Below are 46,809 nucleotides of genomic sequence, written 5' to 3' on the forward strand. Positions count from 1 at the left end.
ATATATCTTGCCTTGATTTATCACTGTTTGATGGTACTCATTCAACAGGAAACAGATACAAAGCACTCACTGCTTAAACTTAACCGATGGTTAAAAGCATTGCTTTGGCAATCCGGCAAAAAACTGATTCAGCGTATTAAATTTCAAAGGAAGCCAAAGATTACTTAGAAAAAGGGCTCAGTCGCTGTTACCCTTGAATTAATTGGATAATATTGTAAATATGGATAAGATCACCTCTTGAGTGGTTATTGAGTTTTTTAATTCAAGAAGGCCCAAACTAATTCTGATTATTCACATATTTAAGACTTTAATTTTTATGCAACGCTAGTAATTTCCTAACATAAAAAATAATCCCTCAGCCTGTGTTCAAGAATAAATTATTAGCTGAAGGAGAGCTATTTTTTTAATTTCTCAAAAGGATTGATCAGTGACTTTCATGCTCTTGCAGTTTCTGCGCGATAAAGAAAGGAACACGTTTTGTACCTGGCGCATGAAGCAGGCGTGCAATCACCGATGCAATCATACACATTATCGCAATGAATTGAAACGTTGGCGCGAATCCGCCAAGCATACCCGAGATAAACGATACGCTTAACCCGCCGATACCAAATCCTTGATAAATAATTCCGTAGTTGCGGCTTTGATTTTCTAGGCCGAAGAACTCGGAAACAATGGTCGGAAAGATGGTAATGTTGCCGCCAAAGCAAAAGGCAACACTAGAGACACAGATAAAATACACGATAAAGGTTAATTTAAATTCACTGAGTATTAACGCTGCAATTGCTGTAACAAGCAGTGATCCGGCAATGATTTTTAGGCGTCCGACATGATCGGATACTGTGCCAAGCACAATTCGGCCTGTCGTATTAAAAATCGCTACCAGTGCAACTGCATTAGCGGCACTTGCCAGAGTCAATCCAGCGAGTGTGACGCCAATATTTGCCACACTTCCAATTAAATACAAACCACTCATGCATGCGGTGAAAAGAACGAAGAACAAAAGATAGGCCTCTTTCGTATGCAACATTCTTTTAGGATTATATTCCTTCTGCTTGGATAAGTTTGCTGCTTTTTGTACCGTATTAATGGCAGCCTCCTTAATCATTACTGCGCCAACAGACAGCATGAGCACCATGATGATTCCCCAATAAATAAAGGTCTGCGTCAGTCCGACATGCCCAAGTAAAAACCCAAGAAGATATTTAAACAGAAGACTGCCTGTACCATATGCGCCAACAGCGATACCTGAAATTAAGCCTCTTTTTTCAGGAAAACTCTGAATCGCATTCGACAACGTGGTCATATAAGCAATGCCGTTTGATGCGCCAACAAGAATGCCCGCACAAAGATAAAGTGTCCAGAGTGAAGAAGCAAACGAGCTAAGAATTAACCCCGTTCCCATGCTGACTCCAGTAAGCAAGAGCAGTCCTCGAATGCCCAGTTTTTTTTGAATACTGCTTGCAGATAACGTAGCGAAAGATAACGCGAAGCTCATGATCGAAAACGTGGTTGCTACCATTCCGACACTCCATCCGTAACGATCAGCGAGCGGTTGATTAAATAAACTCCATGTATATATCGTTCCTAAAGCAATCATAGCAATTACCGTTCCGATCAATACAGAAACACGACTATTCCGCATTTTTGTGATTGATTTCACATTTTCCATTGCTATATGCCTCCCTAAATTTTTATCTGTAACGGTTTCAACACAATCATTATAAAGGGAAAAAAGCGTTGGATAAGCGTTTTTGAATGAGATGCTTTTTATTCGGCATCAAGTACTCTTCTTATGGAATGAATGGTTTTAAGCATTTTTAATCAAATTGTATGGCCAATCACGTAAAGGGGAAAATCTCCCCGTTATAACTTTCGGGCGCATCGCAGGCATCCTCATGCAAGCAAAATTCTGCTTGTTTTCTTATCTCTTGTAAAAAAAAGCGCAGGTTCTCGTGCCTCGAACGGCATGAAAACCTGTGCTTTTTGTTCAAAATATTTTTTCCGCGTGTTTAATGTTCCACTTTAACCATCTGGCTGAATGCACGGAGAACAGCCTGAGCGATTGGGTGGTCTTCAGGCAAACCGCACACATCCTTCAAAACAGCTGCCGCCCCTTGTTCCTGCAATTGTTTCTGTAGCGCTGCGGCTTCACTGTCTTCCTGATAATCAAAGTGCAGGCAGGCAGCAATCGCCTGAGCCAGATGTTGATAGGAAAGGCCAAGTTTATATGCTTCCACCGCCGGTTTGACGAGCCGATCCGATGCACCTAATTTACGCAGCGGGGAACGCCCAACACGGGTCACATCATCGTTAAGCTTCGGATTTTGGAAACGATGGATGATTTTTTCAATATATTGTTCATGAACTTTCGGATCAAACTGGTGTTTCTGAATCAAGTAAGCACCGGTTTCTTCAAGTGTCGCCTTGACCTGTTCAGCGATCGCCGCGTCTTGAAGAACCTGATGGATTTTTTGCTTACCGGCAAGATAACCGAGGTAAGCCGTTACTGCGTGACCGGTATTCACCGTGAACAATTTTCTTTCAATATAGGGGGACAGATCAGGAACCGTCTGCATCCCTTGAATCGGGGGAATCGGTTCACTCGATTCAACGATCCACTCATGATAATCCTCAACCAGGACATCCAACGGTTCATCATTATGCTGAAGCGGCACGATTCGGTCAACAGCAGAATTGAGAAAGAACACATGTCCTGATATTTTTTCCATCTGTTCTTGATCAAGCGCTTTCAAAACTTCGGTCTTCAAGGCATCCGTCGCGTTAATCTGATTTTCACAGGCAATCACATATAATTTTTCCGTATTTGTCCGTGCTGCGATACCGCGCGCAATTAGCGGCGCGATAAATGGCAACACTTTCGGACCGATAGCCGTTGTGACAAATTCTGCTTCGTTGATTGCTGCAATGACACGTTCCGGGTCCAGCTGATTATTAATTCCTGAAATATTCGTTATCTGGTACGTTTCCTGCGGTTCCGAGGCAGTTCTTACATAATAAGCGTCTTCCGTATTCAATAGATTAATAAGATCGGCTGCAATATCAACGAACGTGACATGGTAGCCCGATTGGGCAAACAACGCGCCAATGAAACCCCTTCCAATGTTACCTGCACCAAAATGAACAACGTTTTTCATAAATGATCAGTCCTTTGATAATTTATTTAATAAAAATTGATAGAAATTGTTTTCTAGTTTCGTGCGAATGAGTTTTTCGTTCGCTGAAGCAAAGAGCAACATACTTTCTCTATCTGCGACAAGCGAGGCACTCACCGTACTGATAATTTCTTGTTCGAGCGGCGTCATCGGATCAGGTGCGATGAGGATCAAAATGTCACTGACCACCTGATAGCTTCCGTCCATGCTAAGCAACCTGAATGCTGTTTCTGTGTGTGCAATTTGAAAAGTGATATGGTCAACCGTTTGATCCAGGCAATGATAAAGCGCCATTGTCGTTTCAGGAATCGCTAGACCGGCCACTTTCTCCCGCATCAGCAATTTACGGACAACCTGATCCGGATCACCAACGACCCTTTTTTCCTTTAAATCATTCATCACCGTCTGCAAGACTTCTTCAACCGTATCTGCTTGCTGAAGCGTCATCACTTGGAAGTCGCGCAATAATCCGCGAATCGAACGAATCGCCGTCTCCGTCTTATTCATAAGGGCTTCAAGCGGACGCTCTTGCTTTTTTTCCACCTTTTTCTGACGCTTTGAAAAGGGCACCGGTAATAAATGTTGCTTCTGAAGGCCATGAATGACCTCGCGAATTTCTTTTATGTTCTCTTTACTGAGAAGCGGATTGACGAGAATGCAAGGAATCGGTTGTTTCGGCAAATGTACCGTCGTTAGAATCAATTCGAAATGGTGCAAATCCAACTTGTTCATATCACCTATCGAAGAAACAGATAGTGAGACCGCCTCTGGAAATTCTTTGTTCAAAAGCGTTGCAAGCATTCGTGAAGCGCCGATACCGGTCGGACAGACAACCAACGTGCGAATCTTAGCTGCTTTTCTACCCTGTTCAATTGCTGCGCCGAAGTGAAGCACGATATAAGCTGTTTCTTCGTCAGGGAAGGCAATGTCTGGAAAAACCTGGTCAAGACATTCACTAACAATCGAAAATAGAGTTGGGAACTGTGCTTTCACCTGATCCGTTAATGGGTTCGGCGCCGGCATATTCTTGCGGATTCGGAACACCGAAGGCTCTAGATGCGCAAGCAGTCCTTGAAAAAGTGAGAAATCTCTGGTCATATCCCAATGCAATTTTTTGGAAACATGCTGGATCAATTGTTTGACGTTCTGCCCCGTAATCACCCTATCGTAATAAAGTGATTCAGCATTCTGAAACCTGGAGCTTCTCAAAACGATCGTAAGAAATGTCTTTTCCCATTCGCTTAGTCGTATTGTCAATCTTTCCTCAAGCACCGATGTAATCTGATTAATAATCGGATAGGCCTCAGTGTTCTCGGACCAATTACTTTCCAACTGGTCTGGTTTTCCAATCTGATGTCCAGATGCATAACGCTGATACGCGATGCATACTTGCAGCAGGAAACCGATATAGTCGCTATCTGCCAGTTCTGCATACATTTCGCGGATATATTTTCTTGTCACCCGATCAATTTCGGCCAAATAATTTGGCTTGAAATAATGGAGAATCAAGCGTTTGGTCGCATCTTCCGGTTTATTCACTCTAAAAATTTCTTCAATTAATTCTTCATTGAAATAAGTCAGATAGAAGTTACCCAGCGCCATGCGCTTGCTGCGTTCGGTGCCTTCCAGTTGAAGACCGACACCGCGCTTACGTACGAGTGAGAGGTCAAAATCCTTAAGCCATTCATCCAAATCATTCAAATAGGAAGCAAGTGTTGTCACGGATATGCCGAGATCCTTAGCCAGTGGACCGATTTTTATCGGCTCATTCTGCCGCATCGCCTCAAGTAGCAAAAGCAGCCTGCGTTCCTTCGTTGACAAATCGAGCGGTTGAATCGTTGAGAGCTTCTGAACAAGCTTATAAACCGATTGATCAGGACCCGTGATCCGCAGGCTATTATTTTTCTCCTGCTCCAAGCGTAAACCAAGTGGATCAAGTGTTTTCTCGATTTTCTTCAGATCACGTATCACGGTTCTTACACTGACTTGCAGGTAAGAAGCGATGGATAAAGTCGTATGTCTCCCACTCGTCTTGAGCAGAAGCTCAATGATCGCCTTTTCACGGTTTGTTAAAAACATCGTGTTCTCTGTCTCCCCACTGCCCTGCTAAGGATTTTTCCTTAATTATAGAACACTAATCATGCCTTTTCCTTGATCGCCTCTTCAATCACGTGCAACAATTGTTCCTTAGTCTGGGCGTCCGCCATTTTGCGCACATTGCTGATTTCTGAACAAGCAACGGCAATTTTAGACAGAATGCTCAAATGACTGTTATTTTTGCCAGCGATACCAAAGACGAGATGCACCTTATTGCCGTCGAAAGATACGCCATCGGGAACCTGAACAATTACCACGCCCGAATCAAGTATGTCTTTCTTCGCCTCTTCTGTGCCATGTGGAATGGCTATTTCATTGCCCATATATGTCGACATATCTTTATCACGTTCAATCATTCCATCGATATAGGAAGGCATCACATAGCCGTTATCGACTAGCGCCTGACCCGCGAAGCGAATCGCCTCTTCTTTGCTGGAAAATTTCCGATCCAAATAGATATCTGACTTTTTCAGAACAAGTTCATCCTGTGCAGCGTCCTGATCCTGCGCCACTGCCTTCGTTCCAAGTTCCGAGGCCTCTTTTTTTGTCAGTAAAAGATTAATTAACGCATCGTATTTGGAACTATCGAGAAAATTATCCACACTCACATGGTAGGCTTGCGGTGCCCGTTCCTTTGCCCGACCGGTTAAACCTTCCTGAGTGACAACAATCTGAGCGTCATTAGGAATGGAGCTGACCGCAACATTCGTTACATAAATATCAAGACCCGCAGCTTTGATTTTCTTTTTCAAGAGCGAAGCACCCATCGCGCTCGAACCCATTCCTGCGTCACAAGCAAAGACAATTTTTTCAACTGAGCCTGGGTCAAGTGTGTTGGTTTGCGTAAGCACATCCGATATTGAACTTTTCTTTCCCTTAAGCGCTTCCATTTTTTTCGTTGCTTCATCCAAATCACCTGCAGCGCTCTTATCCAATTTCAAAATGAAGCTGGAAATCAAGAAGGAAACCGTAAATGAAACGAGAACATCAGCGATATTCGCTAGAAAAATCGGCACAGATTTAGGTGTAACAAGCAGTACAGCGATAATACTCCCTGGAGATGCCGGACCAACCAAGCCACCGTGCAGCGTGACCAACGTAAAGACACCGCTCATTCCGCCAAGAATTGTTGCGAGAATCAATTGCGGCTTCATCAGAACATAAGGGAAAAAGATTTCATGAATACCGCCGAAAAAGTGGATGATTGCCGCTCCTGGTGCCGTCTTTTTCGCATTTCCTTTACCAAAGAAGCTGTAAGCGATCAGAACGCCCATACCAGGGCCAGGGTTTGCCTCAAGTAAAAATAGAACCGAATGACCGAATTGTTTGACCTGTTCCAATCCAATTGGCGTCAATACGCCATGGTTGATCGCATTATTCAGGAAAAGCACTTTACCTGGTTCAATAAATAAACTAGCGAGCGGCAGCATGCCTGTATGAATCAGCCACTCAACACCACTGGCAAGTATGGAACTTGCCGTATCAAAAATCGGACCGAATGCCCAGTAACCAAGGATTGCGAGAATAGCACCTAAAATACCGGATGAGAAATTATCAACTAACATCTCAAAACCGGTTTTTATTTTTCCTTCAATCAACTTATCAAACTTTTTAATTAAATAGCCGCCAAGTGGACCCATGATCATTGCACCGAGAAACATCGGCACATCCGTTCCGACAATAATCCCGGCCGTAGCAATTGCGCCGACCACGCCGCCACGATGCCCGCACACCAGCTTGCCTCCGGTGTAACCAATCAATAGCGGTAGCAAATAGGTGATAAACGGACCCACTAATTCAGCAAGTTGTTTATTCGGCCACCAACCAGTTGGAATAAAAAGGGCTGTGACAATACCGAACGCGAGAAACGCGCCGATATTTGGCAAAATCATCGAACTTAATGCATTGCCGAATTTCTGAATGCCTATTTTCAAACTTTTCTCTTTTGGCATCTTTGTTCTCCTCCTTCTTTTGAACCGCTTACAATTTTTACAAGACTTACTTTCGCCTTACAAGATAATTATAGGATCGGGCAGCAGGCGGTCACAACACAAACTAAAGCCAAGTTTGTCACGGCAAAGATGACAACGTTCACATTTTGTTTATTTGTTTAGCGTTTTCACATATTGACATTTTAATTTTTATCATAATTTTATTCTGGATTTCCTTTATTCCATCGAATTTTTTTTCATTGTTACCGTATAAAAAAGATGCCCCAAAGCGCGACGGCTTTTGAGACATCTTAAACGGTGCATGATTAACCTTGTTTCTCAACCGGCGCGAGCAACGGGTCATCCGGACGCGCGCTATGCTGAGCTGTGGGCAGCATCCGTACAGAATCGATCAGCTCATCCAGCTTGCCTTCAATGCGATACAAGAGAAAAAACGTCACAACTGCTGGGAAACCGACATCTTTAATCAGCGACAGCCAAACATCCATCTGAACAAACCTCCTTCACATCAAAGTAGGGATAGACAGTTTATCGGCAATTTAACGCGGCAAACTTTTAAAAAGCCGGAGAGGCAACAGACACTCTCCGGCTTTTAGTAATCTCAGCCCAGCTCAATCGGTGTGATGATGCTTTCCGACACGCGCGCCGACTTGATGCTTGTCAGCTGTCCACCTGCCGATGTAAACACATTGCGTGTGATAATCTCGGTCATCGCATCTTTTACAGCAACAGCGTTCACAGGTTCCATCGGATCATTCAAAGACAGCGTGACGCTTTTCCCTTGTTCATTCAGAAAAACGAGATCGATTTTTTTCATCCGTGCGCCTCCTTTCCCTTTACTTGCAGCTGCCCATGCGATTAAGCGGTAATGTCAATCTTGTCGTTGCGTTCAATCGAAATCAGCGCGTATTTCTGTAGCGGTTGTAATTTCTGGGCAACCGCGAACAGGTCGTCATACGGCGCACCGTTTTTGATATTGCGGAACGATTTTGTGATCACAATCTGCTTGCCATCGCTACCATTCCCACCGTCAAACGTCATAACCAGTGCTGAAGCAGCTATCGTGTTCGTCGCCATGTCCCTCACCCCCTTCATCCTATCAGTAGGGGGCGCACGCTTTTCCGGTGAGAACAATTTAATTTTTAGAATCAAGCATGAAATATTTTTCAATCTCTAGCTTTCAAGCATGAAAGCGGATTTTTATCATTTGCTATGTTATAGTGATAGCGATAAATATGAAATGGAGGGATATATTGATGAATCGTGTAAAGATCGGGAAAAGCCAAGTCACGACAGCGCCGCTTGGACTGGGTACAAATAAAGTCGGTGGACACAATTTATTTTCCAATTTATCAGAGTCAGATGGTCGGGAGACCGTTCGCGCTGCGCTTGAATCAGGGATTCAACTACTCGACACAGCCTTTATGTATGGGAAAGGACGCTCTGAGGAATTAATCGGTGAAGTGATCGCTGATTTTCCAAGGGATCAAGTGATCATCGCCGATAAGGCCGCGCATGACTTCTCAAGTGGTGAAATGGTTCTGAACAACGATCCGCAATTTCTGAAAAAATCGGTGGACGATGCGCTCCAACGACTGAAAACAGATTATATCGATATTTTCTATATTCATTTCCCAGATGATAAGACGCCAAAAAGCGAAGCAGTCGGCGCGCTTCAGGAAATGCGCGAGGCAGGTAAAATACGGGCGATCGGTATTTCTAACTTCACGCTGGAGCAAGCGAAGGAAGCGAATCAGGATGGTTATGTTGATGTCGTTGAGAATTACTATAGCCTGATTCACCGAGATGAAGAAAAACAGCTTTTTCCTTATTTGAGAGACGCGAATATTTCTTTTGTCCCGTACTTCCCCCTCGAATCTGGGCTACTCACCGGCAAATACACAAGCGACACAATATTTGCTGAAAGCGATCCACGAAGTAAAAATGAGAAATTCACGGGTGAATCATTTAAAAAAGCAATGCAAGCAGTCGATAAAATCCGTCCGATTGCTCGTCAGCATCATGTCAGCGTGCTCCAGACAGTGTTGGCATGGTATCTGGCGAATCCTGATCTGACTGCTGTAATTCCAGGGGCCCGTAACGCCAGTCAAATTCCAGGACTCGTGCAATCGCTTGATCTCACCCTGACAAAAGAAGAATACGATTTGATCGACAAAAGCTTCACGGCTTTGTAAATCTTGTTGTTCAACATAAGAGTAGCGGATCGAAAAAAAGTGCCTCAAGCGGCACTTTTTTTGTTTCATCGCGAACCATTACCTCAAGTTTTCCTATGGGATGCATTGCGAGGATCTCAATTGGTTCGCTTTCTCGCAGGATCCAAACACGCTGCGCCACATTTTTACATAAAAACTTCTTTCTAACAACATTTGATTTAAACTGGACCTTCTTCTAAAATAACAGTAATTAGAAGCAGGAAGGATGGAGAAAAATGTTAAAAAAAATAGAAACCCTTGATGCACCGCAAGCAGTCGGGCCCTATTCACAGGCAGTTCAGGCCGGTGATTTTGTCTATTTGTCCGGGCAGATACCGCTTGATCCGAAAACAGGAAAACTGGCTGAAGGCGGCATCGCCGAACAGGCAGTGCAAGTATTCCATAATATCCACGCGGTGCTTGCTGCTGCAGGTCTCTCTTTCGCTGATGTCGTCAACGTGACGGTTTATTTGGCTGATATCAACGACTTTCAACTGGTGAATAAATGCTATGCCGACGTGTTCACTGGTGACGTTCTTCCTGCACGCTGCGCGGTCGGCATCTCTGCCTTGCCGCTTGGTGCGAAGCTCGAAGTCGCTTGCACGGCCTACTCTGGTAATAAATAAATAGTGACTCATAACAAAAAGGGGACGCCTCATTCTGGCGTCCCTGTTTTTATAAATTGCGAACTTACCTTTCTTTTTTCATTCTCCTTATTGCCTTGATGCTTTCATTGGCAAGCAGCGGGATTAGTGCAAAAATGATAACAAGCAACCATTCCCGAAAATTTAGGGGCTGTACATGGAAAGCCCGTGCCAGGAAAGGGAGCGAAATCACGAGAATTTGCAGTAGAATACCCACCGCTACCGCACCGATGAGATAAAAATTTGAAAAAAGCCCTTTTTTGAGCAATGATTCGTGCTGGCTTCGCAGTGACAGCGAATAAAACAGCTGTGAGACAGCGAGTACAACAAAAGCCATCGTTTCCGCTTCATTTAAGGCACCCGCAGCGATGTGACTCGAATACAGGCCGTAGCCACGGGTGCTGAGACCGTAAGTAAAAGCAAGCAAAGTCAGCACCCCTATCAATAGGCCGCCGATAATCGCCTGAAAGGCTGCACCATGGGCAAAAAAGCTCTCTTTCGGATCACGTGGACGCTCCTGCATCACTTTTTTATCCCCGGGATCGACACCAAGCGCGATTGCTGGGAGCGAATCGGTAATCAAATTGATCCAGAGAATCTGAGTCGGCAGAAGCGGTACCGGCCAGAAAAAGACGATTGGCAGAAATATCGCTAGAATCTCGCCGAAATTGCAGGACAACAGGAAAATAACTGTTTTGCGGATATTATGATAAATCGTCCGTCCTTCCTCAACTGCTGCGACGATCGTCGTAAAATTATCATCGGTCAGAATCATATCGCTCGCGCCTTTGGAAACATCGGTTCCGGTGATCCCCATCGCGACGCCAATATCCGCACGTTTCAACGATGGCGCATCGTTGACCCCGTCGCCTGTCATTGAAACGACTTTACCTTGGGACTGAAAGGCTTTGACAATTTTCACCTTATGTTCCGGCGACACGCGGGCAAAAACGCGATAGCGATCAATTTTTTCATAAAATTCCGCTTCCGGCATGGCATCAATCTCCCGACCGGAAAGCGATTGTTCCAAAGAGGTCGCGATGCCGAGGTCGATCGCGATAGCAGCGGCGGTATGCTGATGATCGCCCGTAATCATCACCGGCGTGATCCCGGCTTGTTTCGCGTCCTGAATCGCATCCTTGACTTCGAGACGCGGCGGATCGATCATCCCGACGAGCCCGGCAAGAATCAAATCAGACTCCATTTGTTCCGGTGCAAGGGTCGTCTCGGTATCTTTGAACGCAGCACCGATTACACGCAACGCTTGATCGGACATCGCCTCTGCTGCTTTTAAGAAATCAGCGGCAATTTCCTCGTTCAATGGCACTATTTTCCCATCTATCCAAGCACGATTGGCATGATTCAGCAAATTATCAATAGCGCCTTTGGTATGCACACGAAAATTTTTCCCATGACGATTCACCGTTGACATGAGCTTCCGATCACTGTCGAACGGCCGCTCGGCCTGGCGTTCCCGGCCAATCACGAGCTTCTTCTTTTCAAGATGGTAGATCTCGCCAAGCGCAACAAGCGCGATTTCTGTTGGATCACCGGTCCCTTCGCCGTTTTCATACGTTGCATCCGTACACAAAATTAGCGTCGTCAGCAATTCTTTCTCATTCGGATCAGCTGTTGCCGTGCCTTCTTGTGGCACGACACGCAAATGACCAAACGTGTAAATTTTTTGCACGGTCATCTTATTCTGAGTCAGCGTCCCTGTCTTATCCGAACAAATGACAGACACGGCGCCTAGCGTTTCCACTGCTGGTAATCTTTTCACGATCGCATGGATTCGCGACATGCGCGTGACGCCAAGCGCAAGAACAATCGCGACAATCGCCGGTAGCCCTTCAGGAATCGCCGCAACTGCCAGACTGATAGCCGTCAGAAACATCTCAAACAAATTGCGCCGCTGAATCAAAGCAACGATGAAGATAACCAGGCAAATCACAAGCGCAATGACGCTCAAACTCTTTCCCAATTCTGCGAGCTTCTTTTGCAGCGGCGTCAATGTTTCCTCATCCGCATCCAATTCTTTGGCGATTTTCCCCATTTCGGTCGCCATGCCCGTTGCCACCGCGATCCCTTCGCCACGGCCATACGTCACGAGTGTCGTCATAAAGGCGCAATTTTTCTGATCACCGATTGGTGTCTGATCGTCATCAATTCGGGCAGACGCGTCTTTCTCTGAGGGCACGGATTCGCCCGTCAAAGCAGACTCCTCAATTTGCAAATTTGCGCTTTCCGTCAGTCGCAAATCAGCTGGAATATAGCGTCCGGCATCAAGAATGACGACATCCCCAGGCACCACGTCCTTTGCGTTGATTTCGCGGATCTCCCCGTCACGCCGAACCAGTGCTTTCGGTGTCGTCATTTGCTGTAATGCCTCAAGCGCTTTGCCTGCTTTTTGTTCTTGAAAGACACCAATCACCGCGTTCAGCAAAACAACGCAAACGATAATCACCGCATCGGTATACTCGCCAATGATGATAGTAACGATCGCCGCGGCGAGCAGCACGTAAATCAACATATCTTTCAGCTGCGCAACAAAAAGCGCGAGTAAACTTTTCTTTGGCTTGCCTTTTAGCGCGTTGGGTCCGAATTTCTTCAGCCGCACTTCCACCTCAGCCGCGCTGAGTCCCCGGCGCGGATCAACACCCAACTCTTCGATAAGTTGATCCACTGTTTTTAAGAACCACACCGATCCCGACACTCCTTTCCCGCCATTCATCCTCACTATATCTTTTCCCTGTTTTTGCGAATGTTATTGATGAAGAGCGGGTGATGTGCTAAAATCCTTTTCACGGCTTCGATCTAACTTTTTCGATTCGGCCTAACTTTTCACGGCTCTATAATTCTTAAACATGAAATAAAAATCCGCTTCTCCTTGAAAGTATTTGGAGAAGCGGATACCTTTTTATCTGACCGTGACGATCCGTGCAGTGCTGCGGTTGCCGGAGCGGTCTGTCGCGTAAATTTTCAATTTCTTACCGTGTGATTGTAACTTTTTCAACCGTACCCGAAATTTTCCATGTTTACTAACTGTTCCGGATCCAAGTCGCGTGCGGCCATGATAGATCGTAATTTTGGATGACCGCTCAGCCGTTCCGCTGACATAGCGTTGATACCGGTGGATCCGTTGGACACGCGGCCGAGCCGGCGGCGTCCGATCGAGAACAGTAACAATCCTTGAGAGCCCAGCGTTACCCGCTGAATCTTCCGCGAATACATAGAGCCTGCTTCCCCCGTGTTGAAGTGGCACGGTCACTGAGAAATGGCTAGCGTTGTCTGCCTGCGTCTGTTCAAGAGTCCGCGTGCCATTCGTTACAATCACGGTATTCCCGGCCTCTGCTGTGCCGGAAAGCACCGTTTGATGGTCAGAGAATGGCGCAAGCGACGGAATGGCTGGTGGATCAAAATCCTTATTCGCATCCGACAAATTGATATAAACAAGGTCGGCGCCTTTATTCGCTGGAACGGACGTCCCATTGAGCCGCGCGATCACTGCGCCGCCGCCGTTCAATGAGTAACCCGATAGAGTGCCGTTGAATAGCTGTTTATGAATCTGACTGAACCCTGGCTCATCATGAAAGCCGTAGCGCCCTGTAGGTTCGTTAAGATAAAGCGCCAACCGGAAATCTGTCATAAATTGTCCGAAAGTCAGCGTTGGGCTAATATAGCGCCGAATCACATCTTGAACGGCTCGATAGCCGCTCGACGGATCATGAATCAAATCTTTGTAAATAACAAATGCCTGCTGACCACTTTGGATTCGCAAATATTGAACAAACAAGTAGGCAAGCGAGTAATTACCAAGGCTGTCTGAGCTGTCCGACCATTGCGTGAGCGACAGGCCTCGGGCAATTTCAGAATCCAAATTATAATAATCGATTCGATCTTGCAGCACATGGCCAGAATAGGCCTGCTCGGCAGCCATTGCCAGCCCCTCATTGAGCCATGTCACCATCTCGTTATGTTTGTCGACAAGCACCCGCTGGTTGAAATTAATCAGATGCTGGAATTCATGAGCCAGCGTTGTCTCCATTCCGCTAAGCGGATTGCCGTCAGTCACCTGCGACGTGTCAACATAAAGCACTTCCGCGTGATTGGCCTGACTGGCGCCGGTCAAATCATCCGGATCAAAATAGCCGCTCGCAAATCCGCCATCCGTCCCTTGACCATCATTAATGGCATAACACAGAATATTGATTCGGCCATTTCCATCCACATCGGAAGGATTGCCGAACAGATTCACATCGAGCGGGTAAATGGTCGAATCAAAAGATTGCCCCAGCTGAGCCGCTTGATTCGTGGAAAAACCGCTCCCTTTGACCCAAACCATCGCGCGGCTTCCTTTATACCGCAGCGTGGCTGAAATTTGCTTGCTCGTACCATCGTTCAAATTATAAACCCAGAATTTTTTTACATTGCCTACCGCAAGCGAACGCAATACGGGGTGCTTTTTTGTTGCGAGAATTTTGCTTTTATTTTTTGCTGAGAGCGGCTTAACATCAAAAAGATGCCGATCTTGCAGCGTTCCTGCAGTTTCCGAACCCGTTGCGGCAGACGACTCATTGCTGACCAGAACCAAATGACTTGGCAGATCGGCTGCTGATGCCCCAACCTGAGGCTGAATAATCAAGGCGAGTAGCAGACAAAGAAGGACTTTTCGATACGTTGGTTTCATTGTGATCCCTCCGCATTCCGTAAAATAGAAATCTTGTTATCTCTTAATCTATCATACAATATGTCCGGTTTTTTTTCAGAATTTGACAGCCTTTTTTTTCAGCACGGTCGTAGAAAGCGCAAAAAGAGAGATTTTATTCATACGAAAAGTGAAACAAGCAGTAGGACTGAATGCATCAAAACATAGTCAATTCATTTACTAGCGTATTAGAAAAACTTGGCATAGCCAAGTCCTTTTTCAACAATTGCTTTCAGTTGCTTGCCGCGGGCGCGCCGTCTCCTCAAACAAGCGAGAATCTGCGGGGGCTCACTTGGCTCGCTTTTCCCGCAAGGCGCCAGCACACATTGCCTTTGGGTCAGAAAAACAACAGCAGATTTTAACAAAGCCAATTGTTAAAGTGTGATGACAATGCCTTTATTTTGTAAATTTAATAAGCAGGATTTTAAATACTGATCATCGTGCTCTGGATATATAGGATAAGTTAAAGATAAACTTTCAAGTTGCTTATATTTTAAACATTTATTTCCTCTAAAAAGCGGATCCTCCCATCGCCTATCTGGATGATACCCACGCTTCTTCATTTCACTAATTACAAGTATATGGAACTGAAATAGTTTATACGGAGAATGATTAAAAACATAGTTTACTGTTGCATGAGGTCTCCCCCAACCATTCCCTCTAAGCGCCGCACATTCTCGATGCTGTCCTAACAATTGCTGCCTCGGCAAACAATGAATTAATTGTTGATGCCACAACCTCACTTTTAATCACTTCACTTTTTATCAATATATTCACTGAAAATCTTAGAATGGATAAGATAAATGACATTATATTTGACCGCTAATTTTGCTAAGTATACGCCCAACAAAACTGTATTAGGCGTTAATTCATCCAACAGCGTAAGATACTTCTTTTTCTTTTCATTGTTCGCTATTAAAAACTTGGCTTAGCCAAGTCCTTTTTTAAATTGCGCTTCGGGCTGCTCGCTTGCCGCAGGCAGGACGGGAGCCTCCTCGGACAGACAGTAATCTGCGGGGTCTCACTTGGCTCACTTTTCCCGCAAGGCGCCAGTGCACCATTTTTGTGCAAAAATCTTTAACTTTCTTATTTCTTTAGAAAAACTTGGCAAGCTAAGTAATTTGAAATCTTTCTTAACGTATAAAATAACCCCATATGTGGATATACATTAGTGAGTGTTGCCTTTGTGGGTTGTAGCGCAGCTGAATCACGAATTAATTTTTCATACGCAGCCTGTTATTCGTCTGTCCATTCGTTATTTTTAAATAATCGCCGAATTTTATCCTAGTGATGCTGCGAATGCGCCATTATCAAATATTTATTTTGTGCCCATGATTGTTCTCAATAATTAATAATAATTCCCCCAGCTTAAGCTTCTTTTAACAATGACTATGCTTTTCTAAGTTCAAATCTTAAAATTTTTCTCTGCTATGAGATCTTTCTCAATTATTTCAATAAGCACAAAAAAATCCTCCTTAGCGAGACACAAAAAATGTGATACCAAAGAGGATTTCGGGTTACCAATGAACCTTATATAGATCTATTTTTTTAGCAACCCTAAAACAAACACTGTCCTAGCAACAAATAATGGAGCATAGGGGGCTCGAACCCCTGACCTTTGCGCTGCCAGCGCAACGCTCTCCCAGCTGAGCTAATGCCCCGTTCCCACATAAAGCTTTAAGCCACTATGAGCTTAGTACAAAAATTATGTTACATTATTTCCTACATAGAGGTCAAGAAAATTTGTAGCAATCGCACACTAGAGGTTGGGCAGTGGGGAAGTGGTACTGAGAAGCTCGTACAAGCGATCGGCTGATAGAAACCAGAAAAATGAATCGATACGACACAAAAATAATCTCTTTTTAACCAGAATATTTTTTCATCGCTCGCAAAAACTAATAATAAAACAACTGTTGGCGCAGTCGAAGGGATTTGCTGTAGTGAAAAGAATCGATCATCCAATCATGACTCGAGTTAGTCAGCAAGCGAGGAAAAACAGTCGGTTAGGTCAGGAGGCAAGTATTCGCTGGTGGCAACTGGCATTGATAGGCATCAGTTCCGTGATCGGCGCTGGATTCTTTCTCGGTTCGAGTCTCTCGATTCATGCTGCTGGAGCCTCTGTGCTAATTGGTTACTTGATTTCCGGAATTACCGCACTGACCGTTTTTTCGTCATTGGCGGAAATGACAGTTAATGATCCGGAGCGTGGTTCATTTCGAACGTATGCCAAAAAAGCTTATGGCAGCGGGTTTGCTTTCGTTTTCGGATGGATTTACTGGTTCGCTGGGCTGCTGATCGTCTCTAGTGAGATTACCGCGCTTGCCACGTTTACCCGCTTCTGGTTCCCCCATGTACCGCTTTGGCTTTTGTGTATTCTTTTTGCAGCTGTTGGAACAGGGATTGTCCTCAGTGGCGTGAAAAATTTTGGAACCATTGAATCTTTTTTCGCCATCATCAAAACTTCAGCACTGATTGCTTTTCTTCTTTTTGCGTTGATTATTTTCTTGAAAGGCAGTAATTTACCACCAAGGCTACATAGCCCGTTTCAATCCGGTCTATTTCCAAACGGTTTTTTTGGATTATGGCAAAGCCTGATTGTCACATTGCTTTCTTTTGGTGGCATTGAAATTGTCGGGCTTACCGCTGATCGTTGCCGAACAGACAAGGAAGTACTTCAAGCTGGGTTTTCAATGATAGGCGTCTTATTGGCTATTTATCTCTCGTCCCTGGCAGCGATACTTGCGCTCGCCAAATTCCCTCAGATTGATCCCAATCAAAGTCCTTTTGTCACAGCGCTTGCTATTGTCCGCGTGCCCTATATCGATAGCATGTTTAATCTGATTATTTTAACTGCGGCCTTCTCAACAATGCTTGGCGCGCTTTATTCAATGACAACGATTCTTGGGGCACTGGCTGACGATGACGCAGCCCCCCGTTTCTTGAAGAATCACAAAAGCCAGCAAAAACGTTGCCTTGCCGTTACCTTTCTATTATTGATCGTACTGATCAGTAGTTCTTATTTTCTTCCAAAAACAGTCTATGAATACCTTGCAACAGCTGCTGGGACCATGCTGCTATTGAATTGGTTAAACATTCTCCTGTCGAATCTGAAAAACCGAAAGAATTACCACGGGTTACATTGGCGGCTTAAATTCCAACCGTTTTTCGCATGTTTCGGGATACTCATCATTCTATTCAGCATCTGTGGCGCGCTATTCAATGACCATCAGCGCGTCAGTGTGCTGCTTTCTGTGAGTATGCTTTCTGCCCTCTCTTTTATTTATTTGCTCAGAAAAAAAGCACACGGAAATAAAGAGCAAATCTAACAACTGTTTTTGGAAAACCGCTCAGTTCTTATTTGCAGAAAATAAGCTTTATTGCCCTCTTGCCACAGGCCGCTACCTCCTGGAGATTGGCGACGTGCTTCCGGCGATTGGATGTTCACTTTGTCTACAGGCCTCTTGAGCCATTCCCCTCATTTTTAGAAAAATGATTTTCTCGTGCCTGAGCAACATCCCCTATGTGTCGTCATGATCAGCCTATACGAACGAACGTTTTTACGATAGGATAGACAAGAGACCATCAAAAGGAATGAAAAAGACTTTGACGAAGAATGAACGTGTCCAACCATTTTTGAAATGGGCTGGCGGCAAGCGGCAATTGCTTGCTAATCTCCGACAATTTTATCCCGCAACGTTTAAAAGATATTACGAGCCTTTTGTCGGTGCAGGCGCTGTGTTCATGGACATACAGCCGCAGCACTTGACCATTAATGATTTTAATAATGAACTGATTAATGCTTATCTCGTTATTCAGAATGATGTTGACCACCTGATTGCGCTCTTGAAAACACATGCGACCAATAATTCTAAAGAATACTTTTACAAAATTAGAGAGCTGGACCGCAACGGCACGATTGATGAAATGGATCCTGCAGAACGGGCGGCAAGGCTTATCTATTTAAATAAAACTTGCTATAACGGGTTATACCGTGTCAATTCAAAAGGACAATTCAATGTGCCCTTCGGCAACTACAAAAACCCCAATATTGTGAACGAGCCAATATTAAATGCGGTCAGTCTCTATTTGAATAAAAACAGAGAGACAATTGACATTCTAAACGGCGATTTCGAAGCAGCTTGCGCGCAAGCGAATGAGGGGGATTTTGTTTATTTCGATCCGCCTTATGCGCCGGTTGCGTCTATTAAACAATCCTTTGTCAGCTATACATTAAACGGTTTTGGTGAACAGGAGCAGAAGCGGCTTCGTGATTTATTTGTGCGTTTGGACAAGAAAGGATGCTTTGTCATGCTTTCCAACGCTGATGTGCCGCTCATCCGAGATTTGTACTGTGATTATGCGGACACCACCTATGTCGTTGGCGCCACGCGTGCGATTAATAGCAACAGCAGTGGCCGTGGAAAAGTTAATGAAGTGATTATTACCAATCGTTATCCCTATAAGGAGTTCACTTGATGACTGCCATTGATCATGCATGGATAAATCTTTTCAAACAATTCTCGATCTTGAATCAGGTGAATCAAAATGGGTTATTTCAGATAACCGCTGCGCAAATTAATGCGAATCAAGGGCTTGAAAAACGTGTGGATGCTCGCTTAATGGCTAAATTTGATCATAAAAGCCAATTGCCAACGATTTTTCGCGAGCATGATCTGGCGATTCTCCCGATTTCCAGAGGGACATACTGCATTGGTCATTTCAAAGCTTATGCCGACATCGCCTATGATGAATTGATTAAGCCAACGCCAAAAACTTTTCCTGAAACGATTGATTCGGTTAGCCCTTATGCCATTACGAGCGAATCGGTTGCCTTAAATTTGGCTTATGCAAGCGGCATGGTCAATGATGTATTGCAAACAATTAAAGGGACGCCTTGTTTTCCCGCAATATCCGGTAGACTCGGCAGTCCCCTGATGCATTTTGTTATTAATGGAAGCAAAAAGAAGTATGCTGCTCAGCATTTAGCCGTTGCGCACAGCCAGATTGAAATCGACGCGTCCTATGAAAATAGAGAGCAAATCGGAATCTTCGAAGCCAAGCTTCATATTCCTAAAGATTTTCTCGTCCGGCAATTATACTATCCATATACTTTTTTCAAACAAATGAAGCTCCGTAAGAAAATTGTTCCGATCTATTTCACTTATGTTGCCAATATCTTCAGCTTTCACATTTTTGAATTTACTGATGACTTGAATTATTCATCGATAAAAGAAGTCCGGCATATCGATTTTGCTTTTAAAAACACTCTAGATATAACACGCGCCGAGATCGAGCAAAAAATCAGAGAGACGCGTCCCCGACCAGAGCCGAAGGAAGTGCCTTTCCCTCAAGCGGACAACTTTTTACGCTGCCTGAATTTGATCAGTTTTTTATCAGAAGGTGAAAAAACGCGTGAAGACATTGCCGCGTTTTTCGGCTTTGATCCCCGTCAATCCGATTATTATTTCAACGCATTAAAATATCTCGGCTATGCCAATAAGGATGTAGCAGGCAAAAGAATTTTGACAGCTAAAGGCCAACAGATCAACAAGATAAAAGATTTAAAAAAAGGAAAGCTGATGATCATCGAAGATATTCTGCAACACAAAGTTTTTAAAACTGCTTTGATCAAAAGCTTAGAACAAGGTGAAGTTATCAGCAAAGAGCAAGCCAAATATTTAATTGTTCAAGATACCGGACTCTCGGTCGATTCAGACACGCCAAACCGCAGAGCGTCGACTGTCAGAAGCTGGATAAATTGGATAGAAAACGTGATTACAATCTAAGATTTTTCACTCGATAATCGCCTTTAAATCAACAACCGTTGTTTCCCTGACTGATCAGTCAAAATCAAAGTGAAACGCGAAGTTGTCTTTATTTTTCTTGAAGGCATGCGTGCGTCCAACTTGCGGCGAGAACGTGCGGACGTAAACTTTGTCATGTTTCAGATCAAAACCGATAACACGAATATAACCCTGTCCACCTTTAAGCGATTGATAGTCTGAAAGCATCTGCATCACCTGGCGATCAGGCTTGCCGTCCAAATTGTCATCAATCGCGTCAATCCGTCGCGCCGCGCCATAGCTATGCCCATTCATCACAATTTTCACATTCGGATTCGGTCGAACAACGCGCTGAAAGATCCGCTCTCCCTGCAGGCTTCTTTGGCCGCTGCCGTTCAGATAGTCATGGACGTAGAGAATAGCTGTCCGATCGCCGTACAGCCGCAGCACTTGATTCATCCAACTGATTTCATCGCCGCTAATCCCCCATCCCATTGCCAGCATAATATATTTCTTACCATCAACATCAATCAGGTCGAAATGCCCCCGATTATTTTTATACGATCCACCGTACCATGGATTCCAAAGATAGCGCGGCTCACCGAAATATTGATAATAGGGCCGATAATTGGTCAAATAGCCGACGTCATGATTGCCTGTAATGACCCCGTAAGGTACGTGCGCCTGGTCAAGAATTGCCATCGCGCGATCTGCCGTTTTCCACTGGTAGGGTTGATCAAAATTGTTGACGATATCACCGAGATGAAAAATGTATTTCAAATTCAACGCCTGTTGATTTGCAACAAACCATTGATTCATTTTGCGGAATATATCCGGATGCGATTTGCTATAAAATTGTGTGTCCGGCAAAACACCAAAGGTAAAATCGATCGAAGAAATGCCTTTAAAAAGTTTATGGCTGACTTTTTTCCCATCCGGAAGATTGCCCAGTGTCACATCTGGCTTACGTAAGTAAACAGAATCTGGTGGCGCCTGGTGCCCTGCACTGGCAATTGCTTCTTGATGCGCAGATCCTTTGCCCCCCCAACAAATCAAGGGGACGACGGCGAGAATGATTGCCGCAAGTGTCAGATAGAATACGCGTAATGGCTTACCCGTCATTTTATTTTTGAAATGGGGCATCATCGCTATCCGGCCTCCCTGCCTCAGGCTGATCCATGCCGTTATTATGTCCCTTTTCTGCCATTTCTCTCATAACAGCAGGAAAAGAAGCAGGCAATTGCCGACCCGGACAGAGTCGTGTATGCTTAAGCTATATTTTTTCCAAGAAGCGGTACAACCGGATCAAGGAGATGGCGAATCATGATGCCCCACTTATCGGACGAAAATGCGTTTGAAAAGAAATTGATCGATTGCCGGCGAAAGCTGCATGCAACGCCTGAACTTGCTTTTGAAGAGTATGAAACCACTCGCTTGATTAAAGAGCAGCTGTCCGGCGCGGCAGTCGAGCTGCTCGACTTCCCCCTGGAAACCGGCGTTCTAGCTGTGATTCGCGGCAAACATCCAGGCCCGGTGCTTGCGCTGCGGTCTGATATTGACGCGCTGCCAGTTCAGGAAGCGACTGGCCTTCCCTTTGCTTCAAAAATTCCCGGCAGAATGCACGCCTGTGGCCATGATTTTCATATGACGGCGATACTCGGCGCCGCTCAGCTTCTCAATAGCCGCAAAGATCAATTGGCCGGTACGGTGAAAATTCTTTTTCAACCGGCAGAGGAGATCGGCCGCGGTGCGCAGCGTGTTCTAGAAAGCGGCGTACTGAGCGATGTTGCAGCGATTTTCAGCATGCATGACATGCCGAGCCTTCCGACAGGCACAATTGGTATCAATGAAGGCGCGATGATGGCCGGTGTCGATCGGTTCATGATTGATATCGAAGGAATCGGTTCGCATGCGGCAAGCCCGGAAAAAGGTAGCGACGTCATTGTCACCGCATCGCAAATCGTTACCGCGTTGCAGTCGATTGTCAGCCGCAATTTGTCGCCGCTAGACAGTGCGGTCATCAGCATAACGCGCATTCAATCGGGAAACACTTGGAATGTCCTGCCGCAAAATGCCCAACTGGAAGGTACCGTGCGCACCTTTGATGAAAAAGTCAGCAGCGTGATCGCTGAACGGATGGAGGCGGTTGTCACGCGTGTTGCCGCAGCGTTTGGTGTGAAGGCAGCGCTCAATTATATGAAAATTGGTCCGGCGCTGCGCAACGTGCCGCAGCTCGCCACCTGGTCGCAGGAGAGCGCGGAACGAAGCGGTTTAACGGTCGTTCAGCCCTCGCCTTCTTTCGCCGGTGAGGATTTTGCCGAATATCTGAAAAAAATTCCCGGCGCGTTCTTTTTTATGGGCGTTTCGGGAACTGCAGATTTGCATCATCCAGATATGACGATCGATGAAAAAGCAATCCTGCCGAGCAGCCATTTCTTCGCGAATCTCGCTGAAGACATGTTGAAAAAAATAACGCGTTAATTTTCGTATCACACAGAAAAAGCAGTCCACCAACTATCGGCGGACTGCTTTCTTTATTATTCAAATGCTCGAACTTTGCCCTTTCAGGAGAGCCTTGTTTTGAAATTCTCATAGCCAAAGCGGCGAATGACGCACAGGCCTTCTGCCGCGTTATAGCTCGCGATCGTCGGTAGCGGGATACCGTTAAACGTGTTGTTCTTAACCATCGAATAGATTGCCATATCACAGAAGACAAGCCGATCGCCGACTTGAAGCGGCTTCTTGAACGAATAATCCCCGGTCACATCGCCGGCGAGACAAGTCGGGCCGCCCAGTCGATACGTATACGCGTATTCGCCAGGTTCGCCGGCACCGATAATTTTCGGCCGATACGGCATCTCAAGGACATCGGGCATATGGCAAGTCGCCGATGAATCGAGAATGGCCAGGTCCATGCCGTTATGCACAATATCGAGTACCGTTGAGACGAAATAACCGGCATTCAGCGCAACGGCTTCGCCGGGCTCCAGATACACCTCAAGCCCGTATCGTTCCTGCATCCGCGTGATGCAGCCGATCAGTGTGTCAATCGCGTAATCCGAGCGCGTGATGTGATGGCCGCCGCCGAAGTTGATCCACTTCATTTGCTTAAGATAGCGGCCAAATTTTTCTTCAACCGCCTCAAGTGTATGCGCGAGCGCGTCCGAATTCTGCTCACATAATGTGTGAAAATGAAGACCGTCAATCCCTTCCAAATCGTCCGTTTGGAAGTTGGCGGCTGTGACCCCCATTCGCGAATACGGGGCGCATGGATCGTAGAGCCCGGTCTCAACTTCTGAGTATTCAGGATTGACGCGGATCCCGCAGCTGATTTTTCTAGACGCTGCACGGACCCTGTCTTTATACTTATCCCATTGGCTAAATGAGTTAAAAACAATATGATCGGCGTAGCGCAGAATCTCGTCAAATTCTTCCTCGCGAAACGCTGGCGCATAGATATGCACCTCTTTGCCCATCTCTTCAGCGCCGAGCCGCGCCTCGAACAATGAGCTGGACGCGACGCCTGATAAGTATTTGCCAATCAGCGGATAGAGCGCAAACATCGAAAACGCTTTTTGAGCCAGCAGAACCTTCGCGCCCGTGCGCGCCTCCACTTGCTGTAAAATTTCCAGATTGCGTGTCAATAGTGCTTCATCAACAATATAACTTGGCGAGGGGGCTGCCTGAAAATCGATTGCCATAGACGGCCTCCTTAGTCGATTAATTCCGGATTAAAGCTTTCATGCCATGGAAGTCCGAATTGATTGAGCGCATCCATAAACGGATCGGGATCGAATTCTTCAATATTGTGGACACCCGGTTTTTTCCACTTGCCGGTCAGCACCATCGCTGCGCCGATCATCGCCGGAACACCGGTGGTATAGGAAATTGCCTGCGATCCGACTTCACGATAGCATTCCTGGTGATCGCAAACGTTGTAGACATAATAGGTGACCGGCTTGCCGTCTTTTACCCCTTGGAAAATACAGCCGATATTGGTCTTGCCTTTCGTGCGCGGACCAAGTGAGGCTGGATCTGGCAATACCGCTTTGAGGAATTGCAGCGGCACGATTTCCTTGCCTTCGAACTCAATCGGTTCGATCGACGTCATGCCGACATTCTGCAGCACCTGCAGATGGTTCAGGTAGTTTTGCGAGAACGTCATCCAAAAACGGATTTTCTCAATGCCCTTGATATTCAGTGCGAGCGATTCCATTTCTTCATGATGGAGCAGATAAATATCTTTCGCACCGATTTGCGGAAAATTGTATTCAGTCTTTATCGACATCGGATCGGTTTCAATAAACTTGCCATTTTCATAGTAGCTACCCTTAGCGGTGACTTCGCGGATATTGATTTCCGGATTGAAGTTCGTTGCAAATGGATAGCCGTGATCGCCGGCGTTGGCATCGAGTATGTCAATCTGATGAATCGAATCAAAATAATGCTTCTGCGCATAGGCCGAGAAAACGCCTGTGACACCTGGATCGAAACCACTGCCGAGTAAAGCGGTGATGCCGGCTTTTTCAAAACGGTCACGATAGGCCCACTGCCATTTGTATTCAAACTTCGCGGTATCTTCCGGTTCGTAATTCGCCGTATCGACATAATCCACTTTCGTCGCCAAGCAAGCGTCCATAATCGTCAAATCCTGGTACGGCAATGCGACATTGATAACGATATCCGGCTTGAATTGTTTAATCAGGCGAACGAGTGCATCCACATCGTTGGCGTCAACTTGAGCGGTCTGGATTTTCGTTTTTCCACCGTCAAGTTTCTCTTTCAACGCGTCACATTTCGACTTTGTTCGACTGGCGATGCAAATTTCTTCAAATACATCCGAATTCTGGCAACATTTGTGAACGACGACGCTCGCAACGCCGCCAGCACCAATGATTAAAGCTTTTCCCATGGCAGAGAGCCTCCTCTATAGCAAAAATGATACTGATTTTACGCTTAACAACTTTATTTCGACAACTTTCGCTGCAAATCTACAGTCAGTGTACCGGAAAAAGAGCCCCGGTTCAAATAAACACTGGCGATTCCGGTTCTTGCACGTAGCTATTGGACATTTTTGTAAAGATATTCTTTTTTCGGATAAAATCTAGCTGTTTGAAAAAAAATGCAGCGCACAGACTCATTTTTTTAACGTCTTTACTCCACGTCTTCGAGCAGCTTCTTGACGTAATTCGGCAGGGCGAAGGCGCCCGTGTGGATGCTGCTATTGTAATAGCGCGTGTCAAAGCCAAGATCGGTCCAGCGCTGGCGATTGAAATCGGTGATTGGGTGCCAGCGTTTGGACGCGAAACCGAACAGCCAGTGTCCTGACGGGTAGGTCGGGATGTGTGCTTGGTAGACGCGGCTGATCGGGAACGATTCGACAATCCGTTTGTGCGCGCGCTGCATTGCGATCGCGTCCTTCGGATAGAACGGACTTTCTTGTTGGTTAACCATCAAGCCTTCTGCCCGCAGCGCTTTGAAGCAATTCCCGTAAAACTCTTTCGTAAACAGGCCTTCGCCTGGGCCAAACGGATCGGTTGAATCAACAATAATCAGATCATAAGCATTCTCACACGTGCGAACAAATTTCAATCCGTCCTCATAATGGATCGCCACACGCGGATCATCGAGCCGGCAAGCCGTTTGCGGCAAATACTTGCGGCAAACCGCGACCACCTGCGGATCAATTTCAACAAGATCGATATGTTCAACGCCCGGATAGCGGACCAATTCGCGGACCGCCCCGCCGTCACCACCGCCAATCACGAGAACCGTGCGGACATCCGGATGCACCATCATCGGCACGTGGACAATCATCTCGTGATAGATGAATTCATCTTTTTCTGTCAACATCATATAACCGTCAAGTGTCAGAAAACGACCGAATTCTGGCGAGTCAAACACGTCAATTCGCTGAAAATCACTTTGTCCCGTATAGAGCTGGCGATCAACCTTAATTGAAAAATTGACATCATCCGTATGTTTTTCCGTAAACCAGAGCTCCATATGATCACTCCTTGATGATTTGTACCTTATTGACAGCACTATCCTGTGTACCGGTCAGAAAACAGCCTTTTTCTTTTGCATACTGAATATATTCTAGGACAGCCGGCGTAATCTCCTCGCCAGGGGCCAAGATCGGGATACCCGGCGGATAGCACATGACAAACTCACTGCAGATTCGCCCAAGCCCCTGCTCAAGCGGCACTGGCTCGCTGGCCGCATAAAAAGCCTCTTGTGGTGGCAGCACGACAGTTGGCCGAATATACTCCTGCGAAAGCATGCCGGTTTTGTCTTTGGCATAGCGTCGCTTAATCTCCGAAAGCGCAGAGACGAGTCGTTCGAGTTCGAGCACTCGATCGCCGATGGAAACATAGGCAAGCACATTGCCAATATCGCCGAACTCAATCTGAATATCGTAATCGTCGCGCAGAATATCATAAACTTCAATTCCCGCCAGACCGATATCGAGTGTATGTATCGAAAGCTTGGTCACATCAAAGTCATAAATTGTGTCGCCGTTGATCAATTCTTTGGAAAAGGCGTAATAACCGCCGATTTTATTGATTTCCTCGCGCGCGTACTGCGCAAGGTCAATCACTTTCTGAAAAATTGCTTCGCCTCTGAGCGCCAAATTCCGCCTAGAGATATCCAATGAAGAAATCAATAGGTAGGATCCGCTTGTTGTTTGCGTCAGATTGATAATTTGCCGCACATAACCCTCGCTGACTTGATTATTCACGAGCAGAAGCGAACTTTGCGTTAGCGATCCGCCAGATTTATGCATACTGACAGCCGCCATGTCGGCGCCAACAGACATGGCCGATGGCGGCGTCTTGTCGCTGAAATAAAAATGCGTGCCGTGCGCCTCGTCAACAAGCACCAGCATACCATGACGATGCGCGAGTTCAGTAATTGCCTTCAGGTTCGAGCAAACACCATAATAGGTTGGATTATTAATCAGAACTGCTTTCGCATCCGGGTTTTCGTGAATCGCCTGGGCAACATCATCCAGCGACATACCAAGCGAAATACCGAGTTGGCGATTCATCCCCGGATTCACGTAAACGGGAACCGCGCCGCTGAGCACCAATGCATTGATTGCGCTGCGGTGCACATTGCGCGGCATAATAATTTTTTCACCGCGTTTGCAGGCGGTCATCACCATGCTCTGAACGGCAGAAGTTGTCCCGTTGACCATAAAAAAAGCATGGCGCGCGCCGAAAGCGTCGGCAGCCAGCGCTTCCGCTTCTTTAATCACTGAAACCGGATGGCAGAGGTTATCAAGCGGCTTCATTGAATTCACGTCCACCGTCAGGCAGCGTTCGCCAAGAAAATCCGTCAATTCCCGATTCCCTTTGCCGCGTTTGTGACCAGGCACATCAAACGGGACAACGCGCATCGCTTTATAACGATTCAGAGCCTCCAACACCGGGGCTCTCTCTTGGGACAGAGGGTCCATTTTTCGCATCCTACTCCAATCGTCAGGTAAAATCACAAGGCTCTAAGCAGTCCTTGTTTTTAATAAATATTTGCCCCACTGAAAATTTCAATCATTTCGCGCCGCAAGCTATTGGAAATCGCCAGTCGTTCTTTCGGCGGGATTTCTAGCACATCGCGATTAAACAAATAATTTTGCAGTTCGGGCTCTTTAATCAACATTTTGGTATGAAACAGATTGGCTTGATAGACATTGATATCAACCGCGTCATATTTTTCGAGCGTCTCGGTATCAATATAGTCCTGAATCGATGTCATATGGTGATCCATAAACAATTTTTTCCCGTTCACATCACGAGTAAACCCGCGAACACGGTAATCGGCAGTAATAATATCGGAATCAAAACTACCTATCAAGTAATTTAAAGTATTCAAAGGTGAGATCTCGCCGCATGTGCCGACATCAATATCGACACGAAACGTCGCGATGGCATTGCCTGGATGATATTCGGGATACGTATGCACGGTGACATGACTTTTATCGAGATGACCGACAACTGTGTCTCTGCCCGGCAATTTGCCGAGGTTGCAAGACGTGTCAATCTTATCCGCTGGAAACTCTTGCTCAGCGATCAGCAAGGTCACGCTTGCCCCTTGTGGATCGTAATCCTGCTTGCTGATATTGAGCACATGAGCGCCGATCATGTCCGTCACATGGCAAAGAATATGGGTCAGGCGTTCTGAATTGTACTGTTCGTCGATGTATGAAATATAGTCCTTCTGCTCGCGCTCGCTCTTCGCATAACAGACGTCATAAATATTAAAGCTTAGAGCTTTCGTGAGATTGTTGAAGCCGTACAATTTCAGCTTATTTTCCAACCCTATCCTCACAGCCTTTCCCAAAATTTCAAGGTCCAAGATGCATTTAATTGGGGAAACGACTCAAGGAACATGAGTCTATTATAAAGTGGAAGATTCCAGATGAACGCGTCAACCGTATCTGTTAAGAAAAACTGGATATTTATCAAAGTGTGCTTCGGCTGCTCGCTTGCCGCGGGCGCACCGCGAGCCTCCTCAAACAGACAAAAGTCTGCGGGGTCTCGCTGGCACGCTGTTCCCGCAGGCGTCTCGCGCCTTCGCTCATTTTCCGCCAAAAATCATATACTTTCTAATCTTTTGATAAAAAGTTGGCGTAGTAAACGCTAATTCGTATCAAGTGTGCTTCGGCTGCTCGCTTGCCGCGGGCGCACCGCGAGCCTCCTCAAACAGACAAAAGTCTGCGGGGTCTCGCTGGCACGCTGTTCCCGCAGGCGTCTCGCGCCTTCGCTACATTTTCCGCCAAAAATCGTATACTTTCTAATCTTTTGATAAAAAGTTGGCGTAGTAAACGCTAATTCGTATCAAACGTACTTCGGCTGCTCGCTTGCTGCAAGTGCCAAAGTTTTCTTCGTTACATATAAAAAAGTCAATTCTAATTATATACAGAACCTTTACTAAGTCAAGATAGTGCGCGTCGAATTCACCGCGAAATTTCAGCAAGTCCCGGGCGCTTCGTCTCATTTAAAAAATCTGTCATCTGATCGAAAATGTGTGGCCAATCCTTTCGCCGCGCCGCTGCCTTTCGACGGGCAATCAAGTCTTGAGCATCACTATTTTCCAAGAGTTGCCGGCAGCTTTGTAAGAAACCATCGGGATCGTCGCTCTCGAGCGAAGTGTAGACACCCTTTTCGCTATAGCCGCGTGTTGACGGTAAACAGACGCCGACTGCCGGTTTGCCTGCTGCCAAAAATTCAAATAATTTGAGCGGGAAAACAGCGGCATTATAAGGCGAAGCTTTATAAGGCATCATCCCGAGATCAACTAAGCGCATATAATCCGGCACTTCTTCTGGCGCGACCGGTCCGGTCCAAAGAACATTTTCGAGTTCGAGCAGACTCTGAAAATCTGCGTGCCCCTCGGTATTATCCGGACCAATGAACAGAAACAGCCAATCGGGCTGTTTTAATGCCGCCGCACGAACGAGCTGGAAATCAAGCTTCGGCTTAATTCCACCAAGATAGCCAATCACTTTTCCATGAAAGCCTTCAGGCAAAACCGGTTTAATCCAACGCGGGGAACGGTTAAACCAATCATACTCGACACCGTTCTCAAGCGTGGTAATCCGCGCGCCGTCACGCGATAGCAATTTGCCGGCAACATGGCGATGCAAATAATCCGATGTGCAGTAGATCTGATCGGCACCGCGGATAATCCGTGTTTCCGCCCGCCCGATCACGGCGCGGCGCATTTGCATCAAAATGGACAAACGACCGCTGATCGGCGCCCCCCATAAATCGCTGCAATCATAAATGATTTTCTCCCACGGAAACAGGTCGGCTAAGAGCGGAAAGCCTGGAAACGTATACCACAGAAAAAAACGTCCATTCATATGATGCAATTGGTCGAGAAATCGTTCCGCCTTCTCCCTGTAAAAATAATCCACAAAACGGGCGAATCGAAAAATTTTATGCGGCGACAGGTCGCCAATGCGCCATTCTTTAATCCCATTTTCAAGAGTGGTAAAGTCCTCTGCCACGTCATCAGCGGACGGGCAGAGCCAAATTACTTCCTTTGTCGCATCCTGCGCGCGCAGATATTCAGCTAGTCGGTGACGTCGGTAACGAAGTCCGTCCTGAGTCCATGGACTGGAGGCGACGATTAAGTGTATATTTTTCATCAAAATGGATCCTTTCTCGCTGAATTAGATATGTTTTCGAACAGCATTGGCCGCGTAATGGCAAAAATACCAGCAGGCCTTAGCAAGCGGCAACCGTTCCTGCCTGCGGTAGACATGCCATGTCTTTTTGGCCGCTGTCCACTTATTGCCGGATAGCGAGCTGGCACCACTGATTCGATAGTCCGCGAGATTCTCATCCAGTCCATAGGCGACGTAGCCGCGTTTCAATAGCGACAGCCAGGTGGCCAAATCTTGCCGACTCTTCAAATCCGGCATGTGGAACGGCCCAGTTTGCTCGCGGTCAATCATCACGGTCAGGCAGCCGACGATCGTATTTTTCAGCATATCGCGATAACGTACTTGAGCCGGCGCCGCGATAATTTTTCCTAATGGCTGCCCTTTTCGGTCCACATACTCATAAGCAGTGAATGAGAAGGCACAACCCTGTTTTTGCATAAAAGCGAGCTGCTTTTCTAGCTTATCCGGTTTCCAACAATCATCACTGTCGAGGAAAGCGATATAGCGCCCACGCGCCACGTCGAGCGCAAGATTTCTAGCCCGAGCCGCGCCGCCGTTACTTTTGGCGAAAACCGGGCGGATACGCGAATCACGCGCTGCAGCTTGGCTAATCAGATCCCGCGATCCATCTGTTGACCCATCATCGGCGATAATCATCTCCCAGTCTCGGTGTGACTGAGCACAAACCGAGTCAATGGTTGCTTGAATGGTCGCGGCTGCGTTATAGCACGGCGTAATCACACTGACTTGCACTTCACACGTCATCACACGCCGCCTTCTTTCCTCTTGTCCCTTTCTCGAACCAATTCAGGCCACGCCGCCATGAAAAAGACAAGCGTCAGACCGAAAACGAGACCGAGAGCTGACCGTTTTTTGGATGAAAAAGCAGCGCTACCGCGAGCGGTTCCTGGATTGGCACGTTGCAAAATTTGTGCTGGCTTGTTCCGCAGTTCCGCGCTCTTGAGTTGATAATAGAGTTGAGCCGTGTCTGTTGTCCCCTGAGGCGCACGATCGAGACGTTTAAGTGTATCGGAAATAATCTGTTTTTTCGCCGTATAAGCCTGATGATCGCGCGCAATAAATCGATCGGCGACTTGATTGGTGATTGCCGCAGCCTGCTGACGTGAATTGTCCGTATAGGCGATCTGCACCATCGTATTTTTCAGAACAGTGACCGTCAAGTCCGCCGGAAAATTAGTCTGATCCTTTTTCCATAACTCCGGAAGATATTCTTTATAAAAGGGTTCATTTGAAAGAAGAATCCGCACATTTTCCGCTTGATTGTAATTGGCATCGCCATAGCTACCAAGCCAGATCGTCGCCGAAGCCTGATAATGCGAAAAAGATTTGCCAACCGGCAGCAGCCAGCCTAGCGAACCGAACACAAGCGGCACCGCAAGAACAAATACCCAGTATTTTCTTAACCGTTTGCCTATCCTGCTGATGATCTCCATTTACATACCTCCAGAACAATAGCTGCTCGCTGCTTCTTTCCGCAAAACCGCAAGCAGCGTGACGAGAAAGCCTAGGAATATCCAGTGAAAATATAAATTACTGACCGAACTCGGACTAATACTCGAGAAAAGAAAGGCGATTTGCCCGCAAAGCGCGCCTTTCAGCAGCATGCCTTTCGTTTGCTTCGGCAGCGAACAAGCATAGCGATAAAGACTGTAAAACAAAGCTAAATAGATAATCAGATAACCCACACCGATGAAAATTCCAAATGTCCCGGCGATTTCAGCAAGCCAGTTATGTGCCTCAAAAATATGATTGGTATTGAATACCGGCCGTGTACTCAGCGCAAATGATAAATTACCCGCGCCTGTCCCCACCCCGAAACTATCGGCAAGGTAATGCAGCGTGCTCTCAAGCAAATGTATCCGTACAATATTAGAGGCTGGCACATCGTTGATTGAATAATCCGTCTCAACCGTCATATATGGGGTCATTTTTGAAAAAATTGAACCAGAAAACAGAATCACGCCGGCAACGAGCAAAACGCCGGCAGCTGCCAGTACGCGCCGTCGCCAGCGCGTCGGAACCATCAGAAACAAATAGAAGGCGCTACCTGCAACGACGCCAAGTTCACTAGCTCGTGATTCGGTCAAAACAATTAGGAAAAAAGATAATAAGGCGCCGATACTGCCGGACGCCTTCCAGACAAGCGCTCGTTTTTCGCAAGCGAATGCGAGAAAAAAGAAAAACGAAATCGAAAGCAGCGTGGCGAAGTCATTCTGGTTCGTAAAAACCGCTGTCGGATAGCCTAATTTATAGGCGGGCCCACCATAAAGTGAGGAAGTCGGCAGCTGAATTTGACCGAAATAATTCACAAGACCGATACCCATTAGCAGCGCCGTCATCACGAGCCAGATTGTGTGAAACCATTGAAGATCCGCCCATTGATTCAGTGTCAATGCAGCAAGCAACACAAACAAGAGCCCCGTACCAAGCAGCAGTAAATACTTCAAACCTTCGCTGAACGATGCCGCCCAGATCAGCGAAGCAGCGCCGTACACACCCCAAAGCACGAAGAAGAGCAGATAAGCCTTCACCGGACTTTCGCGCCAGGCCCGTGCCACCCACTGTTTTCGTATCAAACAACCGAGAAAATAGAGCAGACAGGCCGCGAGCATCAGCCGATAAACAAATAAAGTGACCATGCCGACCCGGATGCTGAGAAATTCCTGATTGAGAAAAGTGCTGGCGATAAAAACAAAGAGCAGGCCGGACATGATCTGCCCACTCGTTGCCCGATTCTTGAGCAAAAGCAATGCGGCAAGGACAAGCCAGGTCCAAACAAGCAATAGCATAAGCTTCAGCCATACATTATCGAGCATCAAAATACCGACAAGGCAGGCCAGCACGATTGAAATCAGGCGAATCAGCCAAAATATTGTTTTATTGTCCACATCCATCGCTTTCTCTCCGTTTCCCAAGGCAAATCCCCAATTCCTGTTAGAAAACTGGGCTTGTTTTCGGTGCGACTTTTCTCGATTTATGTGTAACTCCTGAATTTCGGTGCGACTTTTTCACGATTCGGAGCAACTTTTCTTGATTTAGGAGCAACTTTCCTTGATTTCGGCCTAATTTTTACTCGATTCGGCCTAACTTTTGCTCGATTCGGCCTAACTTTTCTCGGCTTTGGTCTAACTTTTCTCGGCTTCGGTCACTCTTGCTGTGAACAGGACGGGAGACCCCTCAGACAATCGAGTGATCTGAGTGGCCTCCCCTGTCCTGCTCTTCTTGTAAACACAATTGCTTTCTTGAGATAAGGCTAATCGCGCTAAGAAATGCAAACGACCAGCTATCAGTGTACAGCCTTCTTGCCGGCTTTTTTCATGCGCCGATACGTATCATCCAGTGTTTCCCGGAGTCCCTTTTCTAGTGAAACAAGCGGTTTCCAGCCAAGCAATCGCTTCGTTTCATCATTTGCCAGCATACTGTGGCGGATATCACCAGGCCGCGCCGGACCATAATAAACGGAACAATCGGAATGCGCGACCGCGCGCAGCTGCTGAAATAATTGATTGATTGTGACCGAAGAGCCGTTCGACACATTGACGCAGAGATTTTCTTCCAGTTTCAATGCTGCGGCAAGTGCACGAGCAACGTCCTGCACATAAATAAAGTCACGCGTCTGCTCGCCATCACCGTAAATCATCGGTGGTGTGCCCTTATGCAGGCGTTCACAGAAAATGGAAATCACACCGCCTTCGCCTGCCGCATCCTGCCGCGGTCCGTAGACATTGCTGAAACGAAGAATCGCATACGGAAGCTGATAAAAACTCTGGAACAATTGTAAATAATGTTCCACGGTTAATTTGGCAAGACCGTACGGCGACTCGGGACGTGTTGGATGACGCGTCGTGACTGGTAATTCGCTCGGGTTTCCATAGACAGCAGCTGAAGAGGCGAACACGATTTTGCGAGCACCTGCGAATCGCGCGCCATTCATCACATTGAGTGATCCTTGAATATTGATCCGCTGGTCAAATAGTGGATCCTCAACGGATTGTGCAACACTCACCTGTGCCGCGAGATGAATGATATAATCGGGCTTGATTGATTTGATTAATTCAATAACCGCTGAATCGGCGATATCGCAGACATAGACATCGACCGGTAAATCAGCGATATTTTCCTGATGACCCGTTGTGAAATTATCAATGACGGCAACCTGGTAGCCTTCACGGAGCAATTGTTCGACCGTATGCGAACCGATGAACCCCGCGCCTCCTGTGACGATGACCTTTTCCATCGAAAATCCCCCAGTTATCATTTTTTTATCGTTACCTGGCACCCTCGCCGGTGAATAACACGCGGATGGTTTTCGCAAAAATAGCACGTTCCATTGCTGGAGAAAGATGACGGACATAATCCAAGTCATAAACAAGCTTCTCTTTCGGCGTCAGATCATAACCGCCGTTGACCTGAGCCAACCCTGTTAGGCCAGGTTTAACAAGCAACCGTTTCTTGAATCCGGGAATTTCATGATTAAATTGTTCGGTAAACATCGGCCGCTCCGGACGCGGGCCGATCAGCGACATATCGCCTTTCAGCACTGAAAGAAACTGGGGTAATTCATCAATTCGTGTTTTGCGAATAAACCGCCCGACTTTTGTTACACGGGGGTCATTGCTTTCCGCCCATTTCGCACCGGCTTTCTCCGCGTCTTTGCGCATCGAACGCAATTTAATTAGCTTAAATCGTTTGCCGCCTTGTCCGACACGTTCCTGAATATAAAAAGGTGATCCCGGTGTTTCATAAACAATCAATAGAGAGAAAAGCAATAGGACTGGAGCGGCCAATACAAGTCCGACAAGAGAACCGATGATGTCCACCGCTCGTTTCAAACAAAGATATGGCTTGATTCCCTCGGGCAGCGACACATCCGGCGTTTTCTGGATAATAGAATAATCTGTAAAAATTTTTACCTGTTTTTCCGCATTCACGAAAGTCACTCCTCGGAAACCGTGTCCTTCAATCTTTGGTACATGTATCGATTATAGAAGCGGAATGTATTGTTTTTATGGTGAGAAGTTAAAGCTTCTGTAAACTTTATCACAGATTTGCCGTTGGCCGATCCGTCCGCTTCCTCAAGCTAAATCGCTCAGAAAAACGACGTATTGTTCCCGTCTGAACCGCTAAAGTTAGCATTAGCATGCCCAAATTGAGCGGAACTATAAACGGAAGTGCGAACGCGTTGATGCAAGAAGCCGCGAACAATAAAACCATCACCGCATAATGGCGTTTCAATGGAAAACTGGTCCAATTCCTACTGGAGAAAAAACTTCTCGCGCAGAAGAAAAAAAGATAAGCCACACCGGTGGCGCATGCCGCGCCGATCGCCCCGAACTGGGGAACGAGCAAGCTGTTTAGCACCAGGCTTGGCGCAAGCGCGATCACGCTGACCCAAATGTTCAAGAAACTTTTTCGGGAGAAGACGATGCCGAGTGTTGTTGTCTCGCTGATCGTATACATCACTGGCTGCAGGCAAAGAAAGCCAATACTGTAAATGGTTGATGCATAATCTGGAGACAAAACAAAGACAATCAATTGTTTGAAAATCAAGACGCCAAAGAATAATAGAGTCATAATGAGCAGCAGGCCATCGCTGACTAATTGAAAATATCGAATATCCTTCCCTTCGCTATGCCAGCGATAGGCAGTCGGCACCCAAAAATTGGTGAAACTGGTCTGGATAACCGAAAGAACCGATGAAATTTTCAAGGTTGCCGTAAAGATTCCGAGTTCGTAAAAGTTGCTCCACGTCCGCAACGAAAGCTGGCCAGCTGAGTTGAGGAATGTTGCGGCCGAGGCGGCCACAACAATTGGCAGACCAAAGAGGAGCAGTCGCTTGATAAGCGGCCAGTCAAGGTGGAAACCACGAAAATCGAGTAACCGCCGATAGCGAATGATTAGATAAAGGTCTCCGGTCATCTGCCCAATTGTGGTTGCATAGATGACAGCAAGAAAATCGCGCCGAATCATCAAAACGAATACAAGTGTTGCCGCAAGAATCACAAGCTTAATTAAAATTGAGAAAACGGAATAGGCGAAGGCTTTTTCCTCCATGCGAATCGAAAGCAGAATAAAGCGTTCGAGAATCATCGATAGCAGCATCACAGCCATCAGCAGAACTGCCAAATGATCGTTTGGATCACCGAACACAAGTTGGGAAACCAAATTCATATTCAAGCAGATCACCGTAAATAAGCACATCGAAAAAAGGAACGGTACGATCAACGCATTTTGGAACAGCCGCAATCGATTTGCCGTCTCATGGTAATCGCGCGTATAGGCCTGATCAACACCGAGATATAGGAATGTGACAAAAAGCATCTGGATCAGCGAGAACATTCCGGCTTTGCCGTATTCTTCTGGGACAATAAAATGCGTCGTTAACGGGATTGTAATAAAGGCGATCAGCGCTCCGCCAATTGGCCCGATCGAAAAGCCAAACAGCCGTTTGATAAATCCATGACCGGCGCCGCCTTGTCCTAATATCGCTTTTATCGCTTTTATCACGCTCATGGATTGATATCCCTTTCGAAAAGACGAATTAAGCGTGCATTCTGTGTTTCGATATTAAATTCCTTTGCCACTGTTTGCCGCGCTTGGTTCACAATCTTCGTCCAACGCTCAGGATTGCGGATCACGGCTTCAATAGCCGCAGCAAGTCCAACCGGATCGTGCTCGGCGACGAGCCAGCCGTTCGCACCGTCCGCAATTAGTTCCGGTATACCGCTGTGGCGCGTGGCGATCACAAGTCGTTCCATCGCCAGCGCTTCCATTAATTGAACCGGAATCCCCTCCATATCACCATCACTGCTCGTCACGCTCGGCGCAAGCACAAGCTGTGCACGAGATGCGAGATGAATCCATTCTTCCTGCGTGCACCAGCCAACAAGTTCAATCACTGTCTCCAGTCCTGCAGCCTGAATCCGCTGGTGTAGTTCTCCGGCGAGTGGGCCATCGCCAGCGATCGCGTAATGGACCTTGAATCCTCTTTGCACAAGTAGACGAATCGCTTCAATCGCATCGTCCAGTCCTTTTTTCTCCACAAGACGCGCCGCTGAAACAATTTGCAATGTCTCCTCTGGCTCGGCGGCCTCCGCTTGAAAGGCCGACAAGTCGATGCCCATATGATGCACGATTATCTGCTCCGGTTTTGCCCCGAGCGACAAGCAGCGCTGCCGCCAAAAATCGCTAATCGGCAGCAGAATTGCCGGTGAGCGGAACAAGTCCTGATAGACAGTGTTACCTTTTTGCCGCACATAGCGCAGCATATCATAGCCATGAAACGCCACAAAAAGACGGCCACCAAGCAGCCCGCGTTCCATGCATTTCTGAGCAAGTATCCCATTTGGACCGAAATGTGCGAGGATAATCTGCCTGTCCGACAAGTCTGTCTGAGTCAGGCAACGCGCCATTAAGATCAGATTCGGATGTCTGACAAAATCGTTTAATCGAATTTGGTGAAGGCCATGTTTTAAAAATAAGCCAGCCAATCCTTTTGCAAATTGCTGAAGCTTGCGGAATTTTCCCATTCGCACCCCTTCAGATGCTCCATAATAAATAACCCGCTCCTGAAGGCGGTATCGCCGCACATCCTCATGCACTTTCTGATCGGGCGCAGGCTGTTTGGCCAGGATCGTGACCTCATGACCGGCATCAATTAAGCCGGTGATTTGATTTAATATAAACGTCTGCGAGAGTTTCGGAAATTCACCGACAACAACTAAAATTTTCATACTGATCCTCCATAAAAACGTAGGATGTCTGATGATCTACGAGCCTAAGCGGAAGCCGCCTGCTCACCATTATAGCTATAGAACATTTATCCAGTGTTAAGTATTCATTAAGAATGCTTTTGATAAACCTTTGCCGAAAATCGGTTCATTTAAAATTAACAGCGTTCCACCATTATGAGCAACAGTCTGAGCAAATTTTTACTTAACAACATGCCGATTTTTATCGTGACCATACTTCGGCTGCTCGCTTGCCGCGGGCGCCCCGCGTCTCCTCAGACAGGTTAGAATCTGCGGGTTTTCACTTGGCTCGCTTTTCCCGCAAGACGCCAGTGCACCTCGCTGCATTTTTGTGCAAAAATCTTTCTTATCTCTTTAAAAAAACATCCCCTGTATTGGGGATGTTCGTTATTGGGTGCTTGATTAAAAGATAAACTCTGTCGCGCGATTGGGTCGGCCGATTGAATAATAATCGATGCCTGCGCGGCGCATCTCGTTCGGCGAATAACAGTTGCGGCCATCGAAAACAATGGCATGTTTCATCAGACGCTTATACGTTTCCGGCTCCATTTTGCGGATATCCGGCCAATCGGTCAAAATAACTGCGCAATCCGCTTCACGAAGCGCTTCATCGACATGATTTGTGAAAACCGCTACTTGACCAAGCAGTTGCTCAGCCCTGCCCGACGCAATCGGGTCATAGGCAATCAAATCAGCCCCACGTTTCGCAAGTTCAGGTACCATGACAAGTGCTGGCGATTCGCGCATATCATCCGTGTTCGGTTTGAACGCGAGACCAAGCACAGCGAGCCGCTTGCCTGCCAGATCACCACCCAATCGATTTTCAATTTTTTCAAGGAGCAGACGCTGCTGCTGCCTATTCACTTCAATCACAGATTTCAGTAAATTAAAATCATGATGATGGTTGCCAGCAAGCTGAACGAGTGCGTGCGTGTCTTTTGGAAAACAGGAACCGCCATAACCAATGCCCGCCTTAAGAAAATCCGGCCCGATTCGGTGATCCAGCCCCATCCCCTGCGCGACTTCTTCAACGTCAGCGCCAAGTTTCTCGCAAAGATTCGCGATCTCATTGATAAAACTTATTTTTGTCGCAAGAAATGCATTCGACGCATATTTGATCATTTCACTGCTGCAAATATCGGTATGCAGAATCGGCAGACCAAAAGGCCGATTAATTTCCTCCAATACTTCGGCCGCTGCCGGATTATCTGTGCCAATCACGATTCGATCGCCATGGAATGTATCATGGATGGCCGAACCTTCTCGTAGAAACTCCGGATTTGAGGCAATCGTAACACGCATGTCCTCAGGAACGAGCCGGTTAATCAGTCGCTGGATTTTATAGTTGGTTCCGACGGGGACGGTGCTCTTGATCACCACAATCAACGGATGGCTGATATGCGCGGCAAGATCCCTCGCTGCTTGACGAACATAATCTAAATTGGCCGATCCATCCGGCCGTTCCGGCGTGCCGACCGCGAGATAAACGACACGCGCCCGATCCAGTCCACGTGCGTAATCGGCGGTGAAAAACAAGCGAGCGTTCTGCATATTTCGCTGCATCATCTCGCCAAGACCCGGTTCATAAATCGTCGGAATACCATGGTTCAACGTCTTCACTTTATCGGAATCAATATCGATGCAAGTCACCGTATGGCCAATCTCCGCCAACGCTACGCCAGTCACTAGACCAACATAACCGGTGCCAATCACAGCTATCTTCAAAAGAAACCCCTCGCAATCCGCTGATGGATTCAGACTTCGGCTGCAAGTCAGCCGCCAAGGTCTGTCCGAACGTTTCTGTCAGTCTATAGGGCAGGCAGCTTTTCTCTGCTAATAACCTATCCGCCGCCTGCTTGTCTCATACATCCATCCTAAGAAATTTCAGCAACGTTTACCCGGATTATAAAACGGCGACGTTAAGCAGCCATTAAGGAAATGTAAAAAGCGAGTCAAACTAGGATCAAGTCATCAAAAAATTTACAAACTTATGGGAAACACTGTAGCCTTATCAAAATTTATTTAAATTCAGTAAACCGTTAACAATGAAAGCCTAAGATAAAAACAGTGCCCAAACCAAACCATGATTAGAAAAACTTGGCAAGCCAAGTCTTTTGAACAATGGCGAAGCCTTAGTTTTTCTTATACTTAATTCCTTTGAAATCTTTATACTTTCTTAACGTATAAAAAGTAGAAAATGGGTATAACTTAAAAACATTTATCTTTCGCTATTTATGTGTGAAATACTGGAGGAATCGGACAATGCCTGAATCAATTGTGACGATTATCGTTCCTTGTTATAACGAAGAAAAAATTCTCGATACAACCATTCCGCGGCTGCGCGCAATTCTGCTGCAAGCTTGCAAAGATCATTTGATTGACTCCGCGAGCACGCTGCTACTTGTTGATGACGGAAGTACCGATCGCAGCTGGGAAATCATTACCCATTTTGTAAATAAATACCGTGAAGTAACTGGGTTAAAACTGAGTCGCAATTTCGGTCACCCGCACGCATTGATAGCCGGAATTGAGAGCGCACGTCCTTATTCGGATTGCGTCATCACCATCAATGCCAACCTACAGGCGGGCGACCAAGTAATTCCCGAATTTTTGAAAAAATATCACGAAGGCTGTGATTTTGTCCGTGGTGTGCGGAACCGGAGAATGATCAGACGTGCTCGCCCGATTTTCTATCAAACGATGCAAAAGCTCGGCATGCATCTTGAATCGAACCCCGCTGATCTCTACTTGCTCAGCAGAAGGGCGCTAAAAGAAATGAACGCTTTCCAGGATGAAAATATCTTTCTGAGCGATCTCTATCCACTGCTCGGTTTACAAAGCGCTGACGTCTCTTACACACCGAAAAAACGAGTCACCAACTCATCCAAATCTCGGCATTTTAAAGGGTTCCATTTCTTCATTGACAGAATCGCTTCTTCTCCTTTTGCCCCAATACGAATGGTGACCTATCTGGGCATTGGCGCGATAGGGATCGGAATCCTAAACGGCTGCCACATTTTGATGGAACAAGGATTCGATTACCTCTCTGCCGGATGGAACCCGATCATTCTCTCAATTTGGATCGTTGGCGGCATGCAACTGATCGTGATTGGCATGATCGGCGAATCGATCCGAAAACGGTACAGAAAGGCTAGGCGGTGGCTGCGTCATATGGATAAGAAGCTACTCCTGCACCGCGCGGAAAAACTTGAAAAATATAAGAAGATGAAAAAAACCGCTTATTAATCGCAGCCGCGATCCGTCAGAAATTTTTTATTCAGGATGTGGATACACGTGTCGCTTAAGCACACCCTTATTTCTCTTTTTCAGATCGCTTTTGCCATCGGATTCGCCGTTATTCTAATCATGGCTGCTTGTTTGCCTGTTTTGTTTGCAAATACAGGAAATTTAGCTCGATTGATTCTCTCCTTGATCGTCCTTGCACTGCTCATTTTCTTTCTTTTTGCAGCGTTTTACCGATGGCTTGACCGATTCGTTGCGCGCGGTCAAAAAATAATAGCGGCTGTTTTATTCGGGATGATTGGCATTTTTGAACTGATTCTCATCTTCAAGTTCCATACCATAAGCCCGCCGCTGATCGACGGCGGGCACACGTATGTCGAGGCGCTTTATTTGCTGCGCCATCACCATGCATCTGGCGCCGCCTACTTCCAGATTTATCCGAATAACATTCCAGTTACGCTGCTGCGTTACCTGCTCTACCGCATCTTCGCCATCTTCCATTTCCAAAGTTATATGATCATCGATCGATTGTTCTGCGGTGGTGCGCTTTTTGCCGGTATTTATTTCTTATGGAAATTTATCATTCGGCAATTCAATCTGCGCTCTGGGAACCTTTTCCTGGCTATGGCTTTGACTTCTTTTCCTTATTTTTTCTATACTCTATATTTCTACACGGATACGGCGATCATAATGATTCCGCCGCTTTTGATCCTCCTGTGGCAGAAATATAGCCGGACACACCGCCTACGCGAATTAATACTGCTTGGGATCGCGCTCGGTCTTGGCTGCCAGATCCGTCAGAATCTGATTCTCTTCCTGCCAGCAGTAATCATTTATTGGCTGGTAAAAGCTGGATGGAGAAAAACTATTCTGCCGTTTTTCGTCATCTGCGGTCTATTAATCACTTGTCAAATGGCGATGCAGCAGGTCGAGCGTGCTTATGGTTATCAACCGAACCCGCGTCTTGCCATGCCGACGTCGCATTGGCTAATGCTCGGCTTGTCCGCCGATGGCGGTTACAATAAAGCCGATTACAAACGTACCGTCCGCGAGCCAACGCAAGAAGCCAAGCGCGCCACCAATTGGCAAGTGATCCGTGAACGCATGGATCGCGCCGGAGCAGGCGGCCTGATCACGCTTTGGGGGCTGAAAATTGCGCGAACGTGGGGCATGGGTGCAGAGGGCTACTATTGGTACACTGAATTCACCAGCCACCCGTCCCTTGCGTATACGTATCTATTTGGCGATCGGCGCGTACTTGTACTCTTTACGATTCAAGCGTTTTATCTAGTCAGCCTCTTTCTGACGCTTTTTTCTGTAGTCCGCTTTTTTCGGACAAGGGAATTGACCACAAATCTGCTCATTCAGATTTGCTTATTTGGCAATCTGCTTTTCTACACGTTTATTTGGGAAGCCGAACCGCGCTACAGTCTACTCTTCTCGCCCTATTTTTTGCTCAGCGCTGTCTTCGGCTTTCACGAATTAAGGCATCAAGCCACCCATTTACGCACCATTCTGCAACACAACGACCCATCTGAAAAAAGACTGCAAGCCATCAAACAATGGTCGAGCTTCAGCCTGCTTGTGCTCGTGCTAATCTTCGGCGAACTCAATCAGCAGGACGTGACTGAAAATCGAATCGTCCGCGACTATCGAGTCAATCTGCCACATGTGCTTGGCAAGAAATCCGCGAAAGTCGACGCCACGCACCAAATCGGTCAAACCTTTCAAGCATCAAAATCGTTCAACCGCATCCGAATTGCCGTAAAAAGTAAAAATGGTCATGGCCGTTATCTAATCACACTTCGCACCCCCGGCAACATGCAAAAATTGATAACCACAACCGATCGTCTGAAGAGTAAACACTCGCTTGTGCTGCGCGTGCCGCTGCAACAGCTGCCAGCTGGAACATCCGCTCAGCTAAACATCCAGCAATTAAGCGGATCCCCCGGCGCTTCTCTCCATTTAAAAATGAACGGACGCGGCTTTGATTTACGTGACATTTATCCGCACGGCACGATGACACGAAACGGTCGCCCAGTCGCCAAATCCGATCTCCAATTTCAAGTCTATTATCAACATATGGCTCCGCTCATTCCCGAAACGCTTTACGACCTGCTGCTGATCATTCCCGAAGTACTGATTCTGATCACAGCAGCTTCTTTGGCAATGGAGTCCATTCGCCGACCAAACGGCTCATTGCGTTCGCTTTTGTTGAAAAGAAAAACCAATCATCAGGACTAGCAAAACAGGAGCTCTTTGGTCCGGCCCCGTTCCGGCGCTACTTTGCTGATTGACGCCGCTACTCTGTCGATGCCGCCTCCTACTCTGTCGATGTTCGTGCCTACTCTGTCGATGCTGACTCCTACTCTGTCGATGCCGCCCTCTACTCTGTCGATGCCGCCCTCTACTCTGTCGATGCCGCCTCCTACTCTGTCGATCTTGCCCTCTACTCTGTCGATGCTGGCCCCTACTCTGTCGATGCCGCCCTCTACTCTGTCGATGCCGCCCTCTACTCTGTCGATCTTGCCCTCTACTCTGTCGATGCTTGCCTCTACTCTGTCGATGCTGGCCCCTACTCTGTCGATGCTGGCCCCTACTCTGTCGATGCTGGCCCCTACTCTGTCGATGCCGCCCTCTACTCTGTCGATGCCGCCCTCTACTCTGTCGATCTTGCCCTCTACTCTGTCGATGCTGGCCTCTACTCTGTCGATGTGACGCCCTACTCTGTCGATGTTCGCGCCTACTCTGTCGATGCTTACTCCTACTCTGTCGATGCTGGCCTCTACTCTGTCGATCTTGCCCTCTACTCTGTCGATCTTGCCCCCTACTCTGTCGATCTTGCCCTCTACTCTGTCGATGCTGGCCTCTACTCTGTCGATGTGACGCCCTACTCTGTCGATCTTGCCCTCTACTCTGTCGATCTTGCCCTCTACTCTGTCGATCTTGCCCTCTACTCTGTCGATCTTGCCCTCTACTCTGTCGATCTTGCCCTCTACTCTGTCGATCTTGCCCACTACTCTGTCGATCTTGCCCTTACTCTGTCGATGCTGACTCCTACTCTGTCGATATTCGGGCTATCATAGTGAATATTTTCACTCTGATCAACGGCTGATCATTTGTTTTCAATAACATCGTGCAGAATTCAGAAAAACTTGGCATAGCCAAGTCCTTTTTAAATAATTGCGCTTCGGTTGCTCACTTGCCGCAGGCGATCCGTGAGCCTCCTCAGACAAGCGAGAATCTGCGGGGGCTCACTTGGCTCGCTTTTCCCGCAAGACGCCAGAGCACCTCGCTGCATTTTTATGCAAAAATCTTTATACTTTCTTATCTCTTAAAACGGCGCCAAAAGATTGTTTCCACAGAAATTGTATGATAAAATAAGAACAAATATTCGTATTCAGTTGATGAACCAACTTCCTTTTAATTTTCCACTTTGACACTCTCCTAATTCAAGCGGACACATATTCACGACTCTTAAAGAAAACACGGAGTTATTAAAAAGAAAATCTCGTATGTTCATGTTTCAACAGCTTTTTAATGAAAGCACAAAGTACACGATAAAATCTCTTAAAAAGAGGTGGATATATGTTTTACAAGCCTGTAAATATTCCATATTATTTACTACAATATGAAGCGTACGCCCGAAGGCTCCGTCCTGGTTCACTTATGAATTCAATTGAATCACAAATTAAGAATTACCGAGCAGGGTACAATGGTGAGCGTTCGCTTGAACCCATGCTTGCCGAATTACCAGACAAAAATTTTCTCATTTTTCACGATCTCCGCCTGTCAAACAATCTTTACTTCTTCCAAATCGATTATTTGATTCTCACTTCCGCATTTTTCCTGATTTTGGAGGTTAAAAACATTGCTGGAACGCTCCAACTTAATTTTGCAACCCATAAATTGACGCGAAGTTATAATGGAAAAATTGAGACATTTCAGGATCCGACAGTGCAGTCATCGATTTTGTGCCAACAACTCCAGGATTGGCTTAGCATTCACTTCAATTCGATTTCTGATATACCTGTTCTAGATCTTGTCGTTTTCTCATCGCCCGGTACTTATATCACTTTTGTCAATGGAACTCCAGAACAAGAGATGGGTGTCATCCGTGGACCCGCTGTAAAGCAAAAAATACTTTCTCTTACGAATGAATATGGAGCAGCTTCGCTAAATTCAAAGATTTTTAAAAACTTGCCCGAACAACTGCTCGTAGCCAATCATCCGAAGACTATTGATCTAATTGCTAACAAAACAGTCCAGGCTGAGGAATTGATTAAAGGTGTTCGTTGTCCATCATGCAGTCATATCCCAATGACACGAATTGCCCAAAACTGGCACTGTCCCATTTGTGGTAAAGAATCACCAAAGGCATACATCTCTGCATTAGAAGATTTTCGCTTAATATACGGGCCAAAAATTACCAACCGTCAATGCAAAGAATTTCTCGGTTTGGATTCTATGACCACGTCAAAATACCTCTTAAGATCGGTCCATCCAACATCAATTGGGAAAAACAGCAACAGAATTTATCTATTAAAGTGAAGTATTAATTCCTCTCAACCTGCTATTCAACACCAACACTTTGCTCAGACGATACCAAACGTTAACTCTCTGGATGTTATTGCCTTATTTATTTCCATGCCCTTTTTTAATTTTTTATTCAGGCCTAACCATTTCTTTGAAATGCTTGCATTTATAGAGTAGATGCGTTTGAACGACTCCTAAATTTTTTATTTTGCTTTCACCGCTTTTCTGAAACCTCCTACTTATAGAATGGGAGCCTGCATTGTGCAGCTCCTAATTTTTTTATTTTAATACCACCGTTTTTTTGAAAAGCCTTCAGATGAATACAGGTATTTAGTAGCAGATTATAAATTTTTCAAATCTGTCTCACCGCTTTTCTGGAAGCCTCCTACTTATAGAATGGGAGCCAGTTTTGTGCAGCTCCTAAATTTTTTATTTTGCTCTCACCGCTTTTTTTGATAGTCTTCAGACAAACATAGGTATTTAGTAGCAAATTATAATTTTTTCAAATCTGTCTCAC

Annotated in this window: 35 protein-coding genes and 1 tRNA gene; 9 read left to right on the plus strand and 27 right to left on the minus strand. The window is 46.4% G+C overall.

Annotation, left to right across the window (positions count from 1 at the left end; all coding sequences use genetic code 11):
• Positions 1 to 424 precede the first annotated feature (424 nt).
• From JOC27_RS10800 to JOC27_RS10830, 7 genes are all read right to left on the minus strand, one after another.
• Entirely contained in the window at positions 425 to 1,669 is a 1,245-nt protein-coding gene (locus JOC27_RS10800; RefSeq protein WP_205007310.1) for an L-lactate MFS transporter, read from the minus strand.
• A gap of 340 nt (positions 1,670 to 2,009) precedes the next feature.
• Positions 2,010 to 3,155 carry a mannitol-1-phosphate 5-dehydrogenase gene (locus tag JOC27_RS10805; protein ID WP_205007311.1) on the minus strand — a complete coding sequence of 382 codons (1,146 nt, stop codon included), beginning with the start codon at positions 3,153 to 3,155 and terminating at the stop codon, positions 2,010 to 2,012.
• 6 nt (positions 3,156 to 3,161) lie between these two features.
• Entirely contained in the window at positions 3,162 to 5,252 is a 2,091-nt protein-coding gene (locus JOC27_RS10810) for a BglG family transcription antiterminator (protein WP_205007312.1), read from the minus strand.
• Between the two features lie 59 nt (positions 5,253 to 5,311).
• Entirely contained in the window at positions 5,312 to 7,222 is a 1,911-nt protein-coding gene (locus JOC27_RS10815; protein WP_205007313.1) for a PTS mannitol transporter subunit IICBA, read from the minus strand.
• Positions 7,223 to 7,527: 305 nt separating this feature from the next.
• The gene (locus JOC27_RS10820) at positions 7,528 to 7,710 is read right to left on the minus strand and encodes a YvrJ family protein (protein ID WP_205007314.1); all 183 of its coding nucleotides are present in this window, start codon (positions 7,708 to 7,710) and stop codon (positions 7,528 to 7,530) included.
• A gap of 113 nt (positions 7,711 to 7,823) precedes the next feature.
• The gene (locus JOC27_RS10825) at positions 7,824 to 8,039 is read right to left on the minus strand and encodes a DUF2922 domain-containing protein (protein WP_205007315.1); all 216 of its coding nucleotides are present in this window, start codon (positions 8,037 to 8,039) and stop codon (positions 7,824 to 7,826) included.
• 41 nt (positions 8,040 to 8,080) lie between these two features.
• Positions 8,081 to 8,299: a DUF1659 domain-containing protein gene (locus JOC27_RS10830; RefSeq protein ID WP_205007316.1), complete on the minus strand. Its 219-nt coding sequence runs from the start codon at positions 8,297 to 8,299 to the stop codon at positions 8,081 to 8,083.
• A gap of 179 nt (positions 8,300 to 8,478) precedes the next feature.
• Between JOC27_RS10830 and JOC27_RS10835 the strand changes: the two genes are divergently transcribed.
• Both JOC27_RS10835 and JOC27_RS10840 read left to right on the plus strand, forming a co-directional pair.
• Positions 8,479 to 9,417 (plus strand): aldo/keto reductase, encoded by a 939-nt coding sequence (locus JOC27_RS10835; protein ID WP_205007317.1) that lies wholly within the window; start codon positions 8,479 to 8,481, stop codon positions 9,415 to 9,417.
• Between the two features lie 254 nt (positions 9,418 to 9,671).
• The gene (locus tag JOC27_RS10840; RefSeq protein WP_205007318.1) at positions 9,672 to 10,061 is read left to right on the plus strand and encodes a Rid family detoxifying hydrolase; all 390 of its coding nucleotides are present in this window, start codon (positions 9,672 to 9,674) and stop codon (positions 10,059 to 10,061) included.
• A 64-nt stretch (positions 10,062 to 10,125) separates the two neighbouring features.
• On the opposite strand, the gene JOC27_RS10845 is transcribed toward JOC27_RS10840, so the two are convergent.
• From JOC27_RS10845 to JOC27_RS10860, 4 genes are all read right to left on the minus strand, one after another.
• Positions 10,126 to 12,810 carry a cation-translocating P-type ATPase gene (locus tag JOC27_RS10845; RefSeq protein ID WP_205007319.1) on the minus strand — a complete coding sequence of 895 codons (2,685 nt, stop codon included), beginning with the start codon at positions 12,808 to 12,810 and terminating at the stop codon, positions 10,126 to 10,128.
• Between the two features lie 186 nt (positions 12,811 to 12,996).
• Entirely contained in the window at positions 12,997 to 14,766 is a 1,770-nt protein-coding gene (locus JOC27_RS10850) for an Ig-like domain-containing protein (protein ID WP_205007320.1), read from the minus strand.
• A gap of 392 nt (positions 14,767 to 15,158) precedes the next feature.
• On the minus strand, positions 15,159 to 15,527 hold the full coding sequence (locus JOC27_RS10855) for a TIGR02328 family protein (RefSeq protein WP_205007321.1): 369 nt from the start codon (positions 15,525 to 15,527) through the stop codon (positions 15,159 to 15,161).
• A gap of 845 nt (positions 15,528 to 16,372) precedes the next feature.
• A tRNA-Ala gene (locus tag JOC27_RS10860) sits at positions 16,373 to 16,445 on the minus strand.
• Between the two features lie 279 nt (positions 16,446 to 16,724).
• On the opposite strand from JOC27_RS10860, the gene JOC27_RS10865 reads away from it, so the two are divergent.
• The 3 genes from JOC27_RS10865 to JOC27_RS10875 all read left to right on the plus strand — a co-directional run bounded on the left by JOC27_RS10865 (position 16,725) and on the right by JOC27_RS10875 (position 20,570).
• Positions 16,725 to 18,110: an amino acid permease gene (locus JOC27_RS10865; protein WP_205007322.1), complete on the plus strand. Its 1,386-nt coding sequence runs from the start codon at positions 16,725 to 16,727 to the stop codon at positions 18,108 to 18,110.
• A 265-nt stretch (positions 18,111 to 18,375) separates the two neighbouring features.
• The gene (locus JOC27_RS10870; RefSeq protein WP_205007323.1) at positions 18,376 to 19,260 is read left to right on the plus strand and encodes a DNA adenine methylase; all 885 of its coding nucleotides are present in this window, start codon (positions 18,376 to 18,378) and stop codon (positions 19,258 to 19,260) included.
• Positions 19,260 to 20,570, plus strand: coding sequence for a type II restriction enzyme (locus tag JOC27_RS10875; RefSeq protein ID WP_205007324.1), 1,311 nt, complete (start codon positions 19,260 to 19,262; stop codon positions 20,568 to 20,570). Before JOC27_RS10870 ends, JOC27_RS10875 begins: the two co-directional genes overlap by 1 nt.
• Before the next feature lie 54 nt (positions 20,571 to 20,624).
• On the opposite strand, the gene JOC27_RS10880 is transcribed toward JOC27_RS10875, so the two are convergent.
• A complete protein-coding gene (locus tag JOC27_RS10880; RefSeq protein ID WP_205007325.1) occupies positions 20,625 to 21,713 on the minus strand; it encodes a metallophosphoesterase in 1,089 nt (362 codons plus the stop codon).
• A gap of 177 nt (positions 21,714 to 21,890) precedes the next feature.
• On the opposite strand from JOC27_RS10880, the gene JOC27_RS10885 reads away from it, so the two are divergent.
• Complete coding sequence (locus tag JOC27_RS10885) at positions 21,891 to 23,048, plus strand: amidohydrolase (protein ID WP_415641067.1); 1,158 nt, start codon at positions 21,891 to 21,893, stop codon at positions 23,046 to 23,048.
• Between the two features lie 83 nt (positions 23,049 to 23,131).
• Here the strand turns inward: JOC27_RS10885 and nspC are convergent, their stop codons facing one another.
• The 14 genes from nspC to JOC27_RS10955 all read right to left on the minus strand — a co-directional run bounded on the left by nspC (position 23,132) and on the right by JOC27_RS10955 (position 40,238).
• Positions 23,132 to 24,268, minus strand: a complete 1,137-nt coding sequence (gene nspC / locus JOC27_RS10890; protein ID WP_205007326.1) for a carboxynorspermidine decarboxylase — start codon at positions 24,266 to 24,268, stop codon at positions 23,132 to 23,134.
• Between the two features lie 11 nt (positions 24,269 to 24,279).
• Positions 24,280 to 25,479, minus strand: a complete 1,200-nt coding sequence (locus JOC27_RS10895) for a saccharopine dehydrogenase family protein (RefSeq protein ID WP_205007327.1) — start codon at positions 25,477 to 25,479, stop codon at positions 24,280 to 24,282.
• A gap of 242 nt (positions 25,480 to 25,721) precedes the next feature.
• The gene (speE, locus tag JOC27_RS10900) at positions 25,722 to 26,573 is read right to left on the minus strand and encodes a polyamine aminopropyltransferase (protein ID WP_205007328.1); all 852 of its coding nucleotides are present in this window, start codon (positions 26,571 to 26,573) and stop codon (positions 25,722 to 25,724) included.
• A gap of 4 nt (positions 26,574 to 26,577) precedes the next feature.
• On the minus strand, positions 26,578 to 28,038 hold the full coding sequence (locus tag JOC27_RS10905) for an aminotransferase class I/II-fold pyridoxal phosphate-dependent enzyme (RefSeq protein ID WP_205007329.1): 1,461 nt from the start codon (positions 28,036 to 28,038) through the stop codon (positions 26,578 to 26,580).
• Between the two features lie 50 nt (positions 28,039 to 28,088).
• A complete protein-coding gene (gene speD, locus JOC27_RS10910) occupies positions 28,089 to 28,886 on the minus strand; it encodes an adenosylmethionine decarboxylase (RefSeq protein WP_205007330.1) in 798 nt (265 codons plus the stop codon).
• A 640-nt stretch (positions 28,887 to 29,526) separates the two neighbouring features.
• Positions 29,527 to 30,723, minus strand: coding sequence for a teichuronic acid biosynthesis protein TuaH (gene tuaH, locus JOC27_RS10915; protein WP_205007331.1), 1,197 nt, complete (start codon positions 30,721 to 30,723; stop codon positions 29,527 to 29,529).
• Positions 30,724 to 30,747: 24 nt separating this feature from the next.
• Complete coding sequence (gene tuaG, locus JOC27_RS10920) at positions 30,748 to 31,506, minus strand: teichuronic acid biosynthesis protein TuaG (RefSeq protein ID WP_205007332.1); 759 nt, start codon at positions 31,504 to 31,506, stop codon at positions 30,748 to 30,750.
• Positions 31,506 to 32,195: a hypothetical protein gene (locus tag JOC27_RS10925; RefSeq protein ID WP_205007333.1), complete on the minus strand. Its 690-nt coding sequence runs from the start codon at positions 32,193 to 32,195 to the stop codon at positions 31,506 to 31,508. Before JOC27_RS10925 ends, tuaG begins: the two co-directional genes overlap by 1 nt.
• On the minus strand, positions 32,196 to 33,656 hold the full coding sequence (locus JOC27_RS10930) for an O-antigen ligase family protein (RefSeq protein ID WP_205007334.1): 1,461 nt from the start codon (positions 33,654 to 33,656) through the stop codon (positions 32,196 to 32,198). It abuts the gene before it with no gap.
• Positions 33,657 to 34,048: 392 nt separating this feature from the next.
• Positions 34,049 to 34,999: an NAD-dependent epimerase/dehydratase family protein gene (locus tag JOC27_RS10935; protein WP_205007335.1), complete on the minus strand. Its 951-nt coding sequence runs from the start codon at positions 34,997 to 34,999 to the stop codon at positions 34,049 to 34,051.
• Positions 35,000 to 35,030: 31 nt separating this feature from the next.
• Positions 35,031 to 35,693: a sugar transferase gene (locus JOC27_RS10940; RefSeq protein WP_205007336.1), complete on the minus strand. Its 663-nt coding sequence runs from the start codon at positions 35,691 to 35,693 to the stop codon at positions 35,031 to 35,033.
• 109 nt (positions 35,694 to 35,802) lie between these two features.
• Positions 35,803 to 37,275, minus strand: coding sequence for an oligosaccharide flippase family protein (locus JOC27_RS10945; RefSeq protein WP_205007337.1), 1,473 nt, complete (start codon positions 37,273 to 37,275; stop codon positions 35,803 to 35,805).
• Positions 37,272 to 38,495 carry a glycosyltransferase gene (locus tag JOC27_RS10950; RefSeq protein ID WP_205007338.1) on the minus strand — a complete coding sequence of 408 codons (1,224 nt, stop codon included), beginning with the start codon at positions 38,493 to 38,495 and terminating at the stop codon, positions 37,272 to 37,274. Before JOC27_RS10950 ends, JOC27_RS10945 begins: the two co-directional genes overlap by 4 nt.
• A 420-nt stretch (positions 38,496 to 38,915) precedes the next feature.
• The gene (locus JOC27_RS10955; protein ID WP_205007339.1) at positions 38,916 to 40,238 is read right to left on the minus strand and encodes a UDP-glucose dehydrogenase family protein; all 1,323 of its coding nucleotides are present in this window, start codon (positions 40,236 to 40,238) and stop codon (positions 38,916 to 38,918) included.
• A gap of 537 nt (positions 40,239 to 40,775) precedes the next feature.
• Between JOC27_RS10955 and JOC27_RS10960 the strand changes: the two genes are divergently transcribed.
• Complete coding sequence (locus tag JOC27_RS10960) at positions 40,776 to 41,759, plus strand: glycosyltransferase (RefSeq protein ID WP_205007340.1); 984 nt, start codon at positions 40,776 to 40,778, stop codon at positions 41,757 to 41,759.
• A 48-nt stretch (positions 41,760 to 41,807) separates the two neighbouring features.
• Positions 41,808 to 44,000 (plus strand): glycosyltransferase family 39 protein, encoded by a 2,193-nt coding sequence (locus JOC27_RS10965; protein ID WP_205007341.1) that lies wholly within the window; start codon positions 41,808 to 41,810, stop codon positions 43,998 to 44,000.
• Here the strand turns inward: JOC27_RS10965 and JOC27_RS10970 are convergent.
• On the minus strand, positions 43,997 to 44,773 hold the full coding sequence (locus tag JOC27_RS10970) for a coiled-coil domain-containing protein (RefSeq protein WP_205007342.1): 777 nt from the start codon (positions 44,771 to 44,773) through the stop codon (positions 43,997 to 43,999). The genes JOC27_RS10965 and JOC27_RS10970 overlap by 4 nt on opposite strands.
• Positions 44,774 to 45,344: 571 nt before the next feature.
• Between JOC27_RS10970 and JOC27_RS10975 the strand changes: the two genes are divergently transcribed.
• Positions 45,345 to 46,307, plus strand: a complete 963-nt coding sequence (locus JOC27_RS10975; protein ID WP_205007343.1) for a nuclease-related domain-containing protein — start codon at positions 45,345 to 45,347, stop codon at positions 46,305 to 46,307.
• Positions 46,308 to 46,809: the final 502 nt, after the last annotated feature.

Origin of the sequence: Sporolactobacillus spathodeae, from assembly GCF_016908935.1 — a bacterium.
GTDB lineage: Bacteria > Bacillota > Bacilli > Bacillales > Sporolactobacillaceae > Sporolactobacillus > Sporolactobacillus spathodeae.

What these genes read in the sequence shown, in the direction of transcription:
- JOC27_RS10810 (WP_205007312.1), bottom strand. Translation starts at nt 5,252, where the DNA reads ATGTTTTTAACAAACCGTGAAAAGGCGATCATTGAGCTTCTGCTCAAG.
- JOC27_RS10880 (WP_205007325.1), bottom strand. Translation starts at nt 21,713, where the DNA reads ATGATGCCCCATTTCAAAAATAAAATGACGGGTAAGCCATTACGCGTA.
- JOC27_RS10925 (WP_205007333.1), bottom strand. Translation starts at nt 32,195, where the DNA reads ATGGAGATCATCAGCAGGATAGGCAAACGGTTAAGAAAATACTGGGTA.
- JOC27_RS10820 (WP_205007314.1), bottom strand. Translation starts at nt 7,710, where the DNA reads ATGGATGTTTGGCTGTCGCTGATTAAAGATGTCGGTTTCCCAGCAGTT.
- tuaH (WP_205007331.1), bottom strand. Translation starts at nt 30,723, where the DNA reads ATGAAAAATATACACTTAATCGTCGCCTCCAGTCCATGGACTCAGGAC.
- JOC27_RS10845 (WP_205007319.1), bottom strand. Translation starts at nt 12,810, where the DNA reads ATGAATGGCGGGAAAGGAGTGTCGGGATCGGTGTGGTTCTTAAAAACA.
- JOC27_RS10950 (WP_205007338.1), bottom strand. Translation starts at nt 38,495, where the DNA reads ATGAAAATTTTAGTTGTTGTCGGTGAATTTCCGAAACTCTCGCAGACG.
- JOC27_RS10825 (WP_205007315.1), bottom strand. Translation starts at nt 8,039, where the DNA reads ATGAAAAAAATCGATCTCGTTTTTCTGAATGAACAAGGGAAAAGCGTC.
- JOC27_RS10945 (WP_205007337.1), bottom strand. Translation starts at nt 37,275, where the DNA reads ATGAGCGTGATAAAAGCGATAAAAGCGATATTAGGACAAGGCGGCGCC.
- JOC27_RS10870 (WP_205007323.1), top strand. Translation starts at nt 18,376, where the DNA reads ATGAAAAAGACTTTGACGAAGAATGAACGTGTCCAACCATTTTTGAAA.
- JOC27_RS10935 (WP_205007335.1), bottom strand. Translation starts at nt 34,999, where the DNA reads ATGGAAAAGGTCATCGTCACAGGAGGCGCGGGGTTCATCGGTTCGCAT.
- JOC27_RS10895 (WP_205007327.1), bottom strand. Translation starts at nt 25,479, where the DNA reads ATGGGAAAAGCTTTAATCATTGGTGCTGGCGGCGTTGCGAGCGTCGTC.
- JOC27_RS10930 (WP_205007334.1), bottom strand. Translation starts at nt 33,656, where the DNA reads ATGGATGTGGACAATAAAACAATATTTTGGCTGATTCGCCTGATTTCA.
- JOC27_RS10885 (WP_415641067.1), top strand. Translation starts at nt 21,891, where the DNA reads ATGATGCCCCACTTATCGGACGAAAATGCGTTTGAAAAGAAATTGATC.
- JOC27_RS10975 (WP_205007343.1), top strand. Translation starts at nt 45,345, where the DNA reads ATGTTTTACAAGCCTGTAAATATTCCATATTATTTACTACAATATGAA.
- JOC27_RS10960 (WP_205007340.1), top strand. Translation starts at nt 40,776, where the DNA reads ATGCCTGAATCAATTGTGACGATTATCGTTCCTTGTTATAACGAAGAA.
- JOC27_RS10835 (WP_205007317.1), top strand. Translation starts at nt 8,479, where the DNA reads ATGAATCGTGTAAAGATCGGGAAAAGCCAAGTCACGACAGCGCCGCTT.
- JOC27_RS10805 (WP_205007311.1), bottom strand. Translation starts at nt 3,155, where the DNA reads ATGAAAAACGTTGTTCATTTTGGTGCAGGTAACATTGGAAGGGGTTTC.
- JOC27_RS10850 (WP_205007320.1), bottom strand. Translation starts at nt 14,766, where the DNA reads ATGAAACCAACGTATCGAAAAGTCCTTCTTTGTCTGCTACTCGCCTTG.
- JOC27_RS10905 (WP_205007329.1), bottom strand. Translation starts at nt 28,038, where the DNA reads ATGCGAAAAATGGACCCTCTGTCCCAAGAGAGAGCCCCGGTGTTGGAG.
- JOC27_RS10840 (WP_205007318.1), top strand. Translation starts at nt 9,672, where the DNA reads ATGTTAAAAAAAATAGAAACCCTTGATGCACCGCAAGCAGTCGGGCCC.
- JOC27_RS10830 (WP_205007316.1), bottom strand. Translation starts at nt 8,299, where the DNA reads ATGGCGACGAACACGATAGCTGCTTCAGCACTGGTTATGACGTTTGAC.
- tuaG (WP_205007332.1), bottom strand. Translation starts at nt 31,506, where the DNA reads ATGACGTGTGAAGTGCAAGTCAGTGTGATTACGCCGTGCTATAACGCA.
- nspC (WP_205007326.1), bottom strand. Translation starts at nt 24,268, where the DNA reads ATGGCAATCGATTTTCAGGCAGCCCCCTCGCCAAGTTATATTGTTGAT.
- JOC27_RS10815 (WP_205007313.1), bottom strand. Translation starts at nt 7,222, where the DNA reads ATGCCAAAAGAGAAAAGTTTGAAAATAGGCATTCAGAAATTCGGCAAT.
- JOC27_RS10800 (WP_205007310.1), bottom strand. Translation starts at nt 1,669, where the DNA reads ATGGAAAATGTGAAATCAATCACAAAAATGCGGAATAGTCGTGTTTCT.
- JOC27_RS10875 (WP_205007324.1), top strand. Translation starts at nt 19,260, where the DNA reads ATGACTGCCATTGATCATGCATGGATAAATCTTTTCAAACAATTCTCG.
- speE (WP_205007328.1), bottom strand. Translation starts at nt 26,573, where the DNA reads ATGGAGCTCTGGTTTACGGAAAAACATACGGATGATGTCAATTTTTCA.